Source organism: Brevibacterium permense, assembly GCF_025506275.1.
GTDB classification, from domain to species: domain Bacteria; phylum Actinomycetota; class Actinomycetes; order Actinomycetales; family Brevibacteriaceae; genus Brevibacterium; species Brevibacterium permense_A.
Window position 1 is genome coordinate 57672 of sequence record NZ_QYCP01000095.1, and the last position, 57671, is coordinate 115342.

At 63.0% G+C, this 57671-nt stretch carries 52 protein-coding genes (2 of these 52 cut by a window edge); 29 read left to right on the top strand and 23 right to left on the bottom strand.

Going from position 1 to position 57671, the window contains the following annotated elements; genetic code table 11:
• A protein-coding gene (locus D3I60_RS16590; RefSeq protein ID WP_262777710.1) for an MFS transporter crosses the window boundary here: on the bottom strand, positions 1-728 show its 5' portion. The gene continues 604 nt to the left of window position 1, outside the view; the window shows 728 of its 1332 coding nt (coding positions 1-728); it begins with the start codon at positions 726-728; its stop codon lies off the left edge, out of view.
• 311 nt (positions 729-1039) lie between these two features.
• Between D3I60_RS16590 and D3I60_RS16595 the strand changes: the two genes are divergently transcribed.
• From D3I60_RS16595 to D3I60_RS16605, 3 genes are all read left to right on the top strand, one after another.
• On the top strand, positions 1040-1570 hold the full coding sequence (locus D3I60_RS16595) for a flavin reductase family protein (protein WP_262777712.1): 531 nt from the start codon (positions 1040-1042) through the stop codon (positions 1568-1570).
• Between the two features lie 61 nt (positions 1571-1631).
• Positions 1632-2708: an Rv2578c family radical SAM protein gene (locus D3I60_RS16600; protein ID WP_262777714.1), complete on the top strand. Its 1077-nt coding sequence runs from the start codon at positions 1632-1634 to the stop codon at positions 2706-2708.
• 46 nt (positions 2709-2754) lie between these two features.
• Positions 2755-3477 carry a DsbA family oxidoreductase gene (locus tag D3I60_RS16605; protein WP_262777716.1) on the top strand — a complete coding sequence of 241 codons (723 nt, stop codon included), beginning with the start codon at positions 2755-2757 and terminating at the stop codon, positions 3475-3477.
• A gap of 109 nt (positions 3478-3586) precedes the next feature.
• Here the strand turns inward: D3I60_RS16605 and D3I60_RS16610 are convergent, their stop codons facing one another.
• Positions 3587-4243: a TetR/AcrR family transcriptional regulator gene (locus D3I60_RS16610; RefSeq protein ID WP_262777718.1), complete on the bottom strand. Its 657-nt coding sequence runs from the start codon at positions 4241-4243 to the stop codon at positions 3587-3589.
• A gap of 133 nt (positions 4244-4376) precedes the next feature.
• On the opposite strand from D3I60_RS16610, the gene D3I60_RS16615 reads away from it, so the two are divergent.
• Both D3I60_RS16615 and D3I60_RS16620 read left to right on the top strand, forming a co-directional pair.
• Positions 4377-6773: an ABC transporter permease gene (locus tag D3I60_RS16615; protein WP_262777719.1), complete on the top strand. Its 2397-nt coding sequence runs from the start codon at positions 4377-4379 to the stop codon at positions 6771-6773.
• A 105-nt stretch (positions 6774-6878) separates the two neighbouring features.
• Positions 6879-7625: an MgtC/SapB family protein gene (locus tag D3I60_RS16620; RefSeq protein WP_262777720.1), complete on the top strand. Its 747-nt coding sequence runs from the start codon at positions 6879-6881 to the stop codon at positions 7623-7625.
• A gap of 13 nt (positions 7626-7638) precedes the next feature.
• Here D3I60_RS16620 and D3I60_RS16625 read toward each other — a convergent pair whose 3' ends face one another.
• On the bottom strand, positions 7639-8241 hold the full coding sequence (locus D3I60_RS16625) for a TetR/AcrR family transcriptional regulator (protein WP_262777722.1): 603 nt from the start codon (positions 8239-8241) through the stop codon (positions 7639-7641).
• A gap of 91 nt (positions 8242-8332) precedes the next feature.
• Between D3I60_RS16625 and D3I60_RS16630 the strand changes: the two genes are divergently transcribed.
• Positions 8333-9517, top strand: a complete 1185-nt coding sequence (locus D3I60_RS16630; protein WP_262777724.1) for an ABC transporter permease — start codon at positions 8333-8335, stop codon at positions 9515-9517.
• Positions 9518-9622: 105 nt separating this feature from the next.
• Positions 9623-10450: a hydrolase gene (locus tag D3I60_RS16635; RefSeq protein ID WP_262777726.1), complete on the top strand. Its 828-nt coding sequence runs from the start codon at positions 9623-9625 to the stop codon at positions 10448-10450.
• A 4-nt stretch (positions 10451-10454) separates the two neighbouring features.
• On the opposite strand, the gene D3I60_RS16640 is transcribed toward D3I60_RS16635, so the two are convergent.
• The 5 genes from D3I60_RS16640 to D3I60_RS16660 form a co-directional block, all read right to left on the bottom strand.
• Positions 10455-11630 (bottom strand): fatty acid desaturase family protein, encoded by a 1176-nt coding sequence (locus D3I60_RS16640; protein ID WP_262777728.1) that lies wholly within the window; start codon positions 11628-11630, stop codon positions 10455-10457.
• Positions 11631-11733: 103 nt separating this feature from the next.
• On the bottom strand, positions 11734-12384 hold the full coding sequence (locus D3I60_RS16645) for a response regulator (protein ID WP_262777729.1): 651 nt from the start codon (positions 12382-12384) through the stop codon (positions 11734-11736).
• Positions 12381-13691, bottom strand: coding sequence for a sensor histidine kinase (locus tag D3I60_RS16650; protein WP_262777730.1), 1311 nt, complete (start codon positions 13689-13691; stop codon positions 12381-12383). The genes D3I60_RS16645 and D3I60_RS16650 overlap by 4 nt, the downstream gene beginning before the upstream one ends.
• A gap of 121 nt (positions 13692-13812) precedes the next feature.
• Positions 13813-15186 (bottom strand): purine-cytosine permease family protein, encoded by a 1374-nt coding sequence (locus D3I60_RS16655; RefSeq protein WP_262777732.1) that lies wholly within the window; start codon positions 15184-15186, stop codon positions 13813-13815.
• The gene (locus D3I60_RS16660) at positions 15183-15659 is read right to left on the bottom strand and encodes a YybH family protein (protein WP_262777734.1); all 477 of its coding nucleotides are present in this window, start codon (positions 15657-15659) and stop codon (positions 15183-15185) included. Before D3I60_RS16660 ends, D3I60_RS16655 begins: the two co-directional genes overlap by 4 nt.
• Positions 15660-15970: 311 nt before the next feature.
• On the opposite strand from D3I60_RS16660, the gene D3I60_RS16665 reads away from it, so the two are divergent.
• On the top strand, positions 15971-17236 hold the full coding sequence (locus tag D3I60_RS16665; RefSeq protein ID WP_262777736.1) for an SLC13 family permease: 1266 nt from the start codon (positions 15971-15973) through the stop codon (positions 17234-17236).
• 28 nt (positions 17237-17264) lie between these two features.
• Here D3I60_RS16665 and D3I60_RS16670 read toward each other — a convergent pair whose 3' ends face one another.
• On the bottom strand, positions 17265-18770 hold the full coding sequence (locus D3I60_RS16670) for an acetyl-CoA hydrolase/transferase family protein (RefSeq protein WP_262777738.1): 1506 nt from the start codon (positions 18768-18770) through the stop codon (positions 17265-17267).
• A gap of 10 nt (positions 18771-18780) precedes the next feature.
• The gene (locus D3I60_RS19225) at positions 18781-19167 is read right to left on the bottom strand and encodes a hypothetical protein (RefSeq protein WP_262778024.1); all 387 of its coding nucleotides are present in this window, start codon (positions 19165-19167) and stop codon (positions 18781-18783) included.
• On the opposite strand from D3I60_RS19225, the gene D3I60_RS19230 reads away from it, so the two are divergent.
• The gene (locus tag D3I60_RS19230) at positions 19135-19614 is read left to right on the top strand and encodes a LysR substrate-binding domain-containing protein (RefSeq protein ID WP_262778015.1); all 480 of its coding nucleotides are present in this window, start codon (positions 19135-19137) and stop codon (positions 19612-19614) included. The two genes, D3I60_RS19225 and D3I60_RS19230, sit on opposite strands and share 33 nt — an antisense overlap.
• Before the next feature lie 2 nt (positions 19615-19616).
• Here the strand turns inward: D3I60_RS19230 and D3I60_RS16685 are convergent, their stop codons facing one another.
• Both D3I60_RS16685 and D3I60_RS16690 read right to left on the bottom strand, forming a co-directional pair.
• A complete protein-coding gene (locus tag D3I60_RS16685; RefSeq protein ID WP_262777739.1) occupies positions 19617-20504 on the bottom strand; it encodes a formylglycine-generating enzyme family protein in 888 nt (295 codons plus the stop codon).
• Between the two features lie 226 nt (positions 20505-20730).
• A complete protein-coding gene (locus D3I60_RS16690) occupies positions 20731-20874 on the bottom strand; it encodes a GPGG-motif small membrane protein (RefSeq protein WP_262777741.1) in 144 nt (47 codons plus the stop codon).
• Positions 20875-21093: 219 nt separating this feature from the next.
• On the opposite strand from D3I60_RS16690, the gene D3I60_RS16695 reads away from it, so the two are divergent.
• Both D3I60_RS16695 and D3I60_RS16700 read left to right on the top strand, forming a co-directional pair.
• Entirely contained in the window at positions 21094-21837 is a 744-nt protein-coding gene (locus D3I60_RS16695; protein WP_262777743.1) for a 3-keto-5-aminohexanoate cleavage protein, read from the top strand.
• 44 nt (positions 21838-21881) lie between these two features.
• A complete protein-coding gene (locus D3I60_RS16700) occupies positions 21882-22670 on the top strand; it encodes a fructosamine kinase family protein (protein WP_262777744.1) in 789 nt (262 codons plus the stop codon).
• 2 nt (positions 22671-22672) lie between these two features.
• On the opposite strand, the gene D3I60_RS16705 is transcribed toward D3I60_RS16700, so the two are convergent.
• The gene (locus D3I60_RS16705) at positions 22673-23476 is read right to left on the bottom strand and encodes a DUF4352 domain-containing protein (RefSeq protein ID WP_262777746.1); all 804 of its coding nucleotides are present in this window, start codon (positions 23474-23476) and stop codon (positions 22673-22675) included.
• Between the two features lie 158 nt (positions 23477-23634).
• Here D3I60_RS16705 and D3I60_RS19235 point away from each other — a divergent pair, with 158 nt between their 5' ends.
• Together D3I60_RS19235 and D3I60_RS16715 are read left to right on the top strand one after the other, a co-directional pair.
• Entirely contained in the window at positions 23635-25056 is a 1422-nt protein-coding gene (locus D3I60_RS19235; RefSeq protein WP_262777748.1) for a sensor histidine kinase, read from the top strand.
• A gap of 151 nt (positions 25057-25207) precedes the next feature.
• Entirely contained in the window at positions 25208-25873 is a 666-nt protein-coding gene (locus D3I60_RS16715; RefSeq protein ID WP_262777750.1) for a response regulator, read from the top strand.
• 29 nt (positions 25874-25902) lie between these two features.
• On the opposite strand, the gene D3I60_RS16720 is transcribed toward D3I60_RS16715, so the two are convergent.
• Positions 25903-27267: an MFS transporter gene (locus tag D3I60_RS16720; RefSeq protein ID WP_262777752.1), complete on the bottom strand. Its 1365-nt coding sequence runs from the start codon at positions 27265-27267 to the stop codon at positions 25903-25905.
• Between the two features lie 110 nt (positions 27268-27377).
• Positions 27378-30473 carry a cytochrome P450 gene (locus tag D3I60_RS16725; protein WP_262777754.1) on the bottom strand — a complete coding sequence of 1032 codons (3096 nt, stop codon included), beginning with the start codon at positions 30471-30473 and terminating at the stop codon, positions 27378-27380.
• Between the two features lie 127 nt (positions 30474-30600).
• Between D3I60_RS16725 and D3I60_RS16730 the strand changes: the two genes are divergently transcribed.
• The gene (locus tag D3I60_RS16730; RefSeq protein ID WP_262777756.1) at positions 30601-31515 is read left to right on the top strand and encodes a LysR substrate-binding domain-containing protein; all 915 of its coding nucleotides are present in this window, start codon (positions 30601-30603) and stop codon (positions 31513-31515) included.
• A 46-nt stretch (positions 31516-31561) separates the two neighbouring features.
• Here the strand turns inward: D3I60_RS16730 and D3I60_RS16735 are convergent, their stop codons facing one another.
• Positions 31562-32359 carry a PaaX family transcriptional regulator gene (locus D3I60_RS16735; protein ID WP_262777758.1) on the bottom strand — a complete coding sequence of 266 codons (798 nt, stop codon included), beginning with the start codon at positions 32357-32359 and terminating at the stop codon, positions 31562-31564.
• A gap of 150 nt (positions 32360-32509) precedes the next feature.
• Between D3I60_RS16735 and D3I60_RS16740 the strand changes: the two genes are divergently transcribed.
• The 6 genes from D3I60_RS16740 to D3I60_RS16765 are packed head-to-tail and all read left to right on the top strand — an operon-like array spanning position 32510 to position 40239.
• Positions 32510-33883 carry an MFS transporter gene (locus D3I60_RS16740; RefSeq protein WP_262777760.1) on the top strand — a complete coding sequence of 458 codons (1374 nt, stop codon included), beginning with the start codon at positions 32510-32512 and terminating at the stop codon, positions 33881-33883.
• Entirely contained in the window at positions 33880-35457 is a 1578-nt protein-coding gene (locus D3I60_RS16745; RefSeq protein WP_262777762.1) for an acyl-CoA synthetase, read from the top strand. The genes D3I60_RS16740 and D3I60_RS16745 overlap by 4 nt, the downstream gene beginning before the upstream one ends.
• Complete coding sequence (locus D3I60_RS16750; protein WP_262777764.1) at positions 35454-36278, top strand: crotonase/enoyl-CoA hydratase family protein; 825 nt, start codon at positions 35454-35456, stop codon at positions 36276-36278. Before D3I60_RS16745 ends, D3I60_RS16750 begins: the two co-directional genes overlap by 4 nt.
• 2 nt (positions 36279-36280) lie before the next feature.
• Positions 36281-38347, top strand: a complete 2067-nt coding sequence (locus tag D3I60_RS16755; RefSeq protein WP_262777766.1) for an acetoacetate--CoA ligase — start codon at positions 36281-36283, stop codon at positions 38345-38347.
• Positions 38344-39312: a 3-hydroxyacyl-CoA dehydrogenase NAD-binding domain-containing protein gene (locus D3I60_RS16760; protein ID WP_262777768.1), complete on the top strand. Its 969-nt coding sequence runs from the start codon at positions 38344-38346 to the stop codon at positions 39310-39312. Before D3I60_RS16755 ends, D3I60_RS16760 begins: the two co-directional genes overlap by 4 nt.
• 42 nt (positions 39313-39354) lie before the next feature.
• The gene (locus tag D3I60_RS16765; protein WP_276584693.1) at positions 39355-40239 is read left to right on the top strand and encodes an amidohydrolase family protein; all 885 of its coding nucleotides are present in this window, start codon (positions 39355-39357) and stop codon (positions 40237-40239) included.
• A gap of 57 nt (positions 40240-40296) precedes the next feature.
• On the opposite strand, the gene D3I60_RS16770 is transcribed toward D3I60_RS16765, so the two are convergent.
• From D3I60_RS16770 to D3I60_RS16785, 4 genes are all read right to left on the bottom strand, one after another.
• Positions 40297-40878 (bottom strand): PadR family transcriptional regulator, encoded by a 582-nt coding sequence (locus tag D3I60_RS16770; protein ID WP_262777772.1) that lies wholly within the window; start codon positions 40876-40878, stop codon positions 40297-40299.
• 78 nt (positions 40879-40956) lie between these two features.
• The gene (gene ligM / locus D3I60_RS16775) at positions 40957-42360 is read right to left on the bottom strand and encodes a vanillate/3-O-methylgallate O-demethylase (RefSeq protein WP_262777774.1); all 1404 of its coding nucleotides are present in this window, start codon (positions 42358-42360) and stop codon (positions 40957-40959) included.
• Positions 42361-42493: 133 nt separating this feature from the next.
• A complete protein-coding gene (gene purU / locus D3I60_RS16780) occupies positions 42494-43369 on the bottom strand; it encodes a formyltetrahydrofolate deformylase (RefSeq protein WP_262777776.1) in 876 nt (291 codons plus the stop codon).
• A gap of 12 nt (positions 43370-43381) precedes the next feature.
• Entirely contained in the window at positions 43382-44233 is an 852-nt protein-coding gene (locus D3I60_RS16785; RefSeq protein WP_262777777.1) for a methylenetetrahydrofolate reductase, read from the bottom strand.
• 309 nt (positions 44234-44542) lie between these two features.
• Between D3I60_RS16785 and D3I60_RS16790 the strand changes: the two genes are divergently transcribed.
• Together D3I60_RS16790 and D3I60_RS16795 are read left to right on the top strand one after the other, a co-directional pair.
• Entirely contained in the window at positions 44543-45859 is a 1317-nt protein-coding gene (locus D3I60_RS16790) for an MFS transporter (RefSeq protein ID WP_262777779.1), read from the top strand.
• Between the two features lie 426 nt (positions 45860-46285).
• On the top strand, positions 46286-47020 hold the full coding sequence (locus D3I60_RS16795) for a phosphatase PAP2 family protein (protein WP_262777781.1): 735 nt from the start codon (positions 46286-46288) through the stop codon (positions 47018-47020).
• Positions 47021-47026: 6 nt separating this feature from the next.
• On the opposite strand, the gene D3I60_RS16800 is transcribed toward D3I60_RS16795, so the two are convergent.
• Positions 47027-48883: an acyl-CoA dehydrogenase gene (locus tag D3I60_RS16800; protein WP_262777783.1), complete on the bottom strand. Its 1857-nt coding sequence runs from the start codon at positions 48881-48883 to the stop codon at positions 47027-47029.
• Positions 48884-49058: 175 nt separating this feature from the next.
• Here D3I60_RS16800 and D3I60_RS16805 point away from each other — a divergent pair, with 175 nt between their 5' ends.
• The 5 genes from D3I60_RS16805 (at position 49059) to rraA (ending at position 53023) form a co-directional block, all read left to right on the top strand.
• Positions 49059-49286: a hypothetical protein gene (locus D3I60_RS16805; RefSeq protein WP_262777785.1), complete on the top strand. Its 228-nt coding sequence runs from the start codon at positions 49059-49061 to the stop codon at positions 49284-49286.
• Between the two features lie 168 nt (positions 49287-49454).
• On the top strand, positions 49455-50765 hold the full coding sequence (locus tag D3I60_RS16810; RefSeq protein ID WP_262777787.1) for a dicarboxylate/amino acid:cation symporter: 1311 nt from the start codon (positions 49455-49457) through the stop codon (positions 50763-50765).
• Between the two features lie 211 nt (positions 50766-50976).
• The gene (locus tag D3I60_RS16815) at positions 50977-51411 is read left to right on the top strand and encodes a hypothetical protein (protein ID WP_262777789.1); all 435 of its coding nucleotides are present in this window, start codon (positions 50977-50979) and stop codon (positions 51409-51411) included.
• An 83-nt stretch (positions 51412-51494) separates the two neighbouring features.
• A complete protein-coding gene (locus D3I60_RS16820; RefSeq protein WP_262777790.1) occupies positions 51495-52517 on the top strand; it encodes a D-cysteine desulfhydrase in 1023 nt (340 codons plus the stop codon).
• Between the two features lie 38 nt (positions 52518-52555).
• Positions 52556-53023, top strand: a complete 468-nt coding sequence (rraA, locus tag D3I60_RS16825) for a ribonuclease E activity regulator RraA (protein WP_262777791.1) — start codon at positions 52556-52558, stop codon at positions 53021-53023.
• 12 nt (positions 53024-53035) lie between these two features.
• Here the strand turns inward: rraA and D3I60_RS16830 are convergent, their stop codons facing one another.
• Positions 53036-53545, bottom strand: coding sequence for a hypothetical protein (locus D3I60_RS16830; RefSeq protein ID WP_262777792.1), 510 nt, complete (start codon positions 53543-53545; stop codon positions 53036-53038).
• Positions 53546-53729: 184 nt separating this feature from the next.
• Between D3I60_RS16830 and D3I60_RS16835 the strand changes: the two genes are divergently transcribed.
• A complete protein-coding gene (locus tag D3I60_RS16835; protein WP_262777794.1) occupies positions 53730-54689 on the top strand; it encodes a VOC family protein in 960 nt (319 codons plus the stop codon).
• Between the two features lie 92 nt (positions 54690-54781).
• Here D3I60_RS16835 and D3I60_RS16840 read toward each other — a convergent pair whose 3' ends face one another.
• Positions 54782-56941: a heavy metal translocating P-type ATPase gene (locus D3I60_RS16840; protein WP_440588587.1), complete on the bottom strand. Its 2160-nt coding sequence runs from the start codon at positions 56939-56941 to the stop codon at positions 54782-54784.
• 232 nt (positions 56942-57173) lie between these two features.
• Between D3I60_RS16840 and D3I60_RS16845 the strand changes: the two genes are divergently transcribed.
• Positions 57174-57671, top strand: the start of a protein-coding gene (locus D3I60_RS16845; protein WP_262777797.1) for a GntP family permease. 948 nt of this gene lie beyond the right edge of the window; only the first 498 of its 1446 coding nucleotides appear in the window; its start codon is at positions 57174-57176; its stop codon lies off the right edge, out of view.

The following is a 57671-nucleotide window of genomic DNA, read 5'->3' on the forward strand; positions in this document are numbered from 1 at the left end:
TCCCGCAGCGGTGCTTTGGCGACCTTTCCGGATTCCTTGAGCTCCTGGAACTCAGGTGCATCGGAGACGCCGAGGCGGATCCACAGTCCCAGTGCCACGAGCAGTGCGGAGGCGAGGAAGGGGATGCGCCAGCCGAAGGCCTCGAACGCTTCATCACTCATCAGGGTCTGGACGAGGAAGAAGGAGCTGGTGGCCAGCAGCATTCCCGCCGCCGATCCGATCTGAGTGAAGGATCCGAAGAGACCGCGTCTGCGGGCGGGCGCATGTTCGACGGACAGCAGAGCCGATCCGCCCCACTCGGCACCTGCCGACAGGCCCTGGACGATACGCAGAACGACGAGGGAGACAGCGGCCCACCAGCCGATGGCGTCGAAGTTCGGGACCAGGCCGATGAGCGTCGACGCCGTCCCCATGGACAGAAGGGAGACGACGAGCAGAGCCTTGCGACCGACACGGTCGCCGAGGTGGCCGGCGACGATTCCGCCCAAGGGCCGAGCGAAGAATCCGACGGCGAGAGTAGCGAAGGACGCGAGTCGGCTGCCGAGCTCACTGTCGGAGGGGAAGAACTGGACGTTGAAGATCAGGGCCGCGGCGGTGCCGTAGAGGTAGAAGTCGTACCACTCGATCGTCGTCCCGGCGAAGGCCGAGGCCAGCACCCGCTTCTTTCCGGACAGGAGCCGCTGCGGCGGGTCCTGGGTGCTCGGTGCGGTGACCGGCGTCTGCGTCATAGGGTTCTCCTCTGCGGCGGGGTCGGACGGCTCGCTTCCAGACGAGCACATGATTCGCTGAGCAATCTATGCCCGAACCCCGTCACCGGCCGCACGCTTCCGTCACGCCCCGACTCTCAGCGTCATATGCGGTCATAAGTCGTCTTCATATGAACTCGGCCACGACACCGGCGCTTCCGCTTTGCAATGATCGACCTCAACGACCCCGACAGACGAACCCACACTCTTGGATTGCTCAACGGATCAGCGGACTTCATCGGATCAGCTGGTATTTGAGACTCCGATAACCAAACGAACGCAGAGGTGAAGGAATGACACTCTTGGCAGACCGCACCGCACAGTCACCGGCCCCGGTGACCCCGGCAACACCCGAGGCTCTCCGCGAGGCCTTCTCCCATTTTCCCCAGGGAGTCGTCTTCATCGGCGCCGAAATCGATGCGGCGCCACTGGGTCTCGTCGCCTCCACCCTCACCGTCGGTGTCTCCCTCGATCCGCCTTTGGTCAGCGTCGCCGTCCAGAACACATCGACCACCTGGCCCACCCTGCGGCGAGCTCCCGAGCTGGGGATCTCCCTGCTGGGCACCGACCAAGAGCACCTGGCCAGGCAGTTGGCGGCGAAGGATCGCAGTCGACGATTCACCGGCGTCAGCCCTGAGGTCACCGCCGGAGGCGCACTGACGATCCCCGGCAGCTCAGCGTTCCTCTGGACCCGGCTCTACGATGAGGTCGCGGCCGGCGACCACACCGTGGCCCTGCTCGAGATCCTCGGCACTCGCAATGACGACGGACCCCAGGCCCTGGTCTTCCACCGCAGTGAGTTCAAGGGGCTGCGCGTTTCCTGACCCCGTCTGAACGCCATGCCCCACCCTTGACTCGCATTCGAACTTGTGTTCGAATGATGTCATGCGGTGGAACGAAGCGAGCGGCAGCACCGACCCCGGCACACCTGTCCTCTTCGGGGCGAAGGGACTGGTCCGGTCGGTGCAGACGCCGGAATTCTCAGGAATCACCTTCCACGAGGTGCTGGCGAAGTCGGCGCTGAACAAGGTTCCCCAGTCCAGCTCGATGCCCTTCTCCTGGACCGTCAACCCCTACCGCGGTTGCTCACACGCCTGCGTGTACTGCTTCGCCAGGAACACTCACCGATACCTCGACCTCGATTCCGGGACGGACTTCGATCGCCAGGTCGTCGTCAAGATCAATATCGCCGACGTCCTCGCCGCCGAGGTGGCGCGCCCGAGATGGGCGCGAGACCATGTCGCGCTCGGCACGAACACCGACCCCTATCAGCGCGCCGAAGGCCGCTACTCCCTCATGCCGGGGATCATCAGCGCACTGGCCGAGCAGTCGACTCCGATGTCGATTCTGACCAAGGGCACGCTGCTGCGACGGGATCTGCCTCTGCTGGCCCGCGCTGCCGAAGACGCTCCTGTTGAGATCAGCATGTCGATCGCCGTTCACGACGACGCTCTGCAGCAGAGCCTCGAACCCGGCACGCCGACAACGAAGGCCAGGCTGGCCACCGTGCGCGCGGCCGCCGATCTCGGGTTCGATGTCACCGTGTTCATGATGCCGATCATGCCGAAGCTCACCGACTCCCGTGACCACCTCGAATCCGCGCTTCGGGCGATCAAAGTCGCCGGAGCCGCACGAGTCGTCTACGGGGCGCTGCACCTACGTCCCGGCGCCCGCGAATGGTTCTTCGAATGGCTCGAACGCAACCACCCCGAGCTGCTACCCCGCTATCGCAGGATGTACGCCGGCTCATCCTATGCCTCGAAGGAGTATCGTCGGTGGCTCAGTGAGCGCATCAACCCCCTCATCGACCGCTATGACCTGCGCGGACGCAACGATGACGACTACCCTGCGACTTCGAGGATGCGAGGTCGCCCAGACTCGAGCCGAACGCTGGAGAAGGCGGGCGCGGCAACGGCTCCGACGCAGCAGCTCGCCGCCCCATCACAGCAGGCTCTGTTCTGAGCCGGACCTGCGGAATAACCATGAGATGGGCACGGTTCGCGTTGATATGAAGATTGAGATCTGGTCGGACATCGCCTGCCCCTGGTGCTATATCGGAAAACGTCGCTTCGAGGATGCCCTCGACGGCTTCGCTCACAGGGATGACGTCGACGTCCAATGGCGCAGTTTCCAGCTTGATCCGAGCCTGCCCGATCACTTCGACGGCACCGAGACCGAATACCTCAGTCAGATGAAGGGCATGCCCGCCGCTCAGGTGCGGCAGATGTTCGACCATGTCACACAGCAGGCTGCCGGAGTCGGCCTGAATTACGACTTCGACTCGATCGTCGTGGCCAACAGCTTCACCGCCCACCGCTTCCTCCACTTCGCCAAGACCCACGGACTGATGTCAGAGGCCAAGGAGATGCTGCTCTCGGGCCACTTCGAGAAGGGTCGCGACATCGGTGACGTCGGCTACCTCGCCGAGGTGGGAAGTGAGATCGGTCTCGATCCCGACGAGGTCCGCCGGATCCTCGCAACCGATGAATTCTCGGATGAGGTACGGGCCGACATCAGTGAGGCCCGCTCGCTCGGCGCCAATGGAGTCCCGTTCTTCGTCATCGACCGCAAGTACGGGATCTCCGGAGCCCAGCCGGCGGAGGTCTTCTCTCAGGCACTCGAGACGGCTTGGGACGAAGGACAGAAGCTCACGGTGCTCGCCGACACTCCGCAGTCAGCGGGCAAGGACTTCGCCGTCGGCGCCGTCTGCGGCCCCGACGGCTGCAACTGACCGAAACACCCCTTATTGCTACCTGACGGCGGCCCAGCAACCTCGCGCGAGGTTGCTGGGCCGCCGTCAGGTAGCAATAACAAGAGGTCTAGGCAGGGCTGTCTGCTGATCAGAGCAGGGGAACGCTCGGGTAGCGCACAGCGCCGTCCGGGGCGGTCACCGGTGCGCCCAGCATTCCCGCCGCCGCATCGATGAGGAAGCGGCCGACCTGCTCCCAGCTGCCCTTATTGGCGTCTTCATTCATCTTCGCCTCCTGGTCGGCGCAGACGCCGACGACCATGCTCCCCAGCAGATAGGCGCGACCGCGCAGAACCCTTTCGGGGATCCCGTCGACCGCTCCGTTAATGAATCTCAGGTCATCGGGCAGGTCCGCGTTCCCGATCACCTCTTTGGCCACCTCGACGGCGGAGGGAACAGCCGAGATCTGAGACATGAACTGCGCCCGCCAGCTCGGCTTCGGAAGACTGTCGAGCAGCTCGATGAGCGGGCGAAGACGAGTCGTGACGAGCTCGTGGATGTTCGGTGTCCCGCCCAGTTGCTCCGTCAGCTCACGCCTGCGCCGAGTCATTTCGTCATGGTGGCGCTCGACGAGTGCGCGCAGCAGCCCCTCGCGGCCGCCGAAATGGTAAGCGATCGCCGAGTGATTCGCGGCCCCCGCGTGTTCGACGATGCGCCTGTTCGATACCGCATCGATCCCGTTGCGCGCGAACAGCTCTTCGGCAGCGTCGAGCAGGGCATCCCGCGCCCGGTCACTCTGGATGGTCATTCCCTCATCTTTCCATTCGCTCTCGAAATCACAAGTTCTCGATTTTACGATTTTAAGTCACGTGTCTTAAACTGGCGAAGTTCACCGTGGTCGACGAAGATCATACGACTTCCGATCCTTGAAGGGGACGACAATGTCCGATAGCCAACCGCGAACGAGAAAAGAGGCCCTCGAGTTCGAGCACCCGACATCGCACCCGGCTTCCGCCTCCGAGGCCGGCACGACTGTGACCACCGAGGACCAAGCAGCGGCCAAACGCGCGAAAGCCGAATTCATCGGCCGCACCCTTGCGATCTTCCTCATGCCGCTCATCTTCGTGGGCATGATGATCACGAGCTACCTGGGGACGATGCACTCCCCCGAAGCCAACGACATGCCCATCGTGGTGGCGGGGTCATCGGCCAAGGCCGATGATGTGACATTTGCGATCAACGGCGCCGAACCCGACGCCTTCGATATCGAGACAACCGATGATGTCTACGACGCCCGCCAGGACGTCTATGACAGGGAGGCCTCGGCGGCGATCATCGTCAAGGGCGATACCGCGACGATCGTCACCGCCAGCGGAGCCGGGGTCCAACAGTCGACCACCGTCGAGCAGCTCGTGCGTCCCGCGCTCACTGAAGACGGCTTCACGGTCAAGACCGACGACATCGTCCCGTTGCCGGACAACGATCCGTCCGGAATGGCGGCAATGTTCCTCATGACTTCCATCGTCATGGCCGGCTACATGCCCTTCAGCGTTCTGCGGTCGAATTCGCCTGAACTGCTGAAGTTCAAACGCATCGTGCCGATCCTCGCTGGGTGGTCGGCTGCCATCGCCGGCCTCGTGTGGACCGTGGCCTGCCCGATCCTCGATGTCGTCGATGTCAAGGACACTGTGGCCGTCCTCGGCATCGCCTGGCTGGGCGTCTTCGCCATCTCGTCCGTCCAGCTCTTCATCACCCGCCTCGTCGGGGCACTGGGGGTGATTCTCGGGATCCTCCTCCTCATGGTCCTCGGCATGCCGTCGTCGAATATGGCGATGCCGGTGTACAGCATGCCGAAGTTCTTCCGCTTCACCCACGAGTTCCTGCCGATGCCGGCGATCGGCGAGTCCCTGCGCTCCGTGCTCTACTTCGACGGCAACGGAGTCACCGGGCACCTGTTCGTCCTCGCCCTCGGCGCGGTGGCCGGTCTGCTGCTGACGAAGGTCTATGACCACTTCTACGCCAAGCGCAATGAACACCCTGTGCCGCTGGATGTCAATGTGGCCGCGATCCACGGCGGCCGGAGGCCGGATACGAAGCTCATGCGCTATATCTCCCTGACCCTCTTCCCGCTGGCGATGGTGACCATGATGATCACGTTCATGCTCGGAGCGATGCATTCGCCGACGCCGAAGGACATGCCGGTCGCGGTCGTCGGGTCCTCGATCGAACAGGCCGAAGACACGATCAAGCAGCTCGATGAGCAGATGGACGGAAAGTTCGAGTTCACCGCGCTCGATGACAAGGGCGAGGCCCGTCGGCTTGTGGAGAACCGCAATGAGGTCGCCGCGCTCGTCCTGCCCAGCGAGAAGAATCCGGATTTCGAGCTCTTGGCCAACCAGGCCGGCAACAACGCTTCCTACCGTGTGGCCGTGCAGGTCTTCGAACAGGTGGCTCAAGCGCACGACTCCGATCTCACAATCGACAACCTCAAGCCCTTGCCCGATCAGGATAAGAACGGCGTGGTTGTGATGTACGTGGCGATGGGATGGATTCTCGCCGGCTTCATGGTCGTCATCGTTGCCGCTAACGCCAACCCGTGGACCAGGCCGCTGAAGCGGATGCTGCCGATCATCGTCGTCTACGCACCGTTCATGTCGCTGGTCGTCGCGACCATCGCCGGTCCGATCACAGGAGCCGTCGACGGGCATTTCGCGGCACTGTGGGGCGCCGGCATCATCGCCATCGCCTGCATCTCCATGTTCGCCATGGTCTTCGAAAGGCTCTTGGGCATGTTCGCGATCATCCCGGTCATCGGCACGCTCATGTTCGCCGGCGTGCCGTCGTCGAACGGAGCCCTCTCGCAGTATATGGTGCCGAAGTTCTTCGCCACATTGCACGATTTCCTGCCGATGGCCGCCTCGGTCGAGACCATCCGCTCGATCCTGTATTTCGACGGCGATGTCGTGACCGAACATCTGCAGGTCCTCGGCCTGTGGGGACTGGTGTCGCTGGCTATCGTCTTCCTCATCGATGGCGTCAAGCCGCCGCGCACGGCCCATGATTTCGGCAATCTCCACCTCGAACGCGAGCGAGAGATCGCCAAGGAACAGCGGAAGCTGGCATTGGCGTTGGGCATGCCCCCGGACCTTGCGAAGTCCGAAGCCGAGGTGGCCGATCAGGACTCCGCGCTCGGCCAGGAGTCGTACCAGACTGTTCAAGGGTCCATTGTCGACGACGGCGCTGACGCACAGGAGTCGGATCGCCGGGCCCCGACCGCCGGCGACGGCCAGACCCGCAGCCGCAGACCTCACGAGGAATCAATCCCCTCCACAGTCTGACCTGCTACCTGACGGCGGCCCAGCTACCTCGCGCGAGGTTGCTGGGCCGCCGTCAGGTAGTAATTGGGGGTTGTTCGCTGAGGGTGGGGCTATGGTGAAGGCACTATGGTCAACTCCGCGTCGCTTGAGAACATCATGAGCAGCACCGGCCTGTTGGAAGCCGGCCTGCTGCTGGCCAGCTTCGTCCTGTGTTCCCTCATCGGCTTCGAGCGGCAGTTCAGGCAGAAGGCCGCCGGGTACCGCACCCACGTGCTCGTGGGCATCGGCACCTGCGCTTTCACTCTGATCTCCGCGTACGGATTCGCCGGAGTGCTCGAGAACGACGTCCGCCTCGACCCTTCACGAATCTCCGCGCAGATCGTCTCCGGAATCGGCTTCCTCGGCGCCGGAGTCATCTTCAAAGGACGCAACATGGTCCGAGGACTCACCACCGCCGCAACGATCTGGGTCACCGCTGCCGTCGGAATGGCCTGCGGTGCGGGAATGCTGCCCTTGGCCGCGATGCTCACTGCCCTGCACCTGTTCACACTGTTCGTCATCGCGCCGCTCATCCGCAAGATCCCCAACAGCGACCACCGCAAACTCCTGCGCATCACCTACCACGACGGGGCCGGTGTCCTCCGCGAGATCCTCGCTCTGGCCGGCCGAATGGGTTTTGCGAATACCATCGTCGATTCGCGCCGCTTCGAGTCCCCCGACGAGACGCGGATGGTGCAGGTCGATGTGAGGTTCGACGGAAAGCGGCCTCTGCACCTGCTCGTCGCCCCGCTCATGGAACTCAGCGGCGTCGATACGGTGAGCATGCGCGAAGACCGCGTCCACTCGTTCGATGACGACGGCGATTCCGTCTGAGCAGCCGACGAACTCAGTAGTCGACGCTGGAGAGCACTGCTTCGATTCCGGCGCGGACCCGCAGCCGGGAGGATTCGCCGAAGACGGTCGCCTGGACGACGGCCCCCTGGATCATTGCCAGCAGCCCGGGCACCATGGTCGCGGCACGAGCACGCGCGCCTTCAGCGTCCGCTCCCCGCTGATCCTGCAGATAGGCAGCAAGATAGACGGTGAATTCTTCGATGAGCGACTCGAAGACCCCACCAGCGAAACTCGCGAACTCCTTGTCGTAGGAAGACTCTCCCCAGACCTGAACCATGACCGAAGCGAACGGATTGTCGATGAGCAGGGAATCGATGAGCTCGACGAACACCTCGGCAGGAGGTGTCACCTCACTTCTGGACTTGGCCGCCTCGAGCACCGCCATGCGCGGCTCCATCACCCGGCGGGCGACGTCGATCATCAGGTCTGCCTTCGACGCGTAGTAGACGTAGACCGCTCCGGCCGACAGCCCCGCTTCCTTGACGATGTCGGCCATCGACGCACCGGCGAACCCCCTGCGCGCGAAGCAGGCCAGCGCCGCATCCTGAATCCTGGCACGCATCGCACTCTTGTGCTGCTCGGTGACCTTCGGCACATCTCCCCCAAAAAACGAATGACCCTTCTTGATATATCTTAGCGGATGGTTTCATAATGAACGAGTATTCGTTTTCGATGATTGGACAGACATGCCGACCCAGATACTCAGCAGAGAAGACAAGGCCGATCACCCGGCAGTGAGCGAGACACCGGAGAAGGCAGCGCAGGCCGCTCCCCCACAGTTCGGACGCGCGCTCCTCGTCGCCGTCCTCGCAGCCGCCGTCGTCAGCCTCGTCATGCTCGCCTTCAGCTGGCCGACCGTGACCTCGGACCCCACAGACCTGCCGATCGCAGCGGTCGGAGACGCGGAGCAGATCGACCAGATCGCTGAGAACGCCCCGGACGGCATGCTCGACCTCAAGACCGTCGACTCACGCGCCGAGGCGGTCAACTTCATCGAACAGCGAGAGGTCTACGGCGCCTTCGTCCTCGAGGACGAACCGGAGATCCTCATCGCCAAGGCCGCCTCCCCTGCTGTCGCGCAGCAGCTCAGCGGAATCGGCACCCAGATGCAGCACAACATCGACCAACAGGCGATCTCGGGCCTCCAGGAAGGCACGAAGAAGATGCAGGAGCAGATGCAGAACGCTCTCGAGGCCGCTGCCTCCGGTCAGGCCCCGCCGCAGGGCAACCCAGCTGGAGACGGCGCCGGTCCGGCCGCCTCGGCGATGGAGGTTCCGCAGGTGAGGATCACCGACGTCGTGCCGCTCTCCGACGACGATCCCTCCGGTGCGGGCCTGGCCATCGCGGGTCTGCCGTTGACCCTCGGCGGCATCGTCGGCGGTGTGCTCACCAGCATGGGCATCCGGTCACGGCGGATGCGCCTGGTCGGCACCATCGTCTACGGAGTCGTCGGAGGACTGGCACTGGCCCTGATCATGCAGACCTGGTTCGGGATCCTGCAGGGGAACTTCGCGATCAATGCGCTGGCGATCGGCTTGTCGATCGCGGCCACGGTCGGCCTGATCAACGGCTTCGTCTCCCTCATCGGCCCTGCCGGCATCGCGTTCGGTGCGGTGCTCACCATGCTCATCGGCAATCCGATCGCCTCGCTCAATCAGCCGAAGGAGTTCCTCGCCGGCTCCTGGGGCGATATCGGTCAGTTCTTCGTCCCCGGCGCGGCAGGCGCGCTGCTGCGCGATCTCTCCTACTTCCCCGACGCGCCGATGGCTCTCCAGTGGTGGGTGCTCAGCGCTTGGCTCGTCGTCGGCATCGCGCTCATCCTCGTCGGCCACGTCATCGCCCACAGGAAGGCGCACGCCGCCGCCCACTGACAAGCTGCCGCGTCGTTGGGCTCCCATCGATCCTGGTCTTCACTTCATGTGAGGACTAGGCTCGGTGGGAGTCTGTGGTTTCCTCTGTGGAACCGAGAGGATGACATGGTGGCATTTTCGGATGTGACGATCTGCCGCACCTGCGGTGTGGAGACGACGACGCCTCCCCCACAGCTGTGTCCGATCTGCGAGGACGATCGGCAATGGGTTCCTGCCTCCGGCCAACAGTGGACGACTCGGGCAGTCCTCGAATCCGAAGGCCACCGCATCACCACCACGGAGCGGGAGCCCGGTCTCTTCGCCATCCGCGTCGAACCGAAGGTCGGGATCGGGCAGACCTGCTATCTCGCGTGCACCGATTCCGGCAATGTGCTCTTCGATGTCCCCGCCTATATCGACGCCGAGGCGGTCGCGGCGGTCCGGGACCTCGGCGGAGTTGCGGCCATCGCCGCCAGCCACCCGCACATGTTCGGCACGCAGTTGGAATGGAGCGCCGCCTTCGACGATGCTCCCGTTTTCGTGTGCCGGGCCGACCTCGATTGGGTGCAGCGGACTGGCCGGGCCGTCTGCCCCTATTTCCATGAGGCGGAGCCGGTGCCGGGGGTGAGACTCCGGAGGACCGGAGGTCATTTCCCCGGCAGTGCGGTTGCAGTCTGGACGGGCGCCGACGGCGCCGGGGTCATGCTCAGCGGCGATTCGATCGGTCCGGTGGCGCGATCGGGGTGGGTGACGTTCATGCGCAGCTTCCCGAACTATCTGCCGTTATCGGCCGCGGTCGTCAGGCGCATCGCCGCCTCGGTGATCGATCTCGACTTCGACCGCATGTACGGCAACTTCGGTCAGTCGATCGGCACCGGTGCGCATTCTGCGGTGCAGACCTCGGCGGAACGCTACGCCGAATGGGTCTCCGGCGACCACGATCACCTCACCTGAGTTCTCAGCGCGACCGGAACTGCGCGGTGACGGGGCAGTCGAAGGGGTCTGCTTCGCCGAGGCCCACCCGGTTGAGGTAGGCGATGATGATCTTGTAGGACTCAAGCAGGGTCGTCTCGGTGTAGGTGATGTCCTTCTGGCGGCAGTATTCGCGGACCATCGGCTGCACCCGGTGCAGGTTGACGCTCGGCATGCTGGGGAACAGGTGGTGTTCGATCTGATAGTTCAGACCGCCCATGAGGAATCCCATGAAGCGACCGCCGGAGATATTGCGTGACATCAGCGTCTGACGGCGCAGGAAGTCGATCTTCACATCTTTGGGTACGATCGGCTGGCCTTTGTGGTTGGGGGCGAATGATCCGCCCATATGCACGCCGAAGACGGCGAGCTGGACGAGGAAGAAGACGCTGCCGATGAGAGGACCTGCCGCCCAGATGGCGAGCGCGGGGAACCCGACGAGGCGGATTCCGATGAGGACGCCTTCGATCCAACGGCGTTTGATCGACGACTGTCCCCGGACGATGGCTTTGACGGATTCGACGTGCAGCTGGAGGCCGGCCAGGGTCAGCAGCGGCAGGAAGAACCAGCCCTGACGTGCGGCGAACCATTTGGCCAAGCCCGTGCGTTCACGTGCATCCTCAGGAGTGAAGACGAGGGCGCCGGGAGCGATGTCTCCGTCGACTCCGGCCTTGTTCGGATTGGCATGGTGAAGCGCATTGTGCTTCTTCAGCCACCAACCGTAGCTCAGTCCGATGAAGAGGTTGCCGATGATCGTCGACACCCACTCCCCGACTTTACCGCTGGTGAAGATCTGTCGGTGTGCTGCGTCATGGGCGACATAGGCAGTCTGGGTCAACAGTGCGCCGAAGACGACTGCGGTCGCCATCTGCCACCAGCTCTCACCGATGAGGAAGAGCATGGCGAAGGACGCGACGTAGCCGAGTCCGAGGAGGACGAAGCGCAGGGTGTTCCAGCCCGGCCGTCTGGCCAGCAGGCCCTCTTCTTTGACTTGCGCCATCAGCGCGCTGAAGTCGCTGGTGAACTCCTGTTCAGCGGTTCCCCTCTTCGCTCGCCTGCGTTCGAGCACCTCCGCCCGGGTGGCCCGATCCGGTGCCGGAGTCGACAGTGCGGTCGCAGTTGAGGAAGACGGTTCGAAGGTCATGAGGTCAGACGGGTTCATGGTTCCCACCGTATGGATGTCCGAGCCGTTTTTCGTCACCCCTAGGAGCCGTTCTTCACCCCCTACTCGGGTAGGGGGTCCGAGGTGAGGACGGGAGCAGAACTCAGCTGTTGGGGACGATGAGACCGGACTCGTAGGCGGCGATGACTGCTTGGGCGCGATCTCGGGCATCGAGTTTGTACAGGATCCGGGAGACGTGGGTCTTCACGGTCTGCACTGCGATGTGCAGGCTCGCGGCGATCTCCGTGTTGGACGCTCCGCGGGCGACTTGGATGAGTATTTCGCGTTCTCGGTCGGTGAGTTCGGGCAGCGCTGTGCGGTTGGGCTTCTGTCCTCCGGTGGCGAAGTGTTCGATGACCCGTTTCGTCACGCTCGGGGCCAGGAGCGCTTCGCCTCCGGCGACTATGCGGACCGCCTCGGCGAGTTCACTGGGCGGGGCATCTTTGAGGAGGAAACCACTGGCCCCGGCGCGGATGGCGTCGAAGACGTAGTCGTCGATGTCGAAGGTGGTGAGCATGATGATCCGGGTCTCGGCATTCGCCGCGACGATCGTGCGGGTCGCTTCGATTCCGTCCATCAGCGGCATTCGGACGTCCATGAGGACGATATCGGGGTCGAGGTCGGCGACGAGATCGACGCAGTGTGCACCGTCTTCGGCCTGTCCGATGACCTCGATATCTGCATGCGCGTTCAGCAGCGCGGCGAAGCCGGCGCGGACCATCGCTTGGTCATCGGCGATGACGATTCTGGTCATGGGGTCTCCTTATCGGTGACCGAAGTGTCCGTGACCGAAGTGTCGGCACTCGGTTCGCTGTCGTCGGTCGAGCGTTCGCGGGGCGAAAGCGGCAGCACTGCTTCGACTTCGAAGCCTCCGTCGGCAGTGGCTCCGCTGCGGATCTCCCCACCGACCGAGGCTGCCCGTTCGCGCATGCCGATCAGTCCCTGCCGGCTGTGCTTCTCGTGCTTCGCGGCTTCGCCGGGACCGTCGCCGTGGTCGTTGGTGACGCTGATCCAGACGGCTGAGCTGCCACCGCGGATGCGGATGGCGATGGCGGAGTTGCGGGCGTGGCGGATCGCGTTGCTCAGGGCTTCTTGGATGATGCGGTAGCCGGCGAGTCCGGTGCTGTCGCGCATGAGGTGGTCGATCGGGTCGCCGCTGCGTTCGACGGTGACCTGCACTCCGGCCTGTCGGGCCTTCTCGATGAGCGGGTCGATCTCGGAGAACTTCGGCTGCGGCGCCAGTTCGCCTCCGCCTTCATCGTTGCGCAGGACGCTGAGCAGTCCGCGCATCTCGGTCAGCGCTGTGCGGGCGGAGGTGGAGATGTCTTCGAACTCTTTGGCCACTTCTGAGTCGATCCCAGCATGGCGGAACGGTGCGCTGGAGGCCTGGATGTTGATGATCGACATGCTGTGGGCGACGATGTCGTGGAGTTCCCTGGCGATGCGCGCCTTCTCCTCGATGGTCACCCGTTTGGAGTGCTCCTCCGCGGTGTTCTCCTTCTCCTGGACCAGTTGGGAGCGGATGAGCTGCCATTGCTGGATGATGACCGCGGCGAGGTAGACGCCGCCGGCGATGCAGGAGTAGACGAGGATGTTGACGATGGCGCCGTCGGTGCGGGTGCCTGCGACGAGCAGATGAGTGATGAGCACCGCGACCGCCGAACCTGCGATGCTGCCGAGCAGTGCGGCCAGGGCCACTCCCCAGTGGGCGCGGAGGCCGATGATGAGGATGATGACGATCTGGGTGATCATCATCGGAACCATCCACGGCCACGGCACACCCGACACGAGCGGCCCCAGCAGCGGCAGCACAGTGCAGGCTGCGATCGACATGATCGTGCCGAAGAGCGGGCGCAGCATGGACAGCGGCATGGACCCGACATGGACGATGGTGATGACGAAGGCCAATGCGACGGGGGCCTCATTGACCGAGACGGCGATCGACGATTCCACCGCGAGCATGACGATGGCAAGAACGATCACCGCGACCCAGGCCAGCGCCTCGGGGTTGAGTCGACGGTTCGGGGGCATGAACCTGTCGAAGACTTTCGTGACAATCACAGACACCCGGTTCCCTTCTGTGATTCCGGCCGACCGTTGCGATCATAGCGCCTGTGCTGCTTCATCACCTGGGAACGGCACATAGTGGTCAGTTCCCGGCCCGGAACCGAGAACACCCCATTCAGCTCCCGCGGATCCCGTCGGCCAGGTGCGCATGCCGAGTTCCCGCGAACTTCGCTCGGCTGCCCCAGGACAGCGCGAGGTAGAGCACGAAGGAGATGGCGAAGGACGGGATCGTCGCTCCGATCGGGCTCGGATAGGCGTAGGTGAGCACATAGGACGCCAACGCCCCGAGAACCCACACACCGACGGCCACCCAATTGACTCCGCGAGTGTAGGAGTACAGGCCGCCGGAGACCTTGAGGATGTCGGGTGAGTAGGCACCGCGTTTGATGATGTAGTAGTCGACGATGAGGATGGCGAAGACGGGGACGAAGAACGCCCCGATCATCGTGAGGAAGTCGGTGTACTGGTCGAGCAGGGCCAGCCAGGTCGATCCGATGATCGAGATCGCGCCGAGGATGAGGGCCGTCGGCAGGAACTTCAGCTTCGTCTTGCTCTGTGCGCCGACGACGGAGTTGACCATTCCGTAGACGACCATCGTGTTCGTGGCCATGACCGAGAGGAAGATGACGATGGCCAGCGCCCACCCGAATTCCGCGGCCAGGGCCGTCGGGTCGAATTCGGCCGGGTCTCCCCCGTCGAGCAGGATGAAGCTGAACGCGGTGAGACCCAGCAGCATCGCCAGCACGGTCGAGGTCAGGTAGCCCAGACCCGATCCGACGATTCCGGCCTTCTGAGTCCCGGCCAAACGGTTGAGGTCGCCGGATAACACGGTCCAGGAGATGGCTGTGGAGATGACGATATCGAGTGCGAGGACCGGAGTGAACTCGAGCTCCGGCAGGCTCTCGATTCCTGCGTATTCGCCGGGTGAGTGTCCCGTGAACGCGATGACGAAGACATAGGCCATGACCAGCAGGATGAGAAGAGCGAACCAGGGTTCGGCCTTCTCGATCCCTTCGTGGCCGAGGATCGCCAGTCCGACGACGAGCGCCTGGCAGAGCACGGAGAAGAGGATCGGGTTGGAGAATCCCGTCGTCTGGGCGACGACGTAGTTGACGCTGATTCCCGCCAACATGGCCTGCACCCAGCTCCAGCCCATGAGGATGATGACGTTGGCGGCGACCGGCAGGAAGCTGCCCTTGGCGCCGAATGCACCGCGGGTGATGGCCATGGTCGCCAGGCCCGTGCGGGTGCCGATGTTGCCGATGAGCGTGAGCACGAAGGTGCCGATGAGCGTGCCGACGATGATGACGATGACCGCTGTGGTGAAGTCGACGCCTGGGACGAACAGGGTTCCGGTCAACAGGGTCGTGACGACGAGGTTCGCGGCCAGCCAGATCATGAACATCCGTCCCCCGCTCAGGGTTCCGCGGATGACTCCGGAATCCTGGCCGGATTCCAATCGCTGTTCCAAACGGCGGTACCAGTTCACTGCGCGACCTCCTCGGCGCCGGGCTTGCTCTCGGCGGTCCCGGACCCTGCCGACGAGCTGTCGGCAGGGTCCGGGACCGTGGAGAGGTGTTCGTGGATGGCGATGAGTTCACCGTCACCGAGGCGGCGGAAGACGATCGATTCGCGTTCGCGGTACGATTCCCGCCCGTGTGCGGTGTTCACGGTCGTATCGACGGTGTGGGAGAAGACGGCTCCGCCGGGGAAGGTCTGCACGAGCTGGTCCGATGAGGCGCAGGCGGCCACTGACCAACCGTCGGCCAACCACGAAGCCCACTCCCTTTCATATTCCGCACGAGTGTTCAGGCGTCGTGTTTCGGGGTGGAAGACGAAGGAGGCGTCCTCGGCGAATCGGGAGAAATACGACTGAGTATCCGTGGCGGCGAAAGCATCGACGATCGCCGAGGCGGCCGTGAGCACATCGAATTCGCTGGGCTCCGGTGTGGATTCGTTCATGATCGACGGCGACCTTTCGCAGACTGAGAGAAGGAGGATGCCGCGCTGAGTCCAAACGACTCACGTGCGGCCCGATGAAGCTGAATGACACACTAACGAGTCTGTGATCGTCCGCACTATCCGCGATGGACGAATTCTGCCCTCAGTTATACGAAGCGGCGAATCGGCGACTGAGTCCTTCCGCTGAGCGTCGCTGTGAGTTCATATGCCGAATGGACCCGATCGCACCGGGTGATATGCATTAATTTGAATCGCATGCCCTTGTGCCGCCGGACAATCTCCGGCTGACGTTCGAAGGAGAAGCTGAACCCATGAGTGCAGAACTGATCTGCGTGATCGTCCTCGGTCTGATGTTCGTCATCGGAACCTGGCGGGACATTAATATGGGCCTGCTCGGCTTCATCGCGGCCGCCGGCGTCGGCGGCCTCGTCCTGCACCAGGCACCCGAAGAGTTCCTCGCAGGATTTCCCGTCGACCTCTTCCTCACGCTCGTCGGCCTGACCTACCTCTTCGGCTTCGCCCAGAACAACGGCGCGATCGAATTGATCGTCCGCTGGTGCGTGAGGCTCGTCGGCGGGCGCATCGGACTCATGCCCTGGATCTTCTTCGCACTGACAGCTGTCCTCATCTCGCTCGGGGCGCTCTTCGCCGTGGCCATCATCGCGCCGCTGGCACTGTCGTTCGCGCGGCGTCATAGGATCAATCAGTTCATGGTCGGTCTGCTCGTCGTCCACGGTGCCCTGGCCGGCGCGTTCTCGCCCATCAGCGTCTACGGCATCTTCATCAACGACTATCTGACGAAGAACGGCCTCACCCCTGCGCCGCTGACCTTGTTCCTCGCCCCGTTCATCTTCAATACCGTGTTCGCGGTCGTTGTCTGGTTCGTCCTCCGTCGCCGGCCAGGACTGCGCGCGGAGGCAGATGGGGCTCACCCCGACCCCGAGCCCGAGTCAGACCGCGGAACGACCATCCGTCTCACACGCTCTCAGATCCCGACCCTGATCGGGCTCATCGCGATGGCGCTGTCGGTGATCATCTTCAGCTGGGATGTGGGCCTGGTGACCATCACGATCTCGGTAGTGCTCGCCGCCTTCGACCCTGCCGCCGGCAAGGCCGCGATGTCGAAGGTCTCTTGGTCGATCGTCATCCTCATCTGCGGAGTGCTCACCTACATCGCCGTGCTGCAGGAGGCCGGAACCGTCGAATGGGTCTCGGCCGGCATCTCAGCGATCGGTGTACCCCTGGTGGCAGCGCTGCTGCTGTTCTACATGTCCGGCCTGATCTCTGCGCTGGCGTCGTCCTTGGCGATCATCGGTGTCGTCATCGCCCTGGCGGTGCCGTTCCTCGAGTCGGGCGACGTGCATGTCGGAGGGTTCGTCGCGGCGCTGGCGATCGCCGCGACCATCGTCGACATCAGTCCGTTCTCGACCAACGGCGCGATGCTCCTGGCCAATGTCCATCCGAACATCCGCGACCGCTACTACAGACAGATGATCGGCTACGCCGGCCTCATGTGCCTCATCGGGCCAGGACTCGCCTGGGTGGTCGCCGCGGTGCCGACCGTGATAAGCGGCTGAACCGGCGGGGCCGAGGCCCCGCTGCCGCTCACATGTGCCCGGTCGTGAGGAACTTCTCGTGCCAGGACAGGGCCTCGGCGAGGAGGTGCGGGGTATGCTGACCGGTCGGGTTCGCCGCGATCGCACGCTCGAGGTAGTCGGTGAGGCGGTCCCGGAAGTCCGGGTGGGCGCAGTTGTCGATGATCTTCCGTGCTCTAGCCACCGGCGGCAGTCCGCGCAGATCGGCCAGGCCCCGTTCGGTGACCAAGATCTGAGTGTCGTGTTCGGTGTGGTCGATATGGCTGGCGAACGGCACGATCGCAGAGATCGCTCCCGCTTTGGCCTGCGAGTTCGACACGAAGAAGTTGAGGTAGGCGTTGCGGGCGAAGTCACCGGAGCCGCCGATGCCGTTGATGATCGACGAACCGGTCACATGCGTGGAGTTGACGTTGCCGTAGATATCGGCCTCGACCATTCCGTTGATCGCGATGATGCCGAGTCGGCGGATGGCTTCTGGGTGGTTCGACATCTCCTGGGTGCGCAGCAGGATCCTGCCCTTGTACGACTCGATCCGGTCGTTGAAGTCCGCTGCCCGTTCGGCCGAGAGCGAGAACGCCGTCGCCGACACCGAGGTGAGCTTTCCGCTGTCGATGAGATCGAGCATTCCGTCCTGGATGACTTCCGTATAGGCGGTCAGTCCCGCGAACTCGCTGTCGGCGAGATTGCCCATCACCGCATTGGCGACATTGCCGACGCCTGACTGCAGCGGCAGCAGCTCCGGCGGCAGCCGATCTGCGGCGATCTCATGGCGGAGGGAGTCAACGAGGTGGCCGGCAATCTCCTTCGAGTCCTCGTCGGCAGGTTTGAACGGCAGGTTCCGGTCCGGAGCGTTCGTCTCCACCACGGCGACGACCTTCGCCGGGTCGACACGCAGATAGGGGTCACCGATGCGCTGCATCGGCTCGAGCAGCTGAATCGGCAGCCGCTCGGGCGGGCGACGGGTTCCGTAGTAGACATCGTGGAAGCCTTCGTACCCGCGCGGATGCCAGTCGTTGACCTCGAGGATGACCTTGTCGGCCAGGTCGAGCCATGTCTTCGAGTTCCCGACAGAGCTGCCGGGAACGAGCAGACCGTTGGGCAGGATCGCCGCGACTTCAACCACGGCGACGTCGAGGTTGCCGTAGAAGCCGAACCATGCCTGCTGAGCCGAATGGCTGAGGTGGGTGTCGACATACGCGGTGTCACCCGAATTGATCGAGGCCCGCATCGCCGGATCGGATTGGAACGGCAGCCGTTTGCTCACCGCGTTCGCCTCGGCGAGCACCCCGTCGAGTTCCGGTGCCGTCGATGCTCCCGTCCACAGTTCGATGCGGAAGTCCTCACCCCGATCGTGGGCGGCCTGAGCGCGTGCGGCTACCGCCCCCGGCACTGCCTTCGGGTACCCGGAACCGGTGAAACCGCTCATGGCTACGCGTTGGCCATTGTCGATATGGCGGGCTGCTTGCTCAGCGGTGACGGTCTTCGTGCTCAGTTCGGGGCAGGTGATTCTCGACATGACTCGCAGTCTATCGGGCGGCCGGGTGCCCGGCCGAGGCGGTCCCGCTGTCATGTCCCGAGTTGTCATATCCGCTGTCGAACCATTGCGCTTCGACAACGTTGAGAGCTGGCTCCGGCACGGCGTCCGTTACCGCAACCGCAGCCTTCGACTGCCGAATCACCGTCTGGGACATACTCGGAACCGGAATCGTGGCGATCGTTGCCAGCAGCAGGGCCAAGGTGAAGATCATCGCGCCCATGACCAGCGGCATACTCAGTGCAAACACCCCGACGACGACAGCCGGAGCACCGGCCCCGGCGTAGAAGGCGAGATAGAGTGCCGCGGAGATGCCGATATCGGCATCGTCGTCGCGCCTCCCGACATCCCCGCCGGCGGGGATGATCGGTTCAGCCACCATTTCCTCATCGACGACCCGCTCGACCTCTTGGTTCCCCTCGACCACCCGTTGGCGGACCGCGCATCGGTCACAATCGCCGACACCGTCGATGAGACCTGGATTCCGGGCAGGCCAGGCACGGTCTACCACCAGCTCGTCATGGCCAGCTGTGCGGCGGCTGGGTTCGCGCCCCGCATCGGGCATTTCGCCGATGACTTGAACACGGGAACCGCGCTCGTCCACGGCGGTTTCGGGGTATGTGTGGCGTCTAGGATGTCGCGCTCGCAGGATCTTCATCCGGTGCGCCGAATCCCCATCAGCGGTGACCATTTCCCGTCACGGCACATCACGGTCGTGACCCGGACCGGAGCGGATGCCCGTGAGACTGTGGCGTTCACTCTCAAGACGCTGTCGGTCGAGACAGAACGCCTGATGAGCCGCCTCGGTGCGGAGCTCCGGGACTGAGCTCAGTGTGCTTTTCGGACGACTCGGAATCCTATGTTCGACGCCGATGAGTCCGGAGTGTTCGAGGAGCGGGCGGCAACCCGGTAGCGATTGCAGTAGGAGTCGTGGCATAGGAACGACCCTCCGCGCATGATCCGCGTGTCTCCGATGTCTGGGCCCTGGGGATCGGATTGCGGGGAATGCTGGTAGTAGTCACGGGCGAACCAGTCGGCGCACCATTCCCATACATTGCCCACGGTGTTGAACAGGCCAAGCCCATTGGGCGCGAAGTGTCGGGCCGGCGCGGTGCCGATGAAGCCGTCGTCAAGGGTGTTCGTACGCGGGAACTCGCCCTGCCAGATATTGCAGTTCCATTCCCCGTCGAGCAGCAGCCGATTGCCCCACGGATAGCGGCGGCCCTTGGGGCCCCCGCGAGCGGCGAGCTCCCATTCGGCTTCGCTCGGCAGCCGTGTCCCGGACCACGCGCAATAGGCCTGAGCGTCGTCCCAGCTGATATGTACGACAGGATGGTCTCTTCGGTTGTCGATGGTCGATCCCGGACCTTCGGGAGCAGCCCAGTTCGCCCCGGAGACTTCGACCCACCAGGGCACGCCTGGAGCCTGACCGAGAATGTGAGCCTCTGCTCCCGGATTGGACTTCAAGAGCATGGCGAAGACCGCCGAGGTGCCCAAACGCTCCGCGGTGGTGACGAACCCCGTGTCAGCGACGAACCGGGCGAAATCATCATTCGTCACGCTTGTCGTCGCGATCTCGAATTCGGTGAGGTCCACGCGGTGACGTGGTCCCTCACCGTCGGTGGGATGCCCGTCGCCGAAGGGATCGCCCATGTCGAAGGCGCCGCCGGCGGTGACGAAGTCGAAGCTGAACTCGGGCTTCGACTCCGAATTCACGGCAGGATCAGCACCAAGGTGCAAAACATGACTTTCCACCGCCTCGGCGCGGCTGGTCGCCGGGGCGCAGCACGAATGGCCGTTCTGCGCCCCGGCAGTACTCAGGTCTCCGGTCTCTGTCACGCGTGGGCGCCCCCTATTCTCTCCGGGTCCGTCTCGATGCTGGGCGGACTCTGGGATCACCCTACGACTTCAGCCGGGGCTGGGGACAGTCCGGGAGTGCCGGTCAGGTGAAGAGACTGACTCCGCCCGGCCCCACGATGCAGCCGACGACGATGAGGACGAATCCCCACAGCAGCTGTTTGCGGAAGATCGCAAAGATGCCGGAGATGACGAGGATTGCTGCGATGTTCCAGAGGACGAAAGCCATTTGAGCTCCTCTATCCACGTGAGACACCTCGGTCGAGGATGGTTCGTCCTTGCACGACATCTGCCGTCATTCGGGCTCATTCCGAACAACACGCCGTGCCGAACCCCATCATGATCGGGGCGTGCCCGCGCGATGTCTCCGCGGTGATTCGAGTCTGACTTCTCACGGTCTTACCGAAGGGACCTGTACTCGCCGTCACGAATGCGAGACAGTGGGCAGATGAACGGATCAGCTTCGCACGAACCGCTGTTGCATGCCGCCCTCAACGGTGATCGCGACCACCCGGCGACTCCGCGGACACCGCAGTCCATCGCCGCCGAGGCGGCCGCCGCCGTGGCAGCAGGTGCTCAGGTCATCCACCTCCACCCCTTCGATGCGACCGGCCGGCAGACCTTTCATACTGAACCGGTCTCGGCCACGATTCGTGAGGTGCGTGCCGCGTGCCCGGGGACTCCGATCTCTTTGAGCACCGCAGCCGAGATCGAACCCGATCCGCAGGTCCGTCTCACGCTCATCTCCGAATGGACCGAGCTGCCTGACTCCGTCAGTGCCAATCAAGGTGAGTCGGGAATTCGCGAAGTGTGCGAACTGCTCATCGAGCACGGTGTTCGAGTCGAGGCAGGTCTGCTCAGCCTCGACGATGCAGCGGCATTCGTCGATTCCGGGCTGGCCGACCGATGCGCACGTGTGCTCGTCGAACCCACTGAGACCGATCCGGATCGTGCCTTGGCTGAGGCCGCCGCGATCGAACGAGTCCTTGCCGAAGCGGGCATCGAATTGCCGCAGGTCCACCATGGGGAGGGCATCGCCTCCTGGGTCGTCAATGCCCGAGCCATCAGGCGCGGCCACGGCATCCGCACCGGCTTGGAGGACACTCCGGTCCTCATCGACGGCACTCAGGCAACCGGCAACGGAGAACTCGTTTCGGTTGCCGCCGGTCTCCTCGCCGAGCTCGGGAACTGACCCGAGGTCACACGGACAACGGCTCTCCCGACTAACCTGTGGCCATGACTGATTTCCTCAAACTGCGGAAGTCCGCCCCGGACGGCTTCTTCGCCGCCGAGGCCGCCGGGCTGAGATGGCTGGCCGAACCAGATGTGGTCCCGGTCGTCGAAGTGCTCGAACACGGGCCGGATTTTCTGCGGCTGCGCCGTCTCCGGGAAACCGGTCCCCACGCCGCGGCGGCCGCTGACTTCGGTCGTGCCCTCGCCCGGCTCCACGATGCGGGTGCTCCCGGTTTCGGTTGGTCACCGGCCCCGCAGTCATTCTTCGGCCCTCTCGACAGTCCCTTCGAGGTGCGTGCCGAGCCCGTCGACGACTTCACCGACTATTGGGTCGGGCAGCGCTTACGACCCCTGACCGCCGCGGCTGCCGGGGATCTCAGAGGTGAGGCCCGGGCGACGGTCGCCTCGGCGATCGATGCCATCGCGTCTGGCGCCTTCGCCGGCATCTGCGGTGAGGGTGAGGAGACGACGGCGCGCGTCCATGGTGACCTGTGGGCGGGGAATCTTATGTGGACACCGACCGGGGTGACGCTCATCGATCCGGCCGCCCACGGCGGTCACCGACTGGAAGACCTCGCGTTGCTCGCCCTTTTCGGTGCCCCGTTTCTCGAGAAGATCTTCTCCGGCTACGAACAGGCCCACCCGATGCCGGACGGTTGGCAGGAGGACCTGCCGGCGCACAGCTTCTTCGCTCTGCTCGCTCATATTCGCCTGTTCGGGCGCGGATTCCTCGGGCAGACGGTCAGCGCCGCCCGGTCGATCATCGCCCGGGCGGAACAGCTGGACCGGTGAGGTCACTTCAAGGAGATCTCCACCGGGTCGGAGAACAGTCCGCCGGCGAAGGTCAGCTTGTTCGGGTCAGCGTCTTCGGGCACATCGAAGACGAGGACACCCTCGGCGGTGTTTCCGGGGTTGATCTCTTCGAGGAAGAGGATGTTGTCCTCGGCCGCATAGATACCGGCTTCTGAATCCGCAGAGTAGGTGTTGCCGGACTCATCACCGAGTTTGATGTCGTCGTCGAAGAAGTAGTTCGGATCCGATCCGGTGTTCTTCACCGACAGTTCGATCTGGACGAACTGTCCCTGTGCCTTGGCGTTGAGGAATTCGTCGCCGACCTGTGAGACACCGTCCTCGACCTTTGCGACGGTGATCTCCCAGTGATCAGCGGCCACGGTGTCTCCGATGCCGTGCGAAGCCTCCTCGGCGGGTTTGTCGGCGGCCTCCTTCTTCTTCGTGGACTCCCCCGACTGTTGAGCGTCGGATGAGCCGCTCTCCGCAGTGCTGGTGTCATCTCCCCCGCCTCCGATCGCGCTGGCTGCGGCGATGATGACGATGACGACGAGCAGCCAGAACCACCAGCGCTTCAGCAGCGGCTTCTTCCGTTTCGGCGGCCTCTGACCGTAGGGCTGCTGCGGGTAGCCTCCGGCTCTGTAGGCCGGTGCGTTCTGTGCGGGTGCCCACGGCTGGGGGTCGAAGTTCTGAGCTGGCTGCTGGTTGTGGGTGTTGTGAGGGGGCTGGTGCTGCGGGGACCATTGGGGCTGAGGCTGTGGTGACTGCGGCTGCTGCGGGGTGTTCTGGGGATTCCGCGAGTGGGACATGACGCTCCTTCGAAGCTGGTTCTGGCTGACTGCTCCAGCTTCGTTGCGTCCGGGCCCCGGCGCGTCCGCATTCAGGCTGGTTCACTCCAGCCGATCGGTGAGCTCGTCCAGCCGAAAGGTGGACTACGTGTGTCAGCCCCCGCGGTTACGATTCTCTTGTGTCAGTACAATCCGCTCCTCGCCGCCGAATCCCGCGCGGCGTGCGCATCGCCGGCAGCGTCCTCGTCGGCGTCATTCTCTACCTCTTCGGGTTCTTCACCTCGTCGATGGCGGTGGCGGCGAACGCCTGGGCCTTCTCCGACGGGGAACTCAACGACACCGGACTCGTCGCCGTCCTGCTGCTGTTCCTCGTGTGGGGGCTCGTCTTCCTCCGTCACCGATGGCCGTGGGTGCCCTTCGTCGCCGGTGGACTGCTCACCGCGGGTTGGGGCGATGCGCTGATGCTGCTCATTGCGGTCTTCCACCTCGTCATCCGAGCACCCCGGCGGCAGGCGATCACCGCCTCGGCGGTGGGCACCGGACTGATCGCGTTCTCCACGTTGAGGATGTGCCTGGCACCGGCTGAGCACAATCCCTTCAGCATCTTCTTCCTGCCCGATCCGGCTCAGGTCACCGGACTCGAGGCGACCATTCCGCCGGAGGATTCGCACCTGGCGATCAGAATCATCACGGTCGCCGCCGGAGTCATCGGACTGTGTACGGCGCTGGGAGTCGGTGCGCTTCTGCGTCGGACTCGGAGGATGAGGGCGGTCGAGTCGATCGCCGAACGCGAAGCTCAGCGCAATGAGTCGCTCACGGCCGAGATCGCGCGGCAGTCGGAACGAGAGCTCTTGGCACGCGAGCTTCACGACACGCTCTCCCACCGACTGTCGGTGATCTCTCTGCATACCGGTGCCCTTGAGGTCGGGGCACGCGCCGACCCCGAGGTCGCTGCGACGGCGTCTGCCCTGGGAGAGGAGGCCCGTGCGTCCATGGAGGATCTGCGTCATCTGGTGGGTGGCGTGAGGAGCGGAGATCTGGCCGATCCGCGGCCGGGCCATGGCACTTCGTCGCCTCCGAGTCGTGCGACGATGTCAGCGATTCCCGAGCTCATCTCCTCTGTGGCCTCCACCGGTACGGTCATCCGCCCGCTCGTCGTCATCCAGGACGTGGACTCATGCCCGCCTGCGCTCGACCGTGCGGCCTATCGCATTGTTCAGGAGGCTCTGACCAACGCGATGAAACATGCACCGAACATGCCCGTGACGGTGGACGTCGCCGTCTCGGCAACTCGCGGAATCCAGATCTCGGTGAGCAATCCGCTTCCTCGTGGTGCAGCCCCGGTCGAGGTTCCGCCTCGCCCCCGATACGCACCGGGGTCGGCTCGAGAACCCGGCGCCGGTGCGCCTGCTCAGAAGTGGAGGCCGCCCGGGACGAGTCCTGTGCCGCACGGGGCGCACTTGGCGTCAACCGGGTCGGGGTCCGGGCTCGTCGGCATCCGGGAGCGCGCCGAGATGCTCGGCGGCGACGCGTCGACCGGGGTGATCGGCAATGAGTTCCACGTCCAGGTGAGCTTCCGATCCTTCTCTCGTCCGAACTGATCCACAGTCTGTCCGGACTGTTTCGCATTCTGCCGAAACGTCTGCCGAGATCGGCCGTAGGAGCCCGACGGAGAAGCGACTTCAGCTCCTCGATCAGCCGTGACAGGGGCCTCGACCAGCCGTGACACGGGCCTCGGGTATTGTGACATCTATGAACCAAGCCGCCCCGATCCGAGTCATGGTCGTCGATGACGATCCCATGGTCATCACCGGGATCAGGGGAATCCTCCAAGCGGCCGACGGCGTCGACGTCGTCGCCTCGGCGTTGAGCGGGGAAGAGTCCGTTGAGAAGGCATCTCTGCATTTTCCCGATGTCGTGCTCATGGATATCCAGATGCCGGGAATCGGCGGGATCGAAGCCACTCAGCGTCTGCTCAACAGTGTACGACCGCCGAAGGTGGTGTCTCTGACGAGCATGAGCAGCGACGATCACCTCTTCATGGCGCTCGAGGCCGGAGCCGCCGGATACCTGCTCAAGGACATCGGCCCTGTGGAACTCGCCGCCGCGATCCGCAAGGTTCACGCCGGTGAGCCCATCCTCTCCCCGCAGTCGATGCGGCAGGTCATCGCCAAGGTCAGATCGAACTCAGACCATCGACTGCAGAGAGAGGCCGTTGAACTGCTGTCCGGACTGACAGACCGCGAGCGGCAGATCGCCGAACTCGTGGCCGACGGTCGGTCCAATCAGGAGATCGCCGAGGAGACGTTCATGAGTCTGGCTACGGTCAAGACTCACCTCAACCGGATCAACGTCAAATTGGACACGAACAATCGCGTGCGCATCGCCACGATGGTCGTCAGGGCTCAGCAGAACTGAAGCCCTCCGGCCGGCCCCGCCCTGCCCACTCAGCGTTTCGCAATTCGCCACATTCCGGAGCTCTGCTCGGCTTCGTTCGCCACCGACAGGTCGATGCCTTTCCTGTCGCGGACCAGCGAGACCGCCAGCAGCGAGATTGCCGACATGACCAGCAGGTAAAGCGACACCGAGGCGGTGGTTCCAGTCGCCTGCAGCAGCCCTTGAGCGATCGTCGGGGCAAACGCCCCGCCGAGGACCGCGCCCAAAGCATAGGAGATGGCGACTCCGCTGAACCTGATCGAGGCAGGGAAGAGTTCGACGTAGAGGGCAGCCTGCGGACCGTACGAGAGTCCCAATCCGATGGAGAAGATGCCCAATGCCAGATACAGCAGGCCGAGGTCGCCGGTGTCGATGAGCCAGAACAGTGGGAAGGCCGTGACGATGAGGATGAGGAATCCCAAGACGTAGGTCTTCACCCGTCCGATGTGGTCGGCCAGCACACCCGAGGCCGCTGTGGAGACCAACCAGACGAACGATCCGAACGTGATGGCCAGCAGCACATCCGTCTGGTCGAAGCCGACGGGGTCGGTCGCATACTTCGTCACGAAGCCGCCGGTGGTCATGTACCCGCTGGCGTTGTTGCCGGCGAAGATCAGTGCGGCGACGAGGACCAGGGACAGGTGCTTTTTGAAGAGCACGAGGATCGGGGCCTTGCGTTTGGCGGTCTCGGCGGTCATCTCTTGGAACACCGGGGTGTCTTCCACGGCCCGACGCACCCAGTATCCGACGCCGATGAGCACGACGGACAGCAGGAACGGGATTCGCCAGCCCCATTCCATGAACGCCTCTCCAGGAGAGATGACACCGGTCATCAGGGCGATTACGCCGGAGGACAGCAGCATTCCCAGCGGAACGCCGAGCTGAGGGTATGAGCCGGCGCGCCCGCGCTTGTCCTCGTCGGCGTGTTCGACGGCGAGAAGCGCCGCGCCGCCCCACTCCCCGCCGGCCGACAGACCTTGGACGATGCGCAGCAGGATGAGCAGAATCGGTGCAGTGATGCCGATAGTCTCGTACGTGGGGATGAGTCCGATGAGTGCGGTCGCCACACCCATTGTGACGAGGGTGACTACGAGGACGGCTCGACGACCGAGCCGGTCACCGAAGTGCCCGGACAGGAATGCACCCAAGGGACGGAAGAGGAACGAGATTCCGATGGTGGCGAAGGCCAGCATCTGGCCGATGCCCTCCCCCGCCGGAGCGAAGTAGAGATGTGCGAAGACGAGCGCCGCCGCAGTCGAATAGGTGAAGTAGTCGTACCACTCGATGGTGGTGCCGATGACAGCGGCGAAGGCGACTCTGCGCTGGTTCATCTTCTGCGTCGGCGCAGGTGACGCCGAGGTAGGTGTCTGTGTCATGTGAACGTCCTTGTCCAGTTGTGGTCGGTCTTCGTCGTCCGAATTGAAGAGATTGATGAGGTGGCCTCCGCCCGCGCCCGGATGGATCATCCGAGCACGGTCGGTCACCGTCAGACGGCAGCGAATGTGGTGCCGATTGTGGTGAGTACTCCTTCCGCCCACTCGCATGCCGCTTCGGATGCCGGCACGGCGCCGCCTGCATCATGGCGGCCGTATTCGCCTTCCCGTACCGCGCCGCGCGCTTCGAGAGCTTCGGTAAGAAGCTCGCTTCCACGCGAGTAGGTCCGTGTGTAGCTGGCATCGCCGAGGCCGAACACGGCGAAGCGGATTCCCTGGAGATCGACGTCCCGCATTTTCAGCGTCCGGTAGAACTCGGTGGCCGATCTCGGCACGTCCCCGTCGCCGTAGGTCGAGCAGACGATGAGGTGGAACCGTTCTGGGTCGAGGTCGTCCGGAGAGATCTCTGCGAGGTCTCTGATCTCCAGGTCGTCGCGGTCGCCGAGGAAAGCGCCGATCTCTTCGGCGACGAGTTCGGCATTGCCCGATTCCGTTCCGAACAGGACCGTGACCGGAAGACCGGGTGCCAAGCCTTCCGAGGAATTCGCCGAGGTGTCCTGCAGCGACTCGTCGAGGCTGAGGTCGCTGGCCGCTGCCATGAGTTCGGTTCGTGAAGTGATCTTGGACCTGCATCGTCCGGGTCCGGCGCCGAGGCGCTCTTTGAGATCGATGCGCCGCCATGAAGCGAAATCAGTGGCCTTGGCGTGCGGGGTCAGTCCGGGAGCACCGGTCGTCATCGATCCGGCGTTCAACTCCGACGCGATCTGTGCGGCCAGGCTTCGCGCATCGGCCCGCTGGTCGGGGATGGTCCCTCGACCGTTGCCTTTGAGCCATCCGATGGCGAAGAGACCGGCGCTGATCTTTCCGTCGCCGGGAATCGGTGAGACGGGGCAAATGCCCTGTCGGGCACTTGTCATCGGGTCGCGAACGAATCCGATCGCGGTGATGACCGAGTCGACGTCGAGGCCGATATTATCTTCGTCGGTGCGCCGCAGCTCGATCCCGGTCACGGCACCGTCACCGGTGAGCGCCTCGGGAGTCGTTTCGAACCACCAATGGACGTGGATCGCATCGTGTGCGGGCTGCGTTTGCGCGGAGCAGGTGAGTTCAGCGAGGGCGTCGAGCTTCGCGTCTTTTCCGGGGATGCGCATCGTGAGGTCGACACCATGGAGTTCATGCACAAGGCCCGGCACTCGTCCGACTTCGCGGATCATGACGGGGTCGAACTTCGCTGTGCCCGCAGCTGAGCGGCCGATGATGTCGATCCGAGAGATGTCGCGTCGCAGTGAGGTGTAGGCGCTGTCATCGATATCGCTGCCGTCGAGTGCTTGGGCATCGCAGGTGAGGAGCCGCAGCACGTCGATGGCGACGTTGCCCTGGCCGATCACGGCCACTCGTGAGCCGAGGTCGGGGGTGCGGGTGTGGCCGTCATCGTCTCGTTCGTCGGGATGGCCGTTGAGCAGTCGGGTGATACTGCCGGCCGAATAGACGTGTTTGAGGTCGGCGCCGGGGATGGCGAGGGGACGGTCGTGGGACAGGCCGCTTGCGAGAACCACTGAGTCGTATCCGGACTTGAGTTCGTCCATGGTCACATCGACGCCGAGTTCGGTGTTGCCGATGAATGTCGCACGGGGATCGGCGAAGAGACGGTCGAACTGCGCGGATACGGATTTGGTTCCCTGGTGATCTGCGGCCACTCCGTAGCGCAGCAGTCCGTAGGGGACGGGGAGCCTGTCGTAGACGTCGACTCGGCTTCCCGGCACTTGGCGGAGAATCTCCTTCGCAGAGAAGCAGCCGGACGGGCCGGCGCCGACGACGGCGATTCGCGGGCCTTCGGCGTCCGGCGCGGCACCGGCACCGCCCTGAGATCCGGAGTCGGTTCGGTCATCTCTCTTGGCGTGGGAGATGCCGTAGTTCGGAGTGTCTTCTGCCGAATCCCAGGTCACCGGGAGGCTGAGCAGTCCGCGGAAGACCCAGCCGCCGATTCGGGTCTCGCGGGTTCGATCGATGTCGAGTCCCTTGAGGGAGTTGAAGAGGAGGGGAAGCGCCACCTCGGCGATCTCCGCCCGTGCTGCCCAATTGCCCAGACACACGTGCACACCTTTGCTGAAAGCCAGGTGCGGTTTGACTTCACGGTGGATGTCGAAGCGATGTGCATCGTCCCACACGGCTTCGTCACGATTGGCCGAGAGCACACAGATACCCAGCTTCGCTCCGGCGGGAAGCAGCTTGCCCGCGAGTTCTGTCTCGCACGTGGTCTGTCGGGAATACATTCCGATGGGAGCAACCCATCGGATGGTCTCTTCGAAGACGGTCGGCCACAGTGCCGGATCGGCGACCGCGGCCGCCCGCTGTTCGGGATTCTCGAACATGGCCAGGGCCGCCACACCGAGGGCGTCGCGCGGTTCGTTGAGGCCGCCGCCGATCGTCATCTTGATATTGGCCCGAATCTGCTCGATGGGCATCCGGTCACCGGGCATGGACAGCAGCCCGGAGATCAGCGAGTGGTCTCGGTGGGTCAGGTGGTAACCGAGCATCTCGTCGAGCGCGGCATCGACTTCGTCGAAGGACTTCTTGCCTTTCGCCCAGACATCAGGATCGTCGGCGTAGTTGCCGGTGGCGTCGATCATCGTCTGCGACCAGCGCTGCAGATCCGACTGGTCAGCGTTGTAGAGGCCGAGCATGCGTCGCAGCGTCTCACTCGCATACGGGGCGGCGAAGTCCCAGATGAGATCAACGTCAGGGCCTTTGCCGACGAGTTTCGCCAGGAGGTCTTCGGCGACCTCGCGATACATCTTCGTCCAGATTCGTTTGACGTACCCCGGTTTGAGGACTGGCTGCCAGGCGCGTCGCTGTTCGTAGTGCATGGGATCGTCTCTGCGCAGCATGGAGTGTCCCATAGCACGGATCTGCAGCGATCCTTCCTCGTCTGCGGAGAACGCTTCCTGATCGTGTTCGGTGACGCTGACTGCTTCGTAGCTGGTGATGAGGTAGCGGTTGACTGCGGGAACCCAGTGCACTCCGCCCTCGGCCCGAAGACGTTCGTAGATCGGGAACGGGTCATCGTAGAGTTCGGGGATCGTCACCCAGTCGGCAACCGGGACCGCTGAAGCTGTGGGGGGGTGCTCCTGCGGTTCGATTGGGGGCATGCAATTGAGAAGTCATCGCCGTCTCCTCTTCGTTGAGTGTCTCTGTGAGGCTGTTCACATCAGTATGTGCACTACGCTTAGAAAGGAAAAGCGGAATTAATCGCACAACTAAACCGGATTGGCGGATATGAGATCTGACCAGCCACCGAACTTCACACTGCGACAGCTGTCCTACCTGATCACGGCTGCTCGCATGGGGACGATCTCCGCCGCGGCGCGAGAGCTGCACGTCTCTTCATCGGCGATCTCCGACGCCATCACCACGCTGGAACACGAGCTCCAATCCCAACTCTGCATTCGGCGGAAATCGCAGGGTTTGGCGCTCACCGCCGCAGGCAGACAGGTTCTCGACAAGGCCCGCCCGCTGCTGGCCGGCGCACGTGACCTCGAGCTTCAATTGACGACGACGAATGGTGAACTCGCTGGTCCGATCACCATCGGCTGCTATCCGACCCTGGCACCGATGATCCTTCCGGTCCTGCTCGATGGATTCGGTCGTCTGCACCCGAAGGTGGGCCTCGAGATCGTCGAAGCCACACAGGACCTCCTCGTCGGCAAGCTTGATTCGGGTGAGATCGATCTGGCTTTTGTCTACGAGACACTCGTCCCGGGCACACCGAACCGCGCCCAGCTCTTCGCTCAGCCGGCGCATGTCGTCCTGTCTGCCGAGGATGAGTTCGCCTATCGGGAGACGGTCCGACTAGAGGATCTCGAGTCAAGGGATCTCATCCTGCTCGATTCCCCGCCGTCGAGTCACCACACTCTGTCGATGTTCGCCGAGCGGCAGCTCCACCCGACGATCCGGCACCGCACGACGAGTTACGAGGTGGTCCGGACGCTCGTCGCACGACGGCTCGGATACGGAATCCTTGTCCAACGTCTGTCGAATCCGAACAGCTACGAGGATCTGCCCCTGATCGTCAAGGAGATCGAGCCGGCGGTGAAGCCGGTCAGCGTCGATGCGATCTGGCCCGCTAATTCCACGATCGCGCCGCGAGTGCAGGCGCTCATCGAATTCGCTCTGGCGCAGGAGTGGATCTGACAGGCGACGACCGACATGGCACGCCTGACCACCATTCGGGGCGCGTCTACTCGAGAGCGCCGGCGAAAAAGTCATCGAGAACAGGAGCCTCTCGTTCGCCAAGACGCTGGTTGAGGTCGACGAACAACTGCGCTTGCGTCGTCCCAGGCCAATTCTGCGGCAAGAGGACGTCGGGCAGCTGCGGATCCAGCCGGGTCAGACCCAACCATTCACATTGCAGTTTCACTCTCGCCACCAGAGCCTCCATAGGCGACTCAGCTTCCGGAGCGAAGCCCTGCCACCGAACGCCGAAAGCAGAATATTCCGCAGCGAGAGCATCGAGCTCAAAGGCTGCCACGAGATTGTCATCGGTCGTGGGAGGCTGAGGTCGCCCGCAGATGACTATCGGGGAAACTTCGAGCTGCTCGGCATCCAGCACAGACATCAACTCCCGCGATCCGGGCGCCACCCATGTCCCGCCATCGACCTGGCCGAAGCCAGCCCAAGACAACTGTGTCCAAATCTTCTGCCGCAACGACCTCCGAGTCTCCGGGACCTGAATCCTCACCATCGTCCAGGCACCGTCCCAACTATCGGACTGCCAACCCGTGAACATCTTGCGGCCGCCTTCGCCTAGGATCTGAGACCCGGTGTCGGTCAAGCTGTAGAACGTCTTTCTACCCTGCTTGCTACGGTCGACAAAGCCCTTGGCGGTCATTCGCTGCAGGACCGATCTCGCTGCAGTCTCACCGACGCCGAGCCTCTTCATGACGAAGACGATCGAAGCTCCACTGAGAGGACGAGTCGACCCAAGCAGGTGCTCCCCGACAAGGGCGAAGAAGAGTGACTGCGGGCGAAGGTCCATGCTCTGATTCTATGCGCACTGCCCGCTCCAGAACATTCACGTATCGCAAACTATTGACGCTCCGTCGTCTTTCTGCATAGTATCGAAGACGGTTCGATCGCCGCCGATCAGACCGTCAATCAAGAGAGCCGTTCAGTCAGCGAGGATTACATGGCTTCCGCGAACTCCACCTCAAGCAAATCAACACCGATGCTCAAGCGAGCTGCCGCCTCGGCGTACCTCGGCAGCGTCATCGAATACTACGACTTCTTCGTCTACTCGGTCTGCGCCGCCCTCGTATTCAAGGACGTGTTCTTCTCCAACCTCTCCCCTGCGGTCGGCACTCTCGCCAGTCTGGCCACATTCGCAACCGGCTATCTCGCCCGCCCCCTCGGGGGCATCGTCTTCGGGCACTTCGGGGACAGACTCGGCCGCAAACGCATGCTCGTGCTGAGCATGTTCACCATCGGAATCGCCTCAACTGCGATCGGCTTGCTGCCGACCTACGAACAGGCGGGACTCATCGGCCCCGTTCTCCTTATCCTCATCCGTGTCGTCCAGGGCGTTGCCATCGGCGGCGAATGGGGCGGAGCCATGCTCATGTCCGCCGAGCACTCAACGAAGAACCGCGGCTTCTGGGCCAGCTTCACCAGCGCCGGCGCTCCCACCGGGCAACTTGTCTCCGCGCTCGTCATCGCCGCAGTCCTGGCGCTCATGGGTCCCGAGGCCTTCATCGCCTGGGGCTGGCGGCTGCCGTTCCTCGCCTCGATCCTTCTGCTCGTCGTCGGCATCATCGTCCGCTCTGCAGTCGCCGAATCTCCTGAGTTCCTCGCTGCGAAGACACGCGCGCCCTCACGGCGCATCCCGATTGTCGCTGCTCTGCGCGACCAGCCCGTGACCCTGCTGTTCGCCGTCGGAGTCGGCCTGTCCGCGTTCATGTTCCAGGGCCTGCTCACAACCTATTCCGTCGCCTACGGCGTGCAGATCGGTATCGAGCAGCAGACGATACTCAACGCCTTGTCATTCTCCTCGTTCTTCGCGATCTTCGGGATCATCGGCTGGTCCCGACTGTCCGATACGATCGGTCGTCGTCCATTGGTCATCGCCGGCGCCGTGCTCATCGCCGTGTGGAGCTTCGCACTCTTCCCGATGATCGAGACCAAGGACGGTCTCATCATCACCATCGGCATGATCATCGGCCAGGGCGTCATCCACCCGATGATCTATGGACCTTTGGCCGGTCTCTACTCCGAACTCTTCGACACCGAGCACCGCTACACCGGGGCATCGCTCGGCTACCAGATCGCAGGTATCGGCGCAGGCATCTCACCCGTCCTGTTCGCCGCAATCATGAGCTCGGCCGATTCTCCCTCCACAATCCCACTATCGATTGTCATCACGGTTGTCGCCGCCATCAGCATCCTGTGCATCTGGAGGCTCGGCGAGACGAAATCCCGCAGCCTGTCAGAACAGAACCTCGGCGAGACGCGACCCAGCATCGAAAACGGCACTCCGCCAGCAGTAACGGAAGGACCGACCCTATGACCTTCTCCCACCCCGCTCTGACCCGACTCTCTGAAATCCAGGCCACCGATTACGGCAGCAAGGTGGCAATCACCTTCGACGGCGTCCAACACACTTACGCCCAGATGCACGAACGCACCCTGACCTGCGCGGCAGAGCTGCACGCACAGGGAGTACGTCGTGGCGATCGCATCGCCTACCTCGGTCCCAACCATCCTGCCCTGATCGTCGTCCTCCTCGCCTGCCTCCGCCTCGGCGTGATCTTCATCCCACTCAATTGGCGACTTGCGCCGCCCGAACTCGACTACCAGCTCGCTCTCGCCGAAGCGTCTCTGCTGTACGTGGCGCCCGAATCGGCCAAGACGGCTGCGGGCCTGAGTACCGACGTGGTCCAGGAGACAGTGCAGTGGCAAGATACATCCACCTCGCCGTCGGGTCCGCTTGTGCCGGCGGCCGACGTCGACGGCGAGCAGCCGGCGTTTCTTCTCTTCACCTCAGGGACGACCGGACGTCCCAAAGGCGCGGTCCTCTCACACGCCAATCTGATGTGGAACTCTTTCAATCTTCTCCTCAACACTGACCTGACTGTCGCCGACGTCACCCTCGTCGTTGCTCCTCTCTTCCACGTCATCAGCCTCAACCAGCAGGTGATGACCAGCTACTTGCGCGGTGCGCACATGCTCATCGAGTCGAGGTGGGACGTCAACCGAGCCTTCGATGCCATCGAACACGAAGGACTGACCTGGATGGCCGGGGTCACAACGATGTTCGCAGACATGTTGCAGTCGCCGAGGTGGGAGAGCGCTGACCTGTCGTCGCTGCGATTCGTCAACTCGGGCGGTGCACCGATCCCGGTCTCCCTGATCCAGAGATACCAGGCGAAGGACATCATGTTCTGCCAAGGCTACGGACTCACCGAGACCTCCCCGGGCTGCACCTTCTTGCCTGCTGCGCACGCCCTCGACAAGGCCGGATCGGCCGGACGCGCCGTGCCCTTCACCGAAGTCGATGTCCGTGATGTCTCCGGAAATTCCTGCTCCCCCGGCGTCAACGGCGAAATCGTCGCCCGCGGCCCCAATGTCACCAATGGCTATTGGAATGACCCGATTGCCACCGGTCAGGCTTTCTCCCCTGATGGATGGTTCCATACCGGCGACATCGGCTACCTCGACGACGACGGATTCCTCTTCATCGTCGACCGGCTCAAGGACATGTTCATCTCCGGAGGTGAGAATGTCTATCCTGCCGAGGTGGAGTCTGCCCTCTTCGAACATCCGGGTGTCAGCGAAGCTGCGGTGGTCGCCGCATCCGATGAGAAGTGGGGCGAGGTCGGACACGCTTTCGTCGTCGCAGCTGAATCGGACACACCGCCAACGGCGGATGAACTGAGCAACTTTCTGCTCGCTCGCCTCGCAAAATACAAGGTGCCTAAGTACTTCGACCTCGTCGACGATCTCCCACGCACCGGCTCGGGAAAGATTCACAAGGTCTCCCTGCGCACCGCTGATGCGCTCGGCGCACACTCGAATCCCGCGGCGAAGACCACAACCGAGGACAAGCCAGCACCGACCGCACCATCAAAGGACCATAAATGACCAACCTCTCCTCGTCCCACCTCGCAGGCATCTCCGACCAGCCGAAGAAGACCGACGTCAACGAGTCCCTTCGGTTCACCGCTGAGGATGACATCGGCGTCCTCACTCTCGATCGGTCTGCTAAGCGCAACGCGCTCGATGATGCGACCGTTGCCGCTCTCGGCGAATTCTTCCGCACCCCACCTGAGGTCTCCGCCATCGTGCTGACGACCGTCGGCGAGCATTTCTGCGCGGGGCTCGATCTCTCCGAGATGGCCGAGCGTGACGCAGTAGGCGGCCTTCGCCACTCACGTTCATGGCACGCGACGATGAATGCGATCACCGAATCCGAGATCCCCGTCATCGCCGTCCTCCAGGGCGGAGTCATCGGCGGCGGCCTCGAACTCGCGACCGCAGCTCATCTTCGAGTGGCCGAGGAGTCCGCATACTTCGCCCTGCCCGAGGGCAAACGCGGTCTCTTCGTCGGCGGAGGCGCCTCGGTACGGGTGCCCCGCCTCATCGGACTCAGCCGAGTCCAGGACATGATGCTCACCGGCCGCCGTTTCGACGCCGCCGAGGCCGAGAGCATCGGACTTGTCAACTATCGCGTCCCCTCCGGCGAAGGACAGGCGAAGGCCTTTGAACTCGCGGCCTCGATCGCTTCGAACTCCCCGGTGACGAACTATGCGATCACCCAAGCGCTTCCACGCATCGCCGAAGCCGGGCGTGACGAAGGCTACATGTTGGAGGCGCTCATGGCGTCCGTCGCCCAGTCGAGTGCCGAGGCGAAAGAGCTCATGCGGGCATTCCTCAATGGCTCCGGACCCAAAGTGAGGAAGTGAACATGTCGACGATCATTCGAGAAGTTCCTGCCGACACCATCGGAAACAGCAGAATCGGTGACTTCCTGTCGTGGGTCAACGAAAAGCACGGAATGTCTCTTACCAGCTGGAAAGAGCTCTACACCTGGTCGGCCACCGACATCGAGGACTTCTGGGAATCTGTGTGGATCTATTTCGGTGTCAAAAGCCACACACCATATGATTCGGTGCTCGAAGAGCGCGTCATGCCCCACGCGAAATGGTTCACCGGTGCCACGCTCAACTATGCCGAGCACTCCCTCGGCACCCCCGACCAGGCAGACGACCACGCCGTCACCGCAGTCTCCCAGACCCGCGACGATTTCACTCTGACCTTCGACGAGCTGCGCTCCGAGGTCGCCCGAGTCCGTTCCGGTCTCATCTCGCTCGGGGTGAACAAGGGAGATCGTGTCGTGGGCTACCTGCCCAACCAGCCCGAAGCACTCGTGGCGTTCCTTGCCTCTGCGAGCCTGGGCGCGATCTGGGCCAGCTGCGCCCCCGAATTCGGCACCCAGTCGGTCATCGACCGCTTCTCCCAGGTCGAACCCACCGTGCTGCTGGCAATCCCCGGCTACAGATACGGGGCCAAAGACGTTGAACGCTCCGACGAACTCGCCGAGGTGGTCGCCGCCCTGCCGAGCCTCACCCACCTCGTACACGTCGACTACGGATCGTTCAGTCTCGATCCCGAACTGCGCGAGGCTTTCACGACGGGGACCGGACTCGACCATCCGATCGATGTCGTCGACTACGCGGAGCTCGGAACCGCCTCGGCGAGAGACGGCGAGTCGAAGACGGGTGACAATTCTCCGGACACATCCCTCACCGAGCTCGAATTCGAACCGGTCCCCTTCGACCACCCTTTGTTCATCCTCTTCTCCTCCGGAACGACCGGGAAGCCGAAAGCCATCGTGCACAGCCACGGCGGCATCTTGGTCGAGACGATGAAGAATCACGGCCTGCACTTCGACCTCGGGCCGGGCAGTCAGTTCTGCTGGTTCTCGACGACCGCGTGGATGATGTGGAACGCTCTGGTCGGCGGGCTCGTCGTCGGATCGGCAATCGTCATGATCGACGGCAACCCGAACTTCCCGGATTCGAAGGAACTGTGGCGCATCGCCGCGAAGAGCCGCACGACGCTCATGGGCATGGCTCCCGGAGCGATCATGAGCGCGCGCAAGGACGGCTTTCGACCGACGGAGGAATTCGATCTGTCCACGGTCGAGCAGTTCGGCGCGGCCGGTTCCCCGCTCCCGGCCGAGGGCTTCGAATGGCTTGTCGAGCAGTTCGGGCAGAACGTATTGGTCAACGTCGGCTGCGGCGGCACCGATGTGTGCACCGGCATCCTCCAGGGATCGCCTCTGGCACCTGTGTACTCCGGTGAGATGACGGGCCCCTCCCTCGGCTTTGCGGCCACGGCCTATGACTCAGACGGTCAGGAGATACTCGACGAACTCGGAGAGCTCGTCATCACCCAGCCCGTTCCCTCGATGCCTGTGACCTTCTGGGGAGAAGGCGGCGACGACCGATTCGAGAAGGCGTACTTCGAGAAGTTCCCCGGCGTTTGGCAGCACGGCGACTGGGTGCGGTTCACCTCTGACGGCGGAGTCGTCGTCACCGGCCGTTCTGACGCCACCCTCAACCGAGGCGGAGTGCGGTTGGGCACTGCAGACTTCTATTCCGTCCTCGACACTTTCGACGAGGTGGCCGATTCCCTGGTGATCCATCTCGAGGATCCCGACGGCGGAATGGGAGAGCTCGTGGTCTTCGTCCAGACCGAACCCCACGTGTCCTTCACCGATGACCTCTCGGTCCGAGTCCGCAAGGAGCTCAAGACCCGACTCTCCCCACGGCACATTCCCGACGAGGTCGTTCCCGTGACGAAGGTCCCTCTCGGTCGGACGGGCAAGAAGCTCGAAGTCCCGGTCAAACGCATCGTTCAGGGTGCCGCCCTCGACGAGGTCGCGAGCCCTGGCGCTCTGCAGGATCCGCATTCGCTTGACGAATACGTCGCTTTTGCCGACGCACGGAGGAAAAGTGAGTCAGCATGAGCGCCGAGATGAACACGGGTCCGGTCAATGCTACGAATGAAGGACTCGCAATCGCCGTTATCGGCACTGGTGTCATCGGGGCCGCCTGGGTCTCGGGATTCCTCGCCGCCGGCCACAGCGTCACGGCTTTCGACCCGGCTGACGGAGCGGAGGAACGGCTGCTTGAGCAGGTGAAGGCCAACCTCGAGGTGACCACCGGAATCAAAGGCTCACAGCTCGATCGTCTGGTCTTTGCACCCACCCTCGCCGAGGCGGTCGCCTCAGCTGACTTCGTCCAGGAGAACGGTCCGGAGCGCCTCGAGGTCAAGCAGGCGATGCTTGCCGAAGTCGACGCTGTGGCGCCCGAGAAGGCAATCATCGCCTCGTCCACGTCAGGATTCTCTCCGAGCGAGATTTCAGCTGAAGCGACGAAAGCTCCGGGCCGCATCATCGTCGGACACCCCTTCAACCCCGCCCACCTCGTCCCCTTGGTGGAAGTGGTCCCCACCCCCGGGGCTTCCGCAGAACTCGTCGACAGGGCGCTGAAGATCTACCGGTCTATCGGGAAGAAGCCCATCCTCGTTCGAGCCGAGCTGCCGGGTCACGTGGTCAACCGTCTGCAGGCCGCGCTGTGGCAGGAAGCCTACTCATTGGTCAATGAGGGTGTGGTCTCGGTGTCAGACATCGACACTGCGATCTCATACGGCCCCGGGCTGCGGTGGGCGATCCTCGGACCTTTGGCGCAGCAGTCGCTGTCCGGAGGCTCCGGCGGAATGCGTCACGTCCTCGACCATTTGGGACCGCCGCAGGAGGTCTGGATGCACGACCTCAAGCAGGTTCATCTCGACGTGGACCTCAAGGAGAAGCTCATCGCCGGCGTCGACGACGAACTCGCAGGCAGGGACTCCGCCGCCATCGCCCGACAACGCGATGAGATGCTCATCAGCCTGCTCGAGCTCAAGACCCGCTACGAGGAGCTTCCCTAAGCCTCGCAACCGTTGTTCACCCTTTGACTAGGAAAGATGACAATGATCTACCAGCCAGCCATCGACACCGTGACGATCACGGCCATCGACGTTCACACCCATGTCGAAGCCGACGACCACCAGCACACCTCGCTCGACCAGGAGCTCCTCGACGCTTCGGCGGGGTACTTTCGGGCATCGGTTCCCCGCACCCCGACCGTTGCCGATCTCGCCGACTACTACCGCGAACGGAAGATGGCGGCAGTGGTCTTCACGGTCGACGCCACAACAGCGCTCGGCGGACATCCGCCTGTCTCATCCGAGACGATCGCCGAACTGGCCGCAGAGCACAACGACGTCCTCATCCCCTTCGGGTCCGTCGATCCCCGCAAGCCTGCCGAAGCGGTCGACCGCATCCGCGACCTTGCGACGAACTACGGAGTGAGGGGCATGAAGTTCCACCCCAGTCTGCAGGGATTCGACCCGAGCCACTCCGACTACTACCCGATCTACGAGGTGTGCGCCGAGCACGGACTCGTCGCGCTCTTCCACACAGGCCAGACCGGAATCGGCGCAGGCTTGCCGGGAGGCCGCGGGATTAAGCTGAGGTACTCGGACCCGATGCTCCTCGACGACGTCGCTGCGGACTTTCCGGAGCTGACTATGATCCTCGCGCACCCGTCCGTACCATGGGCTGATGCATCGGTCTCGATCGCCACGCACAAGGCCAATGTCTTCATCGATCTCTCCGGATGGTCGCCGAAGTACTTCCCGCCACAGCTCACCCGGGCCATCGGATCGGTGCTCAAAGAGAAGGCTCTGTTCGGCTCCGACTTCCCTCTCATCACTCCCGAGAGGTGGATCAGAGACTTCGAGAAGCTGGACGTCAAGGAAGAAGCAGTGCCACTGATCATGAAGGAGAATGCGCTGCGCGTACTGCGCCTGTGAGCGTACGACCGAGCTGGCGACAGCCCGAACCGGCGCAATCGGTCGAAGAGCTTGTCTTCACCCTTCGAGGTGCTCGGTCAGCTTCAGCCCGCGCTGTGCCCACGCGATCTCGCTGCGGGCACGGTCAGCGAGCCCTTCGTAGGCGAATCGCTTATAGGTGATTGTCATCTCACGGTCCTTGTCGGCTGTGACGGCGAGTCGACGGTTGAGCATCGGTGATTCGAGCGCATCTATGTTGGCGATCTCGTCTTCGATGTATTCGAGCTCCCCCCTCCATGCTTCGATGTGATTGCGAAGGAAGGATATCCGCGCTTCGTGGTTCGCGGATTCGAGGTAGGCGGCTTTCAGATGAGCGGCATCGCGGGTGCGCTGATACTTGAGCGGAGAATTCATCCAATCGATGAACGATGATTCCCCCGCTTCAGTGACGTGGTAGACCCGACGCATGCCAGCGGTCCCACGCGCCTGCTCCTCGGGAAGGATGAGTCCTGCATCGGCCATCTTGCGCAGTTCCGGATAGATCTGCGAGTCGGGGGCGTGCCAGACATGGCCGACCGACTGTGAGAACTGCTTGGCCAGGTCATAGCCCGACATCGGTTCGATCCGAAGAAGCGCGAGGATGGCACTTCGTAGACTCATCTCGTTGGTCCTGTTCTGTTTGTCTGAAGACGAGGAGGGTCCGGGCTGCACAGCCCGGACCCTCTCACATTACCGTTCTCAGGCTTTGTAGCCGGTACGCCATCCTCCCTGGTAGGTCTGGCGCGCAACAGTCGAGTACGGCACGGGGCTGACCACCGCGCGAACCTCGGTCTGCTCGTGAGGCTCGACGGATGCTTTCTTGGTTCCGCCGTCCGGCTCGCCCCAGACGACCTTGAGTTCGGCACCCTCGGGAACGCCAGGATCGACGACAGCCAAGGAAAGCCCGCGATGCTCGTTCGCTGAGTAGCCTGTGAACATCGAGAAGCCGACCGTGCTGCCATCGGCGTCGACGACCTTGTCGTAGTTTGCCGAACCGTAGTTCGCCAGCGGAAGGTCGAAGTACTTGTAGTTCGGGCCGTCGACATTCAGCGGTGAGGAGAGCACCTTGCCGAGGTCGTCTGCATCCCACGCGAGAGTGACCTTTCTGCGCTGCGCGGCCGGATCCATCTTCTCCAGGGAGCTGCGGCCGATGAAGTCGTGGTCGAACTTGATGAAAGATCCGTAACCGAGTTCCCAAGGTGTCAGGTAATAGTCCTCGATGTTTTCGGAGACGAACGAACCTGCAAGGGTGCCGGTCGCCTCGTAGCTGTCGGCTCCGAGCCATTCGCGGAATGTCCGTTCTTCCTCGCCGGTATAGATGGCGGGCAACGGAGAGGGGATCCATCCCGATTCGAGGGTGTTCGATGGGTAAGCGCGCGAACCGACCTGGAGCATGCCGAACTCACTGCCGGCCTCGACGATTGCGTCACGGATGACCTTGTGGTCATCATATGGACCCCACAGCTCCAGCCCGGGAGCACCCGCCATGCCGTGACGCAGTGTGCGCACCTGCTTGCCGGCGATGGTCATCGACGCCATGTTGAAGAAGCCGATCTTCTCCAGTGGACCGCCGTTGAGCTTCTCGATGATATCCCACGCCTTGGGGCCTTGGATCTGGTAACGGTAGTACCGACGGCTGACCGGATCACCGTATGGGCGCGACGGCGAACGACGGTCGACCTCGATGTCGAGGTCCTTGTAGTCGCCCGTCTCCGCGTGGAACATCAGCCAGTTCGAAGCGGGCGCACGACCGACGTAGACATACTCGTTTTCGGCCTCGTGGAAGAGGATGCCGTCACCGATCACGTGTCCCGACGCCGTAGTCGGCACGTACTGCTTTGCCTTGTTCACAGCGAACTTCGCAACCGAGTTGATTGCGGTGTCGGAAATCAACTTGATGGCGTCCGAACCGTGCAGGAAGACATTGTCCATGTGGTGCGACTGGTCGTAGAGGACTGCCGTCTCTCGCCAAGCGCGCTGCTCCTTGATCCAGTTCGAGAAGTCCGCAGGCACAACAGGATAGATATAGGATCCGATCTGCGAGTTGCGGAGGAGTTCGACAGGATTGCTCTTGTCGAGAATCTGCTGGAGATTGTCAGTCATCGTCGATGAACCTCTCTTGTTGTCAGGGATGCTCCGCTCTGAAACATCCGGTCTCATGTGGTGCTGGTCGGGAGTTGATGCATTGATGCGGCCGACTTTGGTGCGGGTGAAGTGCTGGAGACAAGACGCCGGATCAGTCGAATACGATGGTCTGGTTGCCATGCCGGATGACTCGGTCTTCGGCGTGTAATCGGACTGCCTTCGAGAGCACCGCCCGTTCCACGTAGGCTCCTCTCGCCTGCATGTCGCCGGCCGTCATCGTGTGGTCGACTCGGGTGACGTCCTGTTCGATGATCGGACCTTCGTCGAGATCCTTCGTTACGTAATGGCTGGTCGCTCCGATGAGCTTCACACCACGTTCCTTGGCTTTCCGGTACGGCCCTGCGCCGATGAAGGCGGGCAGGAACGAATGGTGGATGTTGATCACCGGAACTTGGACATCATCGAGGAACTTCTCGGACAGGATCTGCATGTACCTGGCGAGGACGACGAGATCGACGTTGCCGGCCAGCAGCTCGATGAGACGAGCTTCTGCTGCGGATTTGTCCGGCCCCTGCGAAGGCACGTGGAAGAACGGGATGCCGAAGCTGCGCACTGCTTCGGCGACGTCTGTGTGGTTCGAGATCACCAGGGGAATCGATACTGGCAATTCACCACGCTGGTGCCTCCACAGCAGTTCGAGCAGACAGTGATCACTCTTCGAGACGAGCACCGCCATGCGTTTGAGAACCTTCTGCTCCTCGAGGCGGAATTGCATTCCGAGGGGTTCGAGAGTGGACGCGATGTCAGCCCGGATGTCTGGAGATGTGGCTGACAGCCCCTCCTTGCGGAAGACGACACGCTGAAAGAAATCTCCTCCTTCCGGGTCGGTCGTGTGCTGGTCGAGGGAGACGATGCTGCCGTTGTTCCGAGCTATGAGCGAAGTGACTGTCGACACCAGTCCCGATTGATCAGGCCCGGTGACGATCAGGGTTGCGTGGTCTTTGCGCTTTTCGGCGAGATCGGTCATGTCATCACCACCTCACTTTCGGGCAGTGAACTTCTGAATCCACTCGGCAGTGGCCAGCAGTCCGCCGAATGTGTAGAAGTGTGTCTTCGGGGCCTCCGGTGATTCCGTCTCACCAGCTTGGTCAGTCAGATCTCGGACGAATCTGTCCGGTCCGGCGGTGCCGACGAGATTCGTCAGCGAGAATCCGTATTTCTTGACGATTCCGGCACTCGTGCCCACACCGAATCGTCGGGCGTAGCCGAGAAGTCTCTTGATACCTGCCGGGCCCGGTGTGCCGATCCGGATCACCGATTCAATGCCATGGTCGCGAACCTCGCTGATCCATTCGCTGACGCGCTGCGCGTCGAATGCGAACTGGGTGAGAACGACCTGGTCCAAATTCTGCTCTGCCAACGCAGAGACCTTGGCGCCCAGGTGATACCAGAGATCGTGGTCACTGATATCGGGATGGCCCTCGGGATAGCCGCCGACGCCGACTTCGGTGACCCCGTAGTCCTGCAGGATTCCGGTGCGGATGACCGACAGCGAATCCTCGTAGGGGCCCTCCGGCTCCGCGGGATCACCCCCGACGACGAATACGTGCTTCGTCGCATTGACTTGCTGCAGTGCATCGAGAAAATCTCGGAGTTCCCGTTCGGACTTGAGCCGACGGGCGGAGATGTGAGGAACCGGAACGAATCCCAGATCGGCCACGGCTTTCGACGCTTCTACTCGCATCGGGAGATCTTCGTTGCCGAGGAACGTGACATTGATCCGCGTCCCCGGCGGGATCGCATGTGCGGCTTCTCTGAGATTGGGAATGTCCTTTCCGGTCATCTCGAGTGAGAAGTCGTCCAGCAGGCCCGTTGCGGTAAGTGACGCCACGGTGAGATTCCTTTCGTCGACACTGCTTTGTGTTCTCCACATCACTATATGCATAGGTATTTGCCTATGTCCATAGACAAATTGCCGGGCAATCGTTTCTTGCGTGATTCACACACAAGGGACCTGTCGGCGCCACGAACCGCGGCATTCAGAGGACAGTCAGGCATTGCCGACGCGACACGACGCTGATAATGTGCAGCACATCACCATTTGCCTATCGGTATAGGTATGCCGCAGCGAGGCGGCCCGGCCGACACATCTGAATCGGAGAAATGCGTGGATCTGCGAGAACGAATCAACACTTCACATATGTCGACCTATCAATGGCTGATCGTCGGCATCTGCACTTTCCTCAATGCACTCGACGGGTACGACGTCTTGGCCATCTCATTCACGTCGAATGCAGTCAGCGATGAGTTCACCCTGTCAGGAACCACTTTGGGACTCGTCATGAGCGCGGCGCTCCTCGGCATGGCGGTCGGCGCACTGGTTCTCGGGCCGGTAGCCGATCGGATCGGACGCAAGAACATGATGATAATCGCGCTCATCGTCAATGCCGTCGGGCTGTTCTTCACAGCGACCTCGTCATCGGCTGCTGAACTCGGCCTCTGGCGCGTCGTCACGGGATTGGGAATCGGCGGCATCTTGGTCAGCACCAACGTCATTTCGGCCGAATACGCATCGCGTCGCCGTCGCGGGCTGGCCATCAGCATCTACGCCGCCGGCTATGGAATCGGTGCTGCTGTCGGCGGCAGCGTGATGATCAGCCTCATCGGGGCATTCGGATGGCGGTCAGTCTTCATCTTCGGCGGCAGTCTGACCGTGGTGTCCTTGTTCCTAGTCATCTGGCTGGTTCCAGAGTCCGCTTCGTACCTCTACAACCGGAAGCCGGCCAACGCGCAGAAGCGTCTCGACGCCATCGCCGCGAAGCTCGGACACAATGAACCGGTCGACCTCTCGGCAACAGAATCGGATATGGATTCCGGTGCAGGCACCGGCAAAGGTGTGGGCTCACTGCTCAACCGCCGCAATCGTCGAGTTACCCTCGTCGTCTGGGCTACTTTCTTCATCGTCATGTTCGGGTTCTACTTCGTCAACTCGTGGACTCCACGGCTGATGAATGAGACAGGGCTCAGCGAGTCACTGTCGATGGTTGTCACTGTGGGGCTGACTGTAGGCGGGGCCATCGGTTCAGTGGTCTTCGGACTCTTCACCTCGCGCTGGTCGACCCGGACCGTCCTGATGAGCTTCTCTGTCCTGGCCGCGATATTCATGGCGGTCTTCGTCTTCACCGCACAGTGGCTGGGTATCGTCATCATCTTCGGTGTGCTGGTGGGAATGTTCACCAACGGCTGCATCGCCGGTCTCTATGTCCTCACACCACAGTCCTACTCAGCGTCGATGCGGTCGACGGGGTCAGGCTGGGGAATCGGCATCGGACGCTTCGGTGCCATCATCGCCCCGACAGCCACCGGCGCTTTGCTCGACGGAGGCTGGAGCCCGCAGGCAATCTACGTGCTCGTCGGTGCCATCCTGCTCCTGGCAGCGCTCGCGCTGGTCGGCATGCGCGGCATCGATGTCGAGGCGAATCGAAAGCCGGAGCCCGTGACCAGCCCTGCCCTATAAGCAGGTCCCCCTCATCGGCGCCCCGGTGCTGAGAGGCGAACTCGTCTGTGACTCAGACGAATGCGGATTCCCCCGTCAGCGCCCGTCCAGCCTGCGTCAGCCCTCCTTGCTCCCTTCGGCCGTCCACCACAACTATTCACCTCCGGCTGGTCAACTCGCACTCTCGATGCCCTTTGAGGAGAGCCGCTCCGAACATCCCCGACACCGTACCGTCAACCATGAAGTGGGTGGAACACTTTTCGGGCGAAGGTCGAACTACGACACGCTGGCGCAGGAATGGAATCGTCCCAACGCCACGTGAGTTCGCCATCAGTGCAGAATCAGATACGTCGGTCGAGGGGCAGCTACTGAACGCCGAACAAAATTCACCGTTTCTTTATCCCCCACAGCAGAAGTGATTGTCGACTCCGTCTAAAATCGACTCTGATGGTTGCTGAGCCCTATGTCGAATCCGAGAAGCTGATCAGCAACCCCTCAGATCGCAGTCAGTGGACAGAACGAGCACAGGGGTTGCTGTCCTGGGCAACCTCAATCTGGGTCTTGGCGATTGCTTTCATCGTCGTCACATTCGCCGCGGCCGGCCCGCTGCGAGTCTGGGACTACAAGCTGAATCGACGGTGGCTCTATCTCTTCGAACCCGATCTCGTCTGGTTCTTTCAGCACGTCCTCGACCCCATCGCAGGCCAGGCAGTCTGCCTTCCCGTCTTGGCGATCACCGCGATCGTGCTGGCACGCAAACGTCGGTCCTGGCGACCGATCGTCTTCGCGGTCGCCGTCGAAGCGGCCTTCTACCTCGGCATCGGTTCGCTCAAGGTCCTCCTCGCTCGACCGGCGACCACCCTGCACGACCCGCGGTTCTTCCAAGGCGGTCTCATCGAGATCGGCGGCCGCGGAATCAGCTACCCGTCCGGGCACGCAGCCGAAGCCGTGCTCATCTACGGAGCAGTCGCCTACCTCATTGCCGCTTACGGCAAGGTCTCCACCAGAACCGTGCGCCTGTTGTGCTGGGGCGTCGCAGCGGTCAGTGTGAACTCCGTGGTCGTGTCCTTCGCCCTCGGCTGGCACTGGGCCACCGACCTCGTCGGGGGTCTGCTGATCGGCGGATTCTTCCTGCGACTGCTCATCATCGCCGATCGGCGAATACCCGATCCCAGAACCTGACGGCGCTCACAGCCAAGAGTCGTCGAGGTCTGTGAATGTTGTCGCCCTGCTCTCCACGAGATCGAACCATGGTCCGGTCTGCGGCAGTTCGTGAGCAAAGAAATACCGCGCCGCGGCGATCTTTCCCTTGAGGAAAGCAGAGTCGCCACGTTCACCGACGATCGCCTCGGCAGCCATTCCCTGCTGCAGCCACAGCCACGCCATGACCGTGTGGCCCACTGCTTCCAAATAGGTCCACGCATTGTCGAGGGCCACCGTGGGATCTCCGCTCGACCACACTGCGGCGGTGACGGATTCGATCCGCTCGACGGCTGACGTCAGCGCCGCAGTCTCAGCAGACCAATCGGAGCGGTCGGCCGCCTCGGCGAGGGTCTCCCGCATCTGCTCCAGCAGCACCTGCAGACCTTCCCCGCCTTTCATGATCACCTTACGGCCGAGCAGATCCTTGGCCTGGATGCCGTGCGTGCCTTCGTGGATCGGGTTGAGCCGATTGTCGCGGTAGAGCTGTTCGACATCGTGATCGCGAGTGTATCCCGCTCCCCCGAGCACCTGAATGGCGTGGTCGTTGGCTTTCAGGCACCACACGCTCGGCCAGGTCTTGACGATCGGGGTGAGCACATCGAGCAGCAGTGCCGCACGATCACGCTCGGCCTCGGAATCAGCAGTTTCGGATTCGTCGAGCAGACGCGCGGCATAGAGGATGAGCCCGAGCCCGCCCTCGACGTAGCTCTTCGACGACAGCAGCATGCGCCGAACATCGGAGTGCTCCGCGATCGGGATCGGCTCACCATCGGATCCCGTCGCACCGTCGGGTCGACCCTGGCGGCGGTCGCGGGCATAGCGGAGGGCATCGAGGTACCCGTGGTACCCCAGTCCGACCGCGCCGGCTCCAACACCGATGCGAGCCTCGTTCATCATGTGGAACATACAGGCCAGCCCCTTGCCCCGCTTCCCCACGAGGTAGCCCACAGCACCAGCGGAACCGGCCGGAGTGTGCGTGCCCTCACCGAAGTTGAGCAGGGTGTTCGTCGTTCCGCGCCACCCCATCTTGTGATTGAGCCCGGACAGAACGACATCATTGCGTTCGCCGAGGCTGCCATCGTCGTTGACGAGGTACTTCGGAACGAGGAAAAGGCTCAGACCTTTGACACCTGGCTGGTCACCCTCGGCACGGGCCAGGACGAGGTGGACGATGTTCTCCGAGAGTTCGTGGTCACCTCCGGAGATCCACATCTTGGTGCCGTGGACGCGGAACGCATCGTCGCCGCCGTGGGGATCCGGAACGGCCTTCGTCGTGACATCTCCCAGGGAGGAGCCGACCTCGGGTTCGGACAGGCACATGGTGCCGAAGAAGCGGCCGTCGAGCTCGGGCACAACGAACTTCTCGATCTGTTCTTCAGTACCGTACTCGAGCAGCAGATTGGCGTTGGCCATGGTCAGCATCGGGTAGCTGGCGGTGCCGATATTAGCCGCCTGGAACCAGGCGAAGCAGGCTTTCGCGACCGTCTGCGGCAGCTGAATTCCGCCGACGCTCTCATTCATCGTCGCTGACAGCAGGCCGATGCCGGCGAACTGGTCGAGCGCAGACCTGATCTCAGGAATCAGCGTCACTTCGGTGCCGTCGAACCTCGGCTCGTTGAGGTCGGACTTACGTGCATGGGTCGCGAACCGCTCCTTGGCAAGCTCCTCGCTGGCTTCGAGCACGGAGTCGAAGACCTCACGCGAATGGTCGGAGAAGCGAGGCCGTTCGCAGAGTTCGTCGACCTTGAGCCAGTCATAGAGTTGGAACTCGATGTCCTTGGCGGAGAGGATGGATTCTGTCGCAGTCGTCAAGACGCCATTGCCTTTGCTCTGTTCAGTCACGAGACCAAACTAAAGCTAAACGTTCGTTAAGTAAAGCGATTCGTCCTCTCACAGTGCAAGGGTATGGCTATTGACCGGTTGTGAGGTCCGCCAAACGTCACCTCACCCCTGGGTTTCGGCACCCGCGAGAGATATAATTCTCTCTACAGTCTGCGTGGGAATGGGGCGAAGGATCATGACCGCAGAAACGCATCGATCATCGAAGTTGGCCGAGATGATCGAAAAGATCTCTAAGGCGTTCACGAGCGCCAACATCGGCCAGGGGCAGAAGGTCGGCTACCGAGAAGACAGCTCCGAAGCACGGCTGCAAGCCACGGCTGAACACGAAGGAGTGAAGCTCTACCGCAATCCCGACGGTTCACATCTCGCTGTCGACGAATCCCACTCGAGTTACGACGACTGATCGACGATCAGCCTGAGAGCTGATTCGTCTGCTCAAGCGAGTATCGACAACCCGGTACACGGCTAGCCGCGTGCCGGGTTTCGCTGTGCCCCAGGTAGGATCGCCAGAGCCCTGATGCCACGCCGACCAGTCGGCGGAACACCGATGCTGAAATGAAAGGCAGAGCCTATGCCCTCCCCCGCTGCTTCGCCGGCGCAGACGTCTGATTCGAGGCCGCAACCATCGGGTTTCCTGCGGGTCCTCCGCAATTACCGCTTCCCGCTCCTCATCCTCACAGGGGTGGTCATCGGCGCGATCATCGGCCTCGTCTTCGGGGAACGTGCCACCGTCATCAAACCGTTCGGCACGCTGTTCATCAACATGATGTTCACTCTCGTCGTGCCGCTCGTGTTCTTCTCCATCGCCTCCGCGGTCGCGGGAATGTCCTCGGCCGCGCGACTGGGCAAGATCATGGGCAGCATGCTCGGAGTCTTCGCCGTCACCGGCATCATCGCCTCCATCGCCATGATCGCCGCGCTGCGCATCTTCAACGCCACCGACGGCGTCCAGGTGGAGATGCAGGAGCCGGAGAACGTCGAGGACGTCGGGCCCATCGGAGACCAGCTCGTCCAGACCGTCGTCGTCGACGACTTCTCGAAGATCCTCTCCGCCGAGCACATGCTCGCCCTCATCGTCTTCGCCGTCATCGTCGGCATCGCCACCAGCAGGATCGGCGACGCGGGCAAGCCGTTCGCCCAGTTCCTCAACTCCGGCACCGAGGTGTTCCTCAAGTTCACCTCGATCGTGATGTACTACGCCCCGATCGGCCTCGGTGCCTACTTCGCCGCTCTCATCGGTGACCTCGGCTCCCAGCTCGTCGGGGACTATGTTCGCGCTTTCCTCGTCTACTACCCGGTGGCGATCGCCTACTTCATCCTCGCGTTCACGTTCTACTCCTTCCTCGCCGGCGGCCGCCGAGGCGTCTCTCGGTTCTGGGGCAATATCCTCGAACCCACGGCGATCTCCTTGGGTACGTCGTCCTCGGTGGCGGCGATCCCGGCGAACCTGCGTGCCGGAGAGAAGATCGGAGTCCCCCGCGACATCCGGGAGACGATCGTGCCGATCGGTGCCACGATCCACATGGAAGGATCGAGCCTGTCCGCGATCCTCAAGATCGCCTTCCTCTTTGCCGTGTTCCAGCGCGACTTCTTCACCCTGGAGAACATCCTCATCGCCATCGCCGTGGCGCTGCTGGCCGGAATGGTCATGGCAGGAATCCCCTCCGGCGGCTTCATCGGCGAGCTCATGATCATCACCCTCTACGGCTTCCCGGCCGCGGCACTGCCGATCATCCAGATCATCGGAACCGTCATCGATCCCCCGGCCACCACCGTCAACTGCGTCGGCGATCAGGCGAGTTCGATGATGGTCGCCCGCATCCTCGACGGTAAGGACTGGATGGACAAGGCCGACGAGGTTGATCACGATTCGGTTTCGTAAGCTCAGTGAATCTGCCACACTCCCGAGCTCGTGGATTCGGTCAAGGCTCCTTCCGGCCGAATGTCTCGGAGATGTCATAGGAACGCAATAAGACTTCCGCATTTGCGACTCAGCGTCTCAGCTTCTGTTCAGATTCGGGCAAAAGGCTCTCACCTGGGCTGACGATACTCGATTCCAGCAATGTTCCTGATCTGCAAGAGGAGATGTCACCATGCCCGCCTTCATCAGCACTCACGCCGCAAAGTGGGGAGTCGCCGCATTTGCCGGCCTCGCTTCCCTGGGTCTCGCAGTCGGTCCGGCCTCCGCCGATTCCGCCCCCGCGTCCAGTGCCGCTCAGGCACCCCAGAGTTCGGGACACCCGAAGGGTGCTGTCAAGTACGTGGACAGACTGATCACTGCCTACGGCATCGGTGATGCCGTGGTCGTGGATCAGCTCGCCGCGAAGAACGTCGTCGCTGCCCTCGCCGATCACGACGACGGGCACGCCAAACGCTGGCATCGCACGTCAGCCGATTCCGGCAAGGGATACACCTGGGTGTCGTACACGAACCTGGACACACAAGAGGTCATGAATCTGACAGTGAGAAACGCGATCGCCGCGAACAAGGGCGGCGACGCTGTTCGTGAGATCGAGTTCGTCGGCTGAGGACGACCCGTTGACATCCCGTTGACCGGATTCTGGTCGGCGTCTTGTCAGCAGGGCTGACCAGCTCGGTAGACTCGGGAACCATGGTCGCCCTGAATGAAGTCCCACGCCGCCGCTACACCGCGGGGCCGACGCCTCTCCAACATCTGCGGCGCCTGTCCGCCGAACTCGGCGGACCGCAGATCTGGATCAAACGCGATGACCAACTGGGACTGGCCCAGGGCGGGAATAAGACGCGCAAACTCGAGTTTCTCATTGCCGATGCCCTGAGACAGGGCGCGGACTCGCTCATCACCGTCGGCGGGGTGCAGTCGAACCACTGCCGCCTCACCCTGTCTGCCGCACGCATCGAGGGCCTCGACTGTCACCTCATCGTCGAAGAGGACCTCGGACCCGACGGCACCACCCTCGGTCCAGCAGGGTCGAATCCACCGGAGTACACAGGCAATTTCCTGCTCTTCGACCTCCTCGGCGCGGATTCAGTCACGGTGCTCGGCCACGGGTCCGACCTCCTCGGCGAGGCTGAGAATCTGGCTGAGAAGCTGCGCGGCGAGGGCAGGAAACCTTACGTCATCCCGGTGGGCGGGTCGAATCCGATCGGTGCGCTCGGCTACGTCGACTGTGCCGTTGAGATGCTCGAACAATTCGCCGAGGCGGGACTGGATTCGCCCACGGTCGTCACGCCCAGCGGTTCGGCGGGTATGCAGGCCGGACTCGTCGTCGGCCTCCACAGCGCAGGAAGCGATGCACCGGTCATCGGCATCAATGTCAGCCGGACACAGGCCGAGCAGGAACCGAAGATCGTCGACCTCGTCGATTCCACAGCACAGTTCCTCGGCCTGCCCCCGGTCCCTCGCGCAGCCACAGTGGGACTCGGTGATTATGTCGGGGCTGGATACGCTCTGCCTACCGCCGGGATGGTCGAGGTTGTGCGTCTCTTCGCCCGCACCGAGGGCATCGTCCTCGACCCGGTCTATACCGGCAAGGCAGCGGCCGGCCTCATCGACCTCATCAGGTCCGGCCGTTTCTCTTCCGACGACGAGGTCGTCTTCATCCACTCCGGCGGATCCCCCGGACTCTACGCCCGTGCCCAGGCGTTTGCCTGAGCACCCCGCAGCTCCCACCACCGACGGAAGGCACACAGATGACAGTTTCGACAGCAGACCTGTGGGACGAACGCGGCGACGAGCTTTATTCGATTGCCCTGAATTTCGGCGACTTCGGAGCCAAAACATCATTCTCCGGACCAGCCCGCACCATCCGCTGCTTCCAGGACAACGGGCTGGTCAAGCAGACACTCAACCAGCCCGGCGACGGCGCCGTGCTCGTCATCGACGGTGACGGATCGATCGCCACCGCCCTCATGGGTGACATGATCGCCGAGGCAGGAGTTCGAAACGGTTGGAACGGTGTCGTCATCAACGGTGCTGTCCGCGACCGTGAGGCACTGGCCGAGATGGAGTTCGGGATCAAGGCTCTGGCCAGCAACCCGCGCAAAAGCGCGAAAGACGGTGCTGGTGAGATCGACGTGACCGTCGAGATCGGCGGCGCGACGATCCGCCCGGGAGCGATGATCTTCGCCGATGCCGACGGAGTCGCCGTCGAGAAGTAGGGCGGCAGAGACTCACCGATGAATGGTGTCGAAGCTCTGTTCGGCTGAGTCCCAGATGTCGGCAACATCGATCTGACCATCGGCGGCCAGCTCTTCGACCGTCGACCGGTCGTAGAGGTACGCCCACTCCCCTGCCGACACGACTCCGGTGACCACGAGGATGTCATAGTCGAAACCTGCCCGTGACGTCGCCTGGACGATGAACGCCGTGGCTTCCAAGTCTTTGACTTCGTCCTCAGTCGAGGCGAAGTGGACATGGAGGCGTTCTGGTTCGGTCTCGTGGTTGAAGTCGGGGTTCGTCTCGGATTCGAGACTCACCTCGACGCCGTCCAAGGACTGCGCCACATAATCCGAGAGCTCGTCAAGGGAATCGAAGCCCTGCTCCACGACATCCAGAGTCGCCGTCGGAGTCGTTTCGGGTTCCGAAGATGAGCCGGAATCGGAGCCGCAGCCACTGAGGGCGATGAGTGCGGCGGTCAGGAGCCCGGCGAGAGCAGGGGCGGACTTCGAATCGAACCTCATGGCACCAGCCTATCGGCGGGCGCGCGCTGGCGCCGCATCGCCCCTATTGCATAGACCGTGGTGCTCCGGTGGGATCCGGATCACCTCGGCGCGGAACGGGAACAGATCCTCTGTCTCTTTAGTTGAAAGTTCAACTAATGTGATCTACACTCGAAACAGCAGTCGATCCGCTCAGGAGAACAGCATGATCACCACCCCCATCCAGGCACCAAAACCCACCGACCTGAAGATGCCTTCCGTCGACGACAAGCGACTCAGCTCCGCCACCGGAATGGACGCCGTGACCCTGCGCGTCGGCGATCTCGAGAAGATGTCGAACTACTACTCGAACGCCCTCGCCATGGAGCCCCTCGAGGAGACCTCCCGCGACGGCGAGGTCCACCGCGTGCTCGGTCGCGGCACCACTCCCCTGGTCAAACTTGTGGCCACCCCAGGCCTACCCGGCGTCGACCCCAAGCAAGCCGGACTCTTCCATACCGCGTTCCTGTTCGACACCAAGGAAGCCCTGGCGGCCACGGTCGCCCACGCCGCGCAGAACACCAACAGCACCTTCGTCGGCTCCAGCGATCACCTGGTCAGCCAGGCCTTCTACTTCACCGACCCCGAAGGCAACGGCATAGAGCTCTACATCGACCGAGCCCGCTCGGAATGGACTCACTCACTCGACGGTGAGGTCCAGATGGATACGCTCTACCTCGACCCGAACCGCTTCCTCGAGCGCCACCTCAACCATAAAGTCCTCGCGAACACTGCCGCCGAGCCCGGCATCGTCGGCCACGTCCACCTGCAGGTCGGCAACATCCCGCAGGCCCGCGAGTTCTACGTCGACGCCCTCGGCTTCGAACCGTCACTGTCGTCGATGCCCGGAGTCCTCTTCGCAGCGGCCGGCGGTTACCACCACCATGTGGCCATGAACACCTGGAACAGCCGCGGTGCCGGCCCCCGAGCGGTCAGCCTCGGCCTCGGGGACGTGGCGATCAGCGTTCCCGGCCGCGAAGACCTCGATGCCCTGGTCGCTCGCCTGCGTGCGCACAACCTCGATTTCGCAGATGACGGACGTTCGGTGCGAGTCGTCGACCCGTGGGGCACCCGGGTCACTCTGGCCACCGGTACCAGCTCCATCGACGAGACGCTTGCGCGCTGACACTCCGCCGGTGCGAATAGCTCCATCGGCCAGAGCACCCTGAGGCGGGTGATGCTCAACGGCATCACCCGCCTCAGTTGTCTCCGCCGAGATCAGCTCTTGGAATGCACTCGCTCGACAGCCGCCTGCGGATGCAGGTCGAGGCGGCGCAGCAGCTGGGCGTTGAGGGCGACGACGATCGTCGAGATCGACATCAGGATCGCGCCTACGCTCATCGGCAGAACGAACCCGATGGGAGCGAGGATTCCTGCCGCCAATGGCACCGACAGCAGGTTGTATCCGGCCGCCCACCACAGGTTCTGCTTCATCTTCCGGTAAGTAGCGCGAGAGAGCTCGACGATCGAGAGCACTGAACGCGGATCGTCGGAGGCGAGGATGACTCCGGCAGAACCGATGGCCACGTCGGTTCCGGCGCCGATGGCGATGCCTACATCGGCCTGCGCCAGAGCGGGCGCATCGTTGACCCCGTCACCGACCATCGCCACTTGACGCCCCTCCCCCTGCAGCTCGGAGACCTTCGCCGCCTTGTCAGCGGGATGGACACCGGCGTAGACACGGTCGATGCCGAGCTCGGAGGCAACGGACTTCGCGACCGCCTCGGCGTCTCCGGTGATCATCACGACCTGCGCACCGATGGCATGAAGCGCATCGACGGCATCGCGCGATTCCGGCCGGATCTCGTCGGCCAACCGCAGCGCACCCACCACGGCACCGTCGACGAGCACATGGAGGATGATGGCGCCTTCGGCCCTCCAGGCTTCCGCGACCTTCGCCTCAGGGGCATCGTGCGCCTCGAGCAGCCTGGGTCCACCGACCTCGACCGTCTCGCCTGCGATGACGGCTCTGACACCGACCGCAGGTTCTGAGGAGAAGTCGGATGCATTCGGCACGTCGATCCCGCGCTCAGCGGCTGCCTTGACGATGGCGATGGCTAACGGATGTTCGCTGTCGGCTTCGGCCGCGGCGGCCAGACCGAGCAATTCACCCTCGATCCGCTTGATCCCGGCGCTCGGCACAGCCTCGATGCCGGTGACCGTCGGCTCACCTTTCGTCAGGGTGCCGGTCTTGTCGAAGAGCACGGAATCGACCGTGCGCATCGTCTCGAGTGCGAGCCGGTCCTTGACGAGGACTCCGGCCCGGGCGGCGCGCTCCGTGGCGATGGAGACGACCAGAGGAATTGCCAGGCCCAGGGCGTGAGGACAGGCGATGACGAGCACGGTGATCGTGCGCACGACCGCCGAGTCCGGCATACCGATGAGCGACCAGACGACCGCGGTGATCACGGCAGCGACGAGAGCGAACCAGAACAGCCAAGCCGAGGCTTTGTCGGCGATGCGCTGCGCACGCGACGAAGAGTTCTGAGCGTCGGAGACCAGCTTCTGGATTCCCGCCAGCGTTGTGTCGTCACCGATCGCGGTGATCTCGATCCGGAGTCCGGAATCCGTGGCGACGGTGCCTGCCACGACGGGTTCGCCTTCGCCCCGTCGGACCGTGGCGGATTCTCCGGTGACCATGGATTCGTCGATATGGGCCGAACCGTCGATGATCCGACCGTCGGCGGGAACCGAGGAGCCGGGACGGACGAGGACGATGTCACCGACGACAAGCTCGGCCGGAGCGATGCTCACCGTCTCCCCGTCGACGATCTTCTCCGCCGAATCGGGCAGCAGTGCGGCGAGACTGTCAAGCGCCGAGGTGGTCTGCGCCAGAGAGCGCATCTCCATCCAGTGACCGGCGAGCATGATCACGACCAACAGGGCCAGCTCCCACCAGAAGTCGAGCTGCGGATCGAGCAGACCCAACGACGAACCCCAGGAGGAGATGAACGCGACCGTGATCGCCAAGGCGATGAGCAGCATCATGCCGGGGCTGCGCCCCTTGATCTCGTCGAGGCCGCCGGTCAGGAACGGTTTACCGCCCCAGAGGTACATGACGGTGCCGAGGATCGGCGCGAGCCATCGGAGTGCACCGAGGATGCCGGTTTCGGGAATCTCATAGCCGACGAGGTGGCCGAACATCGGACTGAATGCGACGACGGGCACGGCGATGACGAGCATGATCCAGAACAGGCGGCGGAACTGCGCGACGTGATCACCGTGGCCCGCATGCCCCATGTGGCCCGAATGGCCGGAGTGCCCACCATGACCGCCGTGGTCATGATGAGTGTGATCAGAGTGATCCATGGTCTCAGTGTGTGCGGAATGGCCCGTGTCGGCGGGTTGCACATGCTGATGATTCTGCTGTTTGTCCATGCCATCAACATATACCCCTAGGGGGTATAAAGCAAGAGTGATGCCACACACTTCCACACCAGCTGACCCAGAACTCAACATTGCATAAATGCGCAGTTATGACACATACTTGCTCATACTGTTCAACTTCGATACTGATCGTCGACAGCCCCACGGGCATCACACGTCAGGTCGAAGCCGTTGAGAACCACACACTCTGGCTCCCTGAGCCGGCCTCACTGCGGAGGACCTAATGGACCTGCAACTCATCCTGGCGTTGGTCGCCGGAATCGCGACGATCGTCGTCATCGTGCTAGCGACCCGGCTCGACGCCTTCATCGCTCTCCTCCTGGCAGCGGTCGTCACCGGCATCGTCGCCGGCCAGGACCTGCTCTCGATCGTCGACTCCATCACCACGGGCTTCGGCGACACCCTGGCCAGCATCGGCATCGTCATCGGACTCGGTGTCGGCATCGGCAAGATCCTCGAAGTCTCCGGTGCCGCCGACTCCCTGGCCCGAGCCTTCCTGCGCGCCTTCGGCAAAGGCCGTGAGCCCTGGGCGATGGGCACCGTCGGCTCCCTCGTCTCCATCCCGGTCTTCTGCGACTCCGGATACGTCATCATGAACCCGCTGGCCCGCTCAATCGCCCGCGTGAAGAAGGGCGGCTATGTCACGCTCGCTCTCGCTCTCGGCTGCGGAATGACGCTGACCCACCATATGGTGCCGCCGACGCCTGGCCCGCTGGCGGCC

Coding starts and splice junctions, on each gene's coding strand:
- D3I60_RS16610 (WP_262777718.1), bottom strand. CDS start 4,243: ATGACCATCCAGAGTGACCGGGCGCGGGATGCCCTGCTCGACGCTGCC.
- D3I60_RS16815 (WP_262777789.1), top strand. CDS start 50,977: ATGCCCGCCTTCATCAGCACTCACGCCGCAAAGTGGGGAGTCGCCGCA.
- D3I60_RS16640 (WP_262777728.1), bottom strand. CDS start 11,630: ATGAACCCGTCTGACCTCATGACCTTCGAACCGTCTTCCTCAACTGCG.
- D3I60_RS16820 (WP_262777790.1), top strand. CDS start 51,495: ATGGTCGCCCTGAATGAAGTCCCACGCCGCCGCTACACCGCGGGGCCG.
- D3I60_RS16765 (WP_276584693.1), top strand. CDS start 39,355: ATGATCTACCAGCCAGCCATCGACACCGTGACGATCACGGCCATCGAC.
- ligM (WP_262777774.1), bottom strand. CDS start 42,360: ATGACTGACAATCTCCAGCAGATTCTCGACAAGAGCAATCCTGTCGAA.
- D3I60_RS16595 (WP_262777712.1), top strand. CDS start 1,040: ATGACACTCTTGGCAGACCGCACCGCACAGTCACCGGCCCCGGTGACC.
- D3I60_RS16770 (WP_262777772.1), bottom strand. CDS start 40,878: ATGAGTCTACGAAGTGCCATCCTCGCGCTTCTTCGGATCGAACCGATG.
- D3I60_RS16790 (WP_262777779.1), top strand. CDS start 44,543: ATGTCGACCTATCAATGGCTGATCGTCGGCATCTGCACTTTCCTCAAT.
- D3I60_RS16605 (WP_262777716.1), top strand. CDS start 2,755: ATGAAGATTGAGATCTGGTCGGACATCGCCTGCCCCTGGTGCTATATC.
- D3I60_RS16705 (WP_262777746.1), bottom strand. CDS start 23,476: ATGTCCCACTCGCGGAATCCCCAGAACACCCCGCAGCAGCCGCAGTCA.
- D3I60_RS16725 (WP_262777754.1), bottom strand. CDS start 30,473: ATGCCCCCAATCGAACCGCAGGAGCACCCCCCCACAGCTTCAGCGGTC.
- D3I60_RS16695 (WP_262777743.1), top strand. CDS start 21,094: ATGAACGGATCAGCTTCGCACGAACCGCTGTTGCATGCCGCCCTCAAC.
- rraA (WP_262777791.1), top strand. CDS start 52,556: ATGACAGTTTCGACAGCAGACCTGTGGGACGAACGCGGCGACGAGCTT.
- D3I60_RS16720 (WP_262777752.1), bottom strand. CDS start 27,267: ATGACACAGACACCTACCTCGGCGTCACCTGCGCCGACGCAGAAGATG.
- D3I60_RS16645 (WP_262777729.1), bottom strand. CDS start 12,384: ATGACCAGAATCGTCATCGCCGATGACCAAGCGATGGTCCGCGCCGGC.
- D3I60_RS16735 (WP_262777758.1), bottom strand. CDS start 32,359: ATGGACCTTCGCCCGCAGTCACTCTTCTTCGCCCTTGTCGGGGAGCAC.
- D3I60_RS16750 (WP_262777764.1), top strand. CDS start 35,454: ATGACCAACCTCTCCTCGTCCCACCTCGCAGGCATCTCCGACCAGCCG.
- D3I60_RS16795 (WP_262777781.1), top strand. CDS start 46,286: ATGGTTGCTGAGCCCTATGTCGAATCCGAGAAGCTGATCAGCAACCCC.
- D3I60_RS16810 (WP_262777787.1), top strand. CDS start 49,455: ATGCCCTCCCCCGCTGCTTCGCCGGCGCAGACGTCTGATTCGAGGCCG.
- D3I60_RS16635 (WP_262777726.1), top strand. CDS start 9,623: ATGGTGGCATTTTCGGATGTGACGATCTGCCGCACCTGCGGTGTGGAG.
- D3I60_RS16690 (WP_262777741.1), bottom strand. CDS start 20,874: ATGGCTTTCGTCCTCTGGAACATCGCAGCAATCCTCGTCATCTCCGGC.
- D3I60_RS16665 (WP_262777736.1), top strand. CDS start 15,971: ATGAGTGCAGAACTGATCTGCGTGATCGTCCTCGGTCTGATGTTCGTC.
- D3I60_RS16715 (WP_262777750.1), top strand. CDS start 25,208: ATGAACCAAGCCGCCCCGATCCGAGTCATGGTCGTCGATGACGATCCC.
- D3I60_RS16740 (WP_262777760.1), top strand. CDS start 32,510: ATGGCTTCCGCGAACTCCACCTCAAGCAAATCAACACCGATGCTCAAG.
- D3I60_RS16755 (WP_262777766.1), top strand. CDS start 36,281: ATGTCGACGATCATTCGAGAAGTTCCTGCCGACACCATCGGAAACAGC.
- D3I60_RS16730 (WP_262777756.1), top strand. CDS start 30,601: ATGAGATCTGACCAGCCACCGAACTTCACACTGCGACAGCTGTCCTAC.
- D3I60_RS16620 (WP_262777720.1), top strand. CDS start 6,879: ATGGTCAACTCCGCGTCGCTTGAGAACATCATGAGCAGCACCGGCCTG.
- D3I60_RS16670 (WP_262777738.1), bottom strand. CDS start 18,770: ATGTCGAGAATCACCTGCCCCGAACTGAGCACGAAGACCGTCACCGCT.
- D3I60_RS16600 (WP_262777714.1), top strand. CDS start 1,632: ATGCGGTGGAACGAAGCGAGCGGCAGCACCGACCCCGGCACACCTGTC.
- D3I60_RS16630 (WP_262777724.1), top strand. CDS start 8,333: ATGCCGACCCAGATACTCAGCAGAGAAGACAAGGCCGATCACCCGGCA.
- D3I60_RS16615 (WP_262777719.1), top strand. CDS start 4,377: ATGTCCGATAGCCAACCGCGAACGAGAAAAGAGGCCCTCGAGTTCGAG.
- D3I60_RS16840 (WP_440588587.1), bottom strand. CDS start 56,941: ATGGACAAACAGCAGAATCATCAGCATGTGCAACCCGCCGACACGGGC.
- D3I60_RS16700 (WP_262777744.1), top strand. CDS start 21,882: ATGACTGATTTCCTCAAACTGCGGAAGTCCGCCCCGGACGGCTTCTTC.
- D3I60_RS16805 (WP_262777785.1), top strand. CDS start 49,059: ATGACCGCAGAAACGCATCGATCATCGAAGTTGGCCGAGATGATCGAA.
- D3I60_RS16830 (WP_262777792.1), bottom strand. CDS start 53,545: ATGAGGTTCGATTCGAAGTCCGCCCCTGCTCTCGCCGGGCTCCTGACC.
- D3I60_RS16660 (WP_262777734.1), bottom strand. CDS start 15,659: ATGAACGAATCCACACCGGAGCCCAGCGAATTCGATGTGCTCACGGCC.
- D3I60_RS16835 (WP_262777794.1), top strand. CDS start 53,730: ATGATCACCACCCCCATCCAGGCACCAAAACCCACCGACCTGAAGATG.
- D3I60_RS16760 (WP_262777768.1), top strand. CDS start 38,344: ATGAGCGCCGAGATGAACACGGGTCCGGTCAATGCTACGAATGAAGGA.
- purU (WP_262777776.1), bottom strand. CDS start 43,369: ATGACCGATCTCGCCGAAAAGCGCAAAGACCACGCAACCCTGATCGTC.
- D3I60_RS16745 (WP_262777762.1), top strand. CDS start 33,880: ATGACCTTCTCCCACCCCGCTCTGACCCGACTCTCTGAAATCCAGGCC.